The organism is Burkholderia singularis, assembly GCF_900176645.1.
Classification (GTDB): domain Bacteria; phylum Pseudomonadota; class Gammaproteobacteria; order Burkholderiales; family Burkholderiaceae; genus Burkholderia; species Burkholderia singularis.
On record NZ_FXAN01000110.1, the window covers coordinates 1 to 57,139 of the forward strand.

Sequence of the window (57,139 nt, forward strand, 5' to 3'; positions counted from 1 at the left end):
CGGGCACGAGCGCCGATGACCGGAAGGTTCGACTGCAGAAGGTCCTGAAACCTGGCTCGCGCTTCCTCTACCGGTACGACTTCGGAGACAGCTGGGATCACGCCATCGTCGTTGAGAAAGTGGAAACCATTGAGAGCGAACCGTGGGGCGGGGCCCAGGTCATTGATGGTGCTCGCGCGTGCCCGCCAGAGGATGTGGGCGGCCCGCATGGCTACGAAGCGTTCCTGAACGCGCTATGCAACGATCCGAATAGCGAAGAAGCTGACCATTACCGAAACTGGGTCGGCCCCGGCTTCGATGCCGAACTGTTCGATCTGCGTGCTGCCAATGCCACGCTGCTACGCATGGCTTCCAATCGTTGGGGAAACCGGTAACTCACGCCGTCAACACGGTATCGGCTCCACGCTTACCCATCGCCAGACGCGCCACCGATACGTCCGGCTCGCAGGCCAGCTTGGCCAGATGCCGTCGAAATTCGATCGGGTGATTCGGGATGCCTTTGCGTGAAGTTCTCTTCGGCGTATCTGTTGCCACTTTGGTCCCCACTACTTTGGTGGGGACTACTCTGGCAACTTCCTTTCACATCGTCGAGACGGTGCTGGGGACACGCTTACGCTCGATGCACGCTTCGGTTGAAAAACCGGGCAAACCGGAAACTGAAGAGCGGCCGTGCTTTCAAGACCGGCGACGTACCGTCAACCTCGCGTATCGATCCAGTCTCGCGCCCATTGATCGGAATAACCGCGCGCGTCGTCCTCATTGACGAAATACCCAAGCGAATAAAACTCGTAGCACATGAGCCCGGACCGAACATCGGAGCGGGCAAGTGTCACATTTGACGAGAAACAACCATCCGGCAGGCAGTGAGCTGACGGGGATACCGTGTATCCGCGATATTGGATAGGAGTAGAAATTTTCATTGTTGTTATTGGTGAAATAAGGTCCAGTGTAGAACGGTGTCTCCCACAGAGAATTTGATCTGTCTGGATCAATGGACAAGGCCCGAAGGGCCGAGACTATGCCAATGCAGTGGGAAGCGTCCACTATCCAACACAGTGGACGCCCAAAAAATTACAACGGCTTGATATTCGATGCCTGAAGCCCCTTAGGGCCGCGCTTCGTCTCGAAGCTGACTTTTTGATTTTCAGCCAAGGTTTTGAACCCGTCACCCGAGATTTCCGAAAAATGCGCAAACAGATCTGCGCCACCTGCGTCCGGGGTGATGAAGCCAAAGCCTTTGCTTTCGTTGAACCACTTTACGATACCGGTATCCATGTTGAATCCCTCAAAAAAATAAGTTGACTGTTCCCGTTGCGCAAGCGACGGGGAAGCATCAAGAGGGAACAAGAGGACAACGGACTCCGCGCAAATGGCGGACAAGAGATGAGCACCAATCGAACTTCCTGAATACTTCAGCTATACACGGTACGCGAATCACCAGCCGGGGTCAATCGATTTCGCGATACCAAACGTAACGGGTAACGGCTCAAAATGTGAAATATTGTCCGTGGATCGCGTCCCAAATGCCATACCGTACCCAAACGATACGCGGATAGCCGCTTCTATAATCGGTTCGCATCGAATTCTTGGTGGCATCATGACCTCAGCCACTTGCTCAGATTTGCCGCGGCCTCCGTGTCGTGCGATCGGCCGGCGCACGCGTCCGTCCCTAGTCGTCGACAATCTCTCCCATCTTCCGAATGACCGCATCGATCTTGCAATCCACTTTGGCGTGCCGCCGGACAGTTCAACGGTTACAAAGCAGATGGCGGACAATTACCGCGTGACGTGCGCCTCGCCGTCATACATCGCCGCACACGATAAGCCGACGCAGACAGACGCGCTTGCCGACCTAGACTTCATCTTCCTGTTGATGTCGGCTAAGCCATCAAGCGGACGGCACTTCTGGCGGGACGGTAAAACGGTGAATGTTCGCGTGCCAGCACATCGCGCACACGCGACCGACGGCGGCGCAGTTGCGCGCGAATGGGCGCTCGAAGGGCGTGGCATCGTGATGAAATCGATCTGGGACGTAGCAGGGGCCTGAAGACCGATAGGTTGTGCCAACTGTTGTCCGAGCAGCAGCGCTGCCCTGACGCGCCGGCCCATGTGCTGCTCCAGGCGTCCGCCGCAATGCATTACGATCAACAACAGGCATACCGTCCCACCACGCCACTCGTTTCCTCAACGGAGGCCAGCATGAACACCCACACCCTGTCCGGCATGCTTCACGCACAGGAATTGCTGCTCGTGTCGCTGATTCGCACCCTTGCGCCGGAAACCAAACGCGAGCTCGGCGACGAGTTTATTCGTCAAATCGAGCTTGCCGAAACGTCGCATCTCGACGTGCCCGCCGAACATGACGCGCATCATGCGTATCTCGCCCACGTTCGCAGGCTGCTCATCCGGCTCGAATCGTTGTCATAGCGCAGATAGCACGAATGGTGTGAATAATGCGCCTTTCTGCCGCTGTCCGAATGAACGCTCGCAGTAAATGACCGCGCGGCTTCGCCGCGCCTGGCAGTGAGCGGCAGGGGTAGACCGTTAGTTGCGTTAAAGAGGCCAAACGAACGCCGCCATGCACCGCCTGCCGCCCATTCAAACTCCAGGCGCGCGTCCCGCGTTGCCCCCGGGCGATAACCGCATCGCCGGGTCCAGCTTCTTCCACGACAGGCGAGCCGGATCGGTCACGATCCCGGCCTGCGTGCGCGCGATCAGAATTTCCTCCGCAATTGGCTCGAATGCCGCACGAAAATGCACTGAACTCTTGTTGACGAGAACCGCCATCCGCTCAGGCTCGATTCCGACCATCCGATACAAGTTGCGATCCAGCAACTGCGTCTTCATGCTAGTCACGACCACGCGCACGTCTTCGACGCGAAGGCACGCGCATAGCCCAAGGCGCAACTCCGTGCCGCGCATCATCGGACCTTCGAGCTTGCAGCGGCCGTCCGCCAGCGCTTCGACGAAACACCGCACGGGCAGCGGCCGGGCCGTGTGCGCGGCGAGCGTCAGATCGACGCTCGCGCCCACGCCCGCCGCATGCGCCGCGGCCGCAGCCGCGGGATCGTAAAGCAGGCCAAATGCGGCGCGCGGCACGCGATGGCGCAGCAGCGCCTCGAGTATTTCCGTGGTATCCGAGCCCGCGCCCGCGCCGGGGTTGTCGTGCGTATCGGCGATGACGACCGGGCCGGCCGCCGAGCGTGCAATCTCCTTGGCGCGCAGCACCGCTTCGTCAGCCGACAGATAAGCCGCTTGCCAATTCTCCTCATCGGCGCAAAACACCTGCTCGAGCCGCGCAATCGCGTCATCCAGCTCCGCGCGGTTCACCCCGTCGCCCCAGATCGCCGGGCCGCACTCGCAAATATCGGCGGACGGAAAGCCGAGCGTAACCGACAGATCGACTTCGTATTCGCGCTCCAAGCGCGCAACGAGCGCATACAGATGCGACGCGGGCGCCTGCGACGTCGCCATCGCCTCGATCGGAATCAGGAACGGCATCCGGCGGAACACGCGATGCTCGCGCCGCCCGCCGGAGCCGATCCGCAGCAGCACGCGCGCCGCGCGCGCGCCGGTTTCGGCCATGTCGACATGCGGATAGGTCCGGAACGGCACGAGCGCGTCAGCATGATGGAACATCTGCTCGGTTACGTTCGCATGCAGATCGAGCGATGCGACGATGATCACGCGGGGGCCCACGACCGCGCGCAAACGTTTGAGCAATTCGCCTTCGCCGTCGTCGAACCGTTCGGTGACCATCGCGCCGTGCAAGTCGAGATAGATCGCATCGGCTCGAGCGTGCCGCGCACGCTCGACGAGCTCGTTCGCGATGCGTTCATATGCGTCGTCGGTCACGAATCCGGACGGCGTCGCGTGCGCCCAGATGCCCGGCACCACTTGATTCGATGTCCTGCCGATCACGTCGATGAACCCCGCGATCGGCAGGTTTTGCGTGCGCAGCGAAAAAATCGCGTCGCCGACGAAAATCGGCCCATACGCGCCACCGTCGAAATCGTCATATCGCGCGCGCGATGAGACGAATGTGTTGGTTTCATGGCCAAACCCGGCAACGAAGATTTTCATGGACTCACCGCATCGATACGAGGCAAAGGACGCGCGATCAACAGAATCGCACTGAGTAGCAACAACGCGGCAATCGCGAGAAAACCCGCTTCGCCGCTGCCGCTCGCCGACTTGATCCAGCCGATCAGCGTCGGGCTGACGAAGCCGCCGAACAAGCCCAGCGTGTTGATGAATGCGATACCGACGGCCGCGTGCGACGCATCGAGATAATCGGTCGGGATGGCCCAGAAAACCGTATACGACGCATACATCGCCGCGGTCGCGATCGTGATCGCCGTCAACGCGATCGCGAAGCGGTCGAAGCAGTGCGCGGCCACGGCCAGTGCGAGCGCGCCAACGGCCGCCATCAGCGCCGCGTGCGTGCGTCGCTCGCCGAGGCGGTCCGAGTGCCGACCGACGACAAACATCACCGCGACGGTGACGAGATACGGAATCGCACAATAAAGGCCAATCTCGACGTAGCCGCGCAGGCCCGCTGCTTTGAGAAGGGTCGGCAGCCAGAAACTCACCGCATACAAACCGCTGATCAAGCCAAAGTAGACCGCGGCCAACCGATAGATCTGGCGATCGCCAAGCACGCGCGGCAGCACGTGACGCCACCCGGCGCTATCGCGCCGCGGCCGATGCCGTTCGATGTCTTCCGACACGGCGGTCTGCTCCGCGTGCGTCAACCACCGCGCCTGCGCCGGCGATTCGCAAAGAACCACGAACGTGACGACGCCGAGCAACAGTGCGGGCATGCCTTCGAGAATAAACATCCATTGCCAGCCCGCAAGCCCGGCCACACCGGAAAGATTCGCGATGATCCAGCCGGACATGGGCCCGCCGACGATCGAGCCGATCGGCCCGGCGCACAGCAGCAGCGCCATCGCACGCCCCATTCTTTGCGGCGGATACCAGCGGGTCAGAAAGTAGATCATGCCCGGCGCGAAGCCCGCTTCGAATACGCCGAGCAGGAAGCGCAGCAGGTAGAACGTCGTGATGTCGGCGACGAAGCCGGTCGCGATCGACGCCGCTGCCCACAGCACCATGATCCGGCTCAATGTCCGGCGCGCGCCGACCCTGACGAGCAACATATTGCTCGGCACTTCGAACAACATGTAGCCGAGAAAGAAGATGCCCGCGCCAAGGCCATACGCCGCTTCGCTGAAGCCGATGTCGTGCTGCATCTGCAGCTTCGCGAAACCGATGTTGACGCGATCGATATACGCAATGCAATAGCACGTCGCCAGAAACGCGAGCACGCGCAGATTGATCTTCCGGTAAGCGGTCGATAGTGGATCGTCGATCGTTCCGGCTTTGGGAACCATGATTTCCTCGTATATCGAATTATTGAAATTGTTGCGCCGCCAAATTGAAACACAATATAGCGGCAACTCTCGTCATTTTGGTCGGCAACACGTGCAACACGGTATTGCAGACGATTCAACATCCGTCAACCGATTCGACGGGCCGCATACCGGGCTCGATATCGTGGCAGTGACGTCGTGCCGGCAGCGCACCGGCACGATGAAAGCGCTGGTTTACGCTGGCTCGGCCTCATGTATCTGGAATGCGTTGCGTCAAAACAGCGCCGCACAGTATGGGGTATTCAAAAGTCAAATCAACGCGCCGAAAACGCTTCAACCGGGCACGGCCACCCCCAAATTCATTGGACGAATACTGATTGCACGTCATTTCGAAAAAAATAATGTGCGATGCGGACCGACAATTTCCTAATAATCATGCATTGCTGAATTAGCGCTCAATCGCCGAGATATGCGCTGGCATTTCGTTAGTGCTTGCAATCGCGTCGCATCCGCCGGCATAGCCTAGAAATCTCCTTCGTTTTCCATCCGTCGGTGCGTGTTGGCGCGGGCGACGAAAAAGGCAACATGACTATCGTCCGTTGTCCTATGCATCGTGAGGGGCGCGGCCGTCCGGCCAGCCACCGCGATGCGCGTCCGTGGCCCGGTCAGCATTGGGGATGCGCGCCGACCGAAGGCCCAGAGCGATCTGCCGCCTGTCCAGCAGACAGCCTTGCGGGCTCCATGATTTCGCCTTTTTGGTTGAAATGATAATAATTCTCAATTACACTTTGCATTCTAACTGACGGATTTTTCCTTTCACCCCGCCTGCGGCCTGATCGCGCAGGCGGCCAGCCAGGTGCATGCGTCACCCAGCCAGCCTTCGGGCTCATTCGACACTGGGAGACCAAACCGTGCATCAACCTTTGTTGGCGTGCCGGCCGCTTCGCGCCGCACTGACCGGCGCTTTCGGCCTCTGCGCGGTAGCCGCGTCCGCCGCCGACGCCGCATCCACCTTCGTGCCGCGCACCGCTTCCGCGCCGCTTGCCGCGAACGCCACGCCGCAACCTGCCGCACGCGATGCCGCCGCACCCCGCGCGGCCGCGACAACGCATCCGGCGCGCGCCAAACCCATTTCCGGCGCATCCGAACCCGGCGCACTCGCCGCGCACGGCGATGGGCGCACGCTCGATCCGATTACCGTCACCGCCACGCGCACCGCATCCGCCGCGAGCCGCATCGCGGCGAGCGTATCGACGCTGACCGACACCGATCTCGAAGAGCAACAAGCGGCGTCCATCAAGGACGCGCTGCGCTACGAACCCGGCGTCACCGTGCGCCGCCCGCCGTATCGCCCGGCGGGCGCGGCATCGGCGGGCGGCCGCGGCGGTGATTCGAGCATCAACATCCGCGGCCTCGAAGGCAATCGCGTACTGCTGATGGAGGACGGCATTCGCCTGCCGAGCGCGTTTTCGTTCGGCCCGCTCGAAGCGGGCCGCGGCGACTACGCGGATCTCGACACGCTCAAGCGCATCGAGATTCTACGCGGCCCCGCGTCGGCGCTGTACGGCAGCGACGGCCTGACAGGAGCCGTCAACTTCATCACGAAAGACCCGTCCGACCTGCTATCGGTCTACCGAAAGAAAACTTACTTCTCGCTGCGCCCCGGCTATGACTCGGTCGATCGCAGTTTCGGCGCGACGGTTTCGGCCGCCGCGGGCAACGACCGCATACAGGCGATGTTGATCGCATCCGGCCGTCGCGGACACGAACTCGACACGCACGGCCACGACAATTCGGCAAGCGCCGCGCGCACGAGTGCGAATCCTCAGGATGTCTACACAGAATCACTGCTCGGCAAGCTGACGTTGACGCCCACCTCTCGCGATACGTTCAAGCTCACCGCCGAAACAGTGCGGCGCCGCATCGACACGAACGTGCTATCGGCGATCAATCCGCCTGCAACGCTCGGCCTCACCGCGAACGACAAGCTCGAACGCAACCGCTTCAGCATCGATTACGACTTCCACGACGATGCCGCCCGCTGGTTCCAGACCGCGCACGTGCAGCTCTATTATCAGGAAGCCACGCAGGATCAGTACTCGTTCGAAACGCGCGGCGCGAACTTCCGCTCGCGCTCGCGCGCGAACCGCTATAGCGAGCGCGCGCTCGGCGGCTCGGCATTCGCCGAGAGCGCATTCACGACCGGGCCGCTCGCGCATAAGCTGCTGTACGGCGTGGACGGCAGCGTCGATCGGATCAAGAGCCTGCGCGACGGCACCGTCGCGAGCCCCGGCGAGTCGTTCCCGAACAAAGCGTTTCCCGACACCGGCTACACGCTCGTCGGCGCGTTCGTTCAGGACCAAATCAGCCACGCCCGGCTGCTCGTCACGCCGGGGCTGCGCTTGGATGCCTATCGCCTGAGCCCGGCCGCGCGCGATTCGCTCTATCCCGGGCAGGCGGTCAACACGAGCGATCACGCGCTGTCGCCACGCTTGGCGGTGCTGTATCAGGTATCGCCCGCGTTGACTCCATACGCGCAATACGCGCACGGCTTCCGCACCCCGACGCCCGATCAGGTCAACAACAGCTTCTCGAATCCGATCTACGGCTACACGTCGATCGGCAATCCTAATCTGAAGCCGGAAACCAGCGACACGATCGAGGCGGGTCTGCGCGGCACACTCGGCACGGGTCATGGACCGCTGCACTATAGCGTCGCGGCATTCGCGGGCCGTTATCGCAACTTCATCGCGCAGCGCACGATCGGCGGCACCGGCCGCCCAAGCGATCCGCTCGTGTTCCAGTATGTGAATTTCGCGAATGCGCGGATTCACGGCTTCGAAGGACGCGCGCAATGGGTGATGCCGAACGGCTTCACGCTGAAAACGGCGATGGCCTTCACGAAAGGCTCGACGCAGGACAATGGCGCGGCAGGCCAGCCGCTCGACACGATCAATCCGTTCTCCGCGGTGTTCGGCGTGCGCTACGAGCCCAGCGAGCGTTGGTTCGCGCAGGCCGATCTGCTACTGCAGGCAGGCAAACGCCATCGCGACGTGCCGCCGGATACCTGCGCGCAAAAAACCTGCTTCACGCCGCCGTCGTCGTTCGTTGTCGATCTGCGCGGCGGCTATCGCTTCAACAAGCATGTCAGCGCCTATCTGGGCATCCATAACCTGTTCGACCGCAAATACTGGAACTGGTCGGACGTGCGCGGCATCGCCGCCGATTCGAAAGTGCTCGACGCCTATACCGCGCCGGGCCGCAGCGTAGCGGTCAGCATGAAAGTGGATTTTTGATGCGCTTCGCCCACCCTTCCGCCATCCGGCCTTCGAGGAATACCGACATGATGAACATTGCCGCATCCGCTGCCGCGCCCGCGGCCGGCCGCACGCTCGCGCCCGACGAACTGCGCGACGCGTTCCTGCGCCTGAAGGAAACCCGCAAGCTGCGCAACCGCGACGCCGCGCAATTGCTCGGCGTCAGCGAGGGCGAAGCGCTCGCGGCGTTCGCGGGCGAACGCGTCGTGCGGCTCGAGCCGAGTTTCATCGAGCTGTTCGAGGAAATGCCGCGGCTGCGCGGCATCATGGCGCTGACGCGCAATGCGGCCGCCATCCACGAGAAAGACGGCGCATTCGAGCAGATGAGCCACGACGGCCCGGTGGGCTTCGCACTCGGCGCGATCGATCTGCGGATTTTCTATCGACACTGGGCATCGGGCTTTGCCGTTCACGAGCCGGCCGCGCACGGGACGATGAAAAGCCTGCAATTCTTCGATACGCACGGCCATGCGGTACATAAGGTTTATCTGCGCAAGCACAGTGATCACGCCGCATTCGATGCGTTCGTGTCGCGCTGGCGCACACCGGCGCAAAACACGCTGCTCGCCGTCGAACCTGAACCGGCCGCGCTCGCCGAGAGGCCCGACGAAGCAATCGACGTTGCCGGCCTGCGCGCCGCGTGGGATGCGATGACCGATACGCATGCATTCCATGGCATGCTCGGCCGTTTCGGCGTCACGCGCACGCAAGCGTTGCGGCTTGCCGGCGCACAACGCGCGCGGCGCGTCGCGCCCGATGCCACGCGCCGCGTGCTCGAGCGCGCGGCGCTGAGCCGGCTGCCGATCATGATTTTCGTCGGCAATCGCGGGATGATCCAGATCCATACCGGGCCCGTCGGGAACATCCGTCGCACCGGGCCGTGGATCAACGTGCTCGACGAGGGTTTCAACTTGCATTTGCGCGGCGATCTTATCGCGTCGGCATGGGTCGTGACCAAGCCGACGAGCGACGGCCCCGTCACGTCGCTCGAACTGTTCGACACCGCCGGCGAATCGATCGCGATGCTGTTCGGCGCACGCAAACCGGGGCAACCGGAATTGACGGGCTGGCGGGAACTCGTCGGCGCGCTGCAAACGGCGTTCGACGCGAACGCCGATGCACGCGTCGATGCGCATGTCGGCGAAGCCGGAGCGAAGCGATGAGCGGCGCGCGCATCGATATGCGCCGCCGCAAGTGCCTCACTGGCGCAGGCGTGCTGGCGCTGGCCGCCGTCAATCCGCGCACGCTTGCGCACACGCCGCCCCAAACGAGCCTGCGTCCTCAGCGCGTCATCGCGATCGGCGGCTCGATCGCCGAGACGATCTATGCATTGGACGGCGCGCGCAACGCGCATCACGAACTCGTCGGCGCCGATACGACATGCACGTATCCGGATGCCGCACGCCGCTTGCCGAAAGTCGGCTACCAGCGCGCGTTATCGGCGGAAGGATTGCTGTCGCTGCGGCCCGATCTCGTACTCGCCTCGTCGCAGGCCGGACCGCCCGACGCGCTCGCGCAACTCGGGCGTGCCGGCGTGACGGTCAAGACGTTCGACGACACCCACGATGTCGAATCGGTGCGCCGCAAGATTCGCGGCATCGCGCAGGCACTTTCGCTCACGCAAGCGGGCGATGCGCTGCTCGCACGCTTCGAGCGCGATTGGCGGGCGAGCGTCGCACGCGTCGAGGCCGCGCCGCCCCGCACAACGCAACGCACCCCCGCGCGCGTGCTGTTCGTGCTCAACCACACCGGCAATCAAGCGCTCGTCGCCGGCCGGCAAACCGCCGCCGATGCAATGATCCGCTACGCAGGCGCACGCAACGCGATGGCCGGCTTCGATCACTACAAACCGCTGAACGCCGAGGCGCTGGTCAGCGCTGCACCGGACGTGGTGCTGATCACGGACGAAGGGTTGCAGGCGCTCGGCGGCAGCGACGCGCTATGGGCCGCGCCCGGCTTCGCGGCGACGCCGGCCGCGCGCGCACGGCGCATCGTTGCGCTCGACGCATTGTTTCTGCTCGGCTTCGGGCCGCGCCTGCCGCAAGCGGTTGCCGAGTTGCAGCGCCGGCTGAACACCGCCCTCGTATGAACGCGCGCGCTCACATCGCCGTGGCTATGCCGGATTCGATGGATCTTTCGGATTCCATTGTATTTTTGTCGACGACGCGCCGGTCGCCGGGTTCGGCACGCTTAATGCATTCGATAGATTCGACGCAATCGCGAAAGATGCGTTTGGTGAATCCGGCGTGTCTAATGCACGCCGCTCGGCGCGTCTTGCGTGCCGCACACAGGCACGGCCGCCGCGCGCCACTGCGCCCGCCCCGTTCAGCCCATTACGTATTCAATTCGCGCATCTTCGCCGCATCGAGCGAACCCGCGCGGCCTGCCCGTTTTGCATCACGCATGACAAAACAACCGCCCCCTGCCGCGCGGCACATCGCGCTGGCTGATCATCTTCCACCGCAGCGCCATCGCCGCACCCCGTTGAGATGAGACCCGCCATCCGCTCCCCGTCGGCCGATTCGGCACGTCCCGTGCCGCTCATCGAATCCGCACCCGCCAACGCCGCCCCCAACGCGCATCGCCGGCGACGCGCCCTCCGCACGCTCACCGCGCTCGCGCTGGCACTCGCGCTTGCCGCGATCGCCGCGCTCTGCATCGGCGCTTATCCGCTCACGCCCGCACAATTGTTCGACGCGCTTACGGCCTCCGATACGCTGCTGTCGAGCGACCCCATGTTGCGACAAGCGCGAGCGGTGCTGCTGGAAATCCGCGCACCGCGTGTCGCGCTCGCGTCGCTGGTCGGCGCCGGTTTCGGCATGGCCGGGGCAGCCACGCAAGCGCTGTTTCGCAATCCGCTTGCCGATCCGGCCTTGATCGGCGTATCGAGCGGCGCGGCGCTCGGGGCATCGGCGTTGATCGTGCTCGGGCCGGGCATCGTCGCGGGGCCGGTCGCGCCCGGCTATCTGCCGATTGCTGCGTTCGCGGGCGCGCTCGGCGTCGCGGCACTCATCCACCGGTTCGCGGCAACGCGCGGCCAGCTCGCGCTGCCGCTACTGCTGCTTGCCGGCATCGCGATCAATGCGCTCTGCGGCTCGACGATCGGACTGCTGACTTATTTCGCCAATGACACGCAGTTGCGCTCGTTGACGTTTTGGAGCCTCGGCAGCGTGGGAGGCGCGCAATGGCGCACGATCGTCGCGATCACACCGTTCGCGCTCGTCGGCTGCGCGCTGCTCGCACGTGAGCGGCACGCGCTGAACGCACTGCAGCTCGGCGAAACGCAGGCGCAGCATCTCGGCGTGCCGGTGTTGCGCGTGAAGCGCCGCGTAATCGTCGGCACCGCGTTATGCATAGGCTCGCTCGTCTCGTGTACCGGCATGATCGGTTTCATCGGGATGATCGCGCCGCATTGGGTGCGGCTCGCGGTCGGCCCCGACCAGCGGATCGCGATGCCGGGCGCGGCGCTGCTCGGCGCGCTCGTCGCGCTCTGCGCCGATCTGGCAGCACGAACGCTCGCCGCGCCGGCCGAGATTCCACTGGGCATCCTCACCGCGCTGCTCGGCGCACCGTTTTTCCTCGCGCTGCTGTGGAAACAGCGCGCCGCGCTTGGCGCTTGACACTGCGAATAGAATCATGCTGACCGCCGATCATCTTCACGTTATCCGTGGTGACAACACCATCCTCCGCGATCTGTCGATTCGCATCGTCCCCGGCCGCGTCACCGCCCTGCTCGGACGCAACGGCGCAGGCAAAAGCACGCTGCTCGAAGTACTGGCGGGCGATTTGAAAGCCTCAGGCGTGGCGTGCAACGCGACGCTCCGCGGCGCGGTGACGCTCAACGGCGAACCGCTCGGCAAGATCCCCGCGCCGCGTCTCGCGCGGTTGCGCGCGGTGCTGCCGCAAGCGTCGTTGCCTGCGTTCCCGTTCAGCGTGTTGGAAATCGTGCGGCTCGGCCGCTACCCTCACGCGCGGCGCACCGGCGCGCTCACGCGGGAAGACAACGATATCGCGTCGCAAGCGCTCGCACTCGCCGGCGCGGCGGCGCTCGGCCCCCGCGACGTCACGACGCTTTCGGGCGGAGAGTTGGCGCGGGTGCAGTTCGCGCGCGCCATCGCGCAACTCTGGCCGAGCGGCGCATCCGCGAGCGCGGCGCGCTATCTGCTGCTGGATGAGCCCACCGCCGCACTCGATCTCGCACATCAGCACCAAGTGCTCGCTCTGTCGCGATATCTGGCCCGCGAATGGAACATCGGCGTCCTGACGATCATGCATGATCCGAATCTCGCCGCTCGCCATGCAGACCGGCTCGCGCTGCTCGCAAACGGCGCGATCATCGCCGATGACGCGCCCGCCGAGGTGATGCGCGCCGATCTGTTCGAGCGTTGTTACGGGTTTCGTGTGAAGCTCGTCGATGCGGGAGACGGTGCGACGCCGATCGTCGTGCCTGCATGAACGCGTCGACGGTATGTCCGGGCGGCGCTTGCCGCTCATGATTCCTCCGTCGGCGCAACGCGCGCCGAGCGGTTCGGGCGTCACGATGCATCCATGCCGGGCCGATCGCTGCGGGGACGGCGCAACGTCCGTCATCAAGCTCGCGTATGCGTGCGGCAGATTGCGCTGATAACCATGCTCACGCACCATGCCCGACGCGCGCCGTGCTTGCATCGACGCGATACGCGCCGAGCCGTGCGCACACCTCCAGCATTCCACCGCAAACGTCGGCGATGAAAACGATGAGCGCACTTGTGCCGTCGCCGGATCAACACCTCCGTCACGGCAGCCATATGCAGGCCCGATCGGCACGTGCCGAGCAGGCCTCCCCATCAGCCTGCGTCGAGCGGACCAAACGCCTTCATCCGCCAGCCTCGCCACACGGCCAGCATGCGCAACGCGAATCCGCTCAGCAGCGCCGCAATGGTTGCGATGCCGTGCGGCGCGTCAAGCGCCTGCAATCCGATATACAGCGCGCCCGTCAGCAGCGCGATGCTCGCATATAGCTCCTTGCGCAGCACGAGCGGCACTTCGTTACACAGCAAATCGCGCAGCATCCCGCCGCAAACGCCCGTGATCGCGCCTGCCAGCACGATCACGACCGGACTGGGGATGACGCTCGCCGCGACATCGCAGCCGATGATCGAAAACGCGGCGAGCCCAAGCGCGTCGACGGCGGTGAACCACGACTTCAAGCGCGCCACGTGCGTCGCAGTCATCGACGCGAATGTCGCCGCCGCCAGCGTCAGCAGCAAGTATTCCGGATGCGCGATCCAGGTCAGCGGATAGCGGCCGAGCAGCACGTCGCGCACCGTACCGCCGCCCAACGCGGTCACCGCACCGACGAAGGCCAGACCGAAGCGGTCCATGCCGCGCTGCATCGCCATCAGCGCACCCGACATCGCCTCCGCGACGATCGCAATCAGATAGAGCGTATGCATTCGATCCGCCGCTCAGCCGACGGTACGAAACCATTCGATCACGCAGGCGCGTTCGGCCGCGTCGATCCCGGGCGCTGTCTTCGCGATGGCGGCGGCGGCACCCGCGCGTGCGCGTGCGCCGGCGTCGGCCGCGCGATGCGCCGGCATGCACCGCAAGCGCGGCTGGCGCACGGGCTCGCGCGGCAGCGCTGCATTGCGCGCTGCATTCGGCATCGCATTCGGCCTGCGGTCGATCATGTCGTGATCCTTCTCTTTTTCGTATCCATGCGGCAGTGAAAAATGGGTTGAACAGCTCGCCGTACAACCCGCCGATGCAGCCTCGGCACTGAAAACCGGCAAGATTATCCAGCCGCGGGCGTGCGCACGGATTGTCGAGCAGCGATGCCGTATTCGCTACAATATTTAGCCGAAGTTAAATATGCTAAATTTTTCTTAGAATTTCGCATGGCCTAAACCACTCCATCCGCAACCCATGACGATCGATCCCAAACAGGCGGCAGCGCTGCTCGCCGTCGCGGACACCGGCAGTTTCGAGCAGGCGGCGGCGCGGCTGCACGTCACGGCGTCGGCGGTCACCCAGCGCGTGCGGGCACTGGAGACGAGCATCGGCGCGCCGCTTTTGCTCCGCACGCGCCCATGCCGGCCGACGGCCACCGGTCAACGCGTGCTGCAGCATCTGCGCCGCCTCGCGCTGCTGCATGCGGATCTGCAAGCCGATCTCGCCGCAGAGCACGGCTCGACCATCGCAGTGACCATCGCGCTCAATTCGGACAGCCTCGGATCGTGGTTTCTGCCCGCGTTGACGTCAGTGCTCGCCGGAGAGCGGATGCTGTTCGAACTGATCGTCGAGGATCAGGACCACACCTATGCGCTGCTCGAAAGCGGCATGGCGATCGGCTGCGTGACCACCGAAAGCAAGCCGATGCGCGGCTGCACGGCGACGCCGCTCGGCTCGATGCGCTACCGGCTGCTCGCCGCGACCGGGTTCGCCGCACGCTGGTTTCCCGACGGCCTGACGCGCACGGGCGCGCGCCAAGCGCCAATCGTCGCGCACAGCCGGCGCGACGCGCTGCAATTCTCGTTTTTAAAGGAACGGCTCGGCTTGCCCGAAGGCGCGTTTGCGTGCCACTACGTGCCCGGCACGCACGCTCACTTCGCCGCCGTGCGGCACGGCCTAGGCTACGCGATGGTGCCCGAGCTGCTGCTCGATTCGCGGCCGCTCGCGAAACAGGGTCTCGTCGATCTCGCGCCGGGACGTGTGACGGACGTATCGTTATATTGGCACGCATGGGCCGTGCAGTCGCCCACGATGGAATCGCTGTCTGCGCGCGTCGTCGACGCGGCACGGCGCCTGCTCGCGCCGCCGCTTGCCGCCGGCACGGCTCGCGCGCCCGGCAACACCGGCGCGCTGGCCGCGCGAGGCGCCGGCATCACGCGCGCGAACGCGCGAAGTAAGCGCTGATTGCGTCGACGACCGTATCGATATCGTCGCGCGACACGTCGAGATGCGTGACGAAGCGTGTCGAATAGAGCATTTGCGTGAGTATCCCCCGCGCCTTCAGCCACGTTTCGAGCGGCGCGCAATCGGCTTCGGGAAGCTGCGCGAACACCATGTTCGTCGCCTGCGACAGCACCTTGATCTCGCCGATCCGCGCAAGCCCCTGCGCGAGATGCCCGGCGTTCGCATGATCGTCGGCAAGGCGCTCGACATTGTGTTCGAGCGCATACAGGCAGGCCGCGGCGAGCAGGCCCGCCTGCCGCATGCCGCCGCCCAGCATCTTGCGCCAGCGGCGCGCCTGCGCGATCAACTCGCGGCTGCCGACGAGCACCGAGCCGACCGGCGCGCCGAGCCCCTTTGAGAAGCAGATCGAGACCGTATCGAACGGCGCGCAGTGCTCGGCAAGCGAGCGCCCCGACGCCACTGCCGCGTTGCATACGCGCGCGCCGTCCAGATGCGTCGCGAGTCCGTGGCGGCGCGCGAGCGCGGCCGCTTCTTCGACATAGCCGGCAGGCAACACCTTGCCGCCGATCGTGTTCTCGAGCGCGAGCACGCGCGTGCGCGCGAAATGATCGTCGAGCGGCTTGATCGCGGCGGCGATCTTGTCGAGCGGCAAGGTGCCGTCGGCCGCGTTCTCGATCGGCTGCGGCTGAATGCTGCCGAGCACCGCCGCGCCGCCGCCTTCGTATCGATACGTATGCGCCGCCTGCCCGACGATGTATTCGTCGCCGCGGCCGCAATGCGTCATCAGCGCCACGAGATTGCTCTGCGTGCCGCTCGGGCAGAAGAGCCCCGCCTCCTTGCCCGCGCGCTCGGCAACGGCGGCCTGCAAACGCTGCACAGTGGGATCGTCGCCCCATACATCGTCGCCCACTTCGGCGGCCGTCATTGCGGCCAGCATCGGCGCGCTCGGGCGCGTTACGGTATCGCTGCGTAAATCGATCATCTGGTTACCTGTCGGAGTTTCGTCGAAAAAAGCGCCCGCGCACGGTGAAGCGAGATGTCGAGTGTACGCAATTCGCGCGGATGCCGCCGAACCTGGCATGACGGCATCCGCGCGCCGCCGGTCGCGCACGCTCACCGACGCCGCCGGCAGCCCAACGGCCTGCCCGAAGTCCCAGTCATTCGCTTCGCTGCGGCGCGGTGTATTGCCGCACGTGCGTCATCCCGCCGCGCCGCGCACCATGCCTGCCAAACACATCGAATTTGATATCAATCAACGATTTAGATCGATAAACCTCGATTATTCGCTGGACATCTGCGACGAGTTGGCGCATTTCGCACCGCAACACAGCGCTCCATACTTCGGACCAACCCTTGCGCCGCCACGCCGCGCGCCCGGCGCAGGGTCCGCCGGCAGCCCCGCCGACGGGTATCGTCCCCTACGGTCTACTCGCATGGAAACCGCTCTTTCGGCCCTCGATCTGGCCCGCGTGCAGTTCGCATTCACCGTCTCTTTCCATATCGTTTTTCCGGCGTTGAGCATCGGGCTCGCGAGTTTCATCGCCGTGCTCGAATACCGCTGGCTCAAAACCGGCAAAGCGTATTACAAGCATCTCTGCCTGTTCTGGTCGAAGATTTTCGCCGTCGCGTTCGGCATGGGCGTCGTGTCGGGCGTCGTGATGAGCTATCAGTTCGGCACGAACTGGTCCGGCTTCTCCAGCTTCGCCGGCTCCGTCACCGGCCCGCTGCTGATGTACGAAGTGATGACCGCGTTCTTTCTCGAAGCGGGCTTCCTCGGCATCATGCTGTTCGGCTGGAATCGCGTGAGCCCGCGCGCGCACTTCGGCGCGACGCTGATGGTCGCGCTCGGCACGCTGATCTCGACATTCTGGATTCTCGCGTCCAATAGCTGGATGCAGACGCCGCAAGGCTTCGAGATCGTCGACGGCCGCATCGTGCCGACCGACTGGTTCCAGATCGTATTCAACCCGTCGTTCCCGTACCGGCTCGCGCATATGGCGCTGGCGGCGTTCATCGTCGCCGCGCTCGTGGTGGTGGCGGTCGGCGCATGGCATCTGCTGAAGGGCCGCCGCGACAAGGCCGTCAAGAAGATGTTCTCGATGGCGCTGTGGCTGCTGCTCGTGCTCGCGCCGCTGCAAGCGGTCGTCGGCGACCAGCACGGCATCAACACGCTGCGCCACCAGCCCGCGAAGATCGCGGCGATCGAGGGCCTGTGGGATACCGAACAGGGCGGCACGCCGCTCAACCTGTTCGGCATCCCCGACATGAACGCGGAAACCACCCGCTACGCGCTGCAAATCCCGCATCTCGGCAGCCTGATTCTCACGCATAGCTGGGACGGCGAAATTCGCGGGCTGAAGTCGTTTCCGCCCGAGGACCGGCCGAATTCGACCGTCGTGTTCTGGAGCTTTCGCATCATGGTGGGGCTAGGCTTCGCGATGATCGGCGTCGCCGTGCTTGCATGGCTGCTGCGCCGCCGAGGCCGGCTCTACGACGCGAAATGGTTTCACAAGCTCGCGCTCGCGATGGGTCCGAGCGGCTTCGTCTCGCTGCTCGCCGGCTGGGTGACGACCGAGGCTGGCCGCCAGCCGTGGGTCGTCTACGGCGTGATGCGCACGTCGCAGGCGGTGTCGCCGCTGTCGGCGCAGCAAGTCAGCGTATCGCTGATGACGTTCGTGGTGGTCTACTTCCTCGTGTTCGGCACCGGCGTCTACTACATGCTGAAGCTGATGAAGAAGGGGCCTGCGCTGCCCGACGAGGCACCCGACACGCAGCCGCGCCCAGACCAAACCGCGCGCCGCCCGCTGTCGGCCGCGCGTCAATTGATCGACGCCGCGTAAAGCCGGCGCGCCCCATCAACGAGGTCAAATCATGGATGTCACCGTAATCTGGGCTGCGATCATCGCGCTTGGGCTGTTCATGTATGTCGTGCTCGACGGTTTCGATCTGGGCATCGGCATCGTATTTCCGTTCTTCCCCGCCGAAAGCGAGCGCGACCTGATGATGAACACCGTCGCTCCCGTGTGGGACGGCAATGAAACCTGGCTCGTGCTCGGCGGAGCGGGCCTGTTCGCCGTGTTTCCGATCGTTTATTCGACCGTGCTGTCGGCGCTGTATCTGCCGCTTGTCTTCATGCTCGTGTGCCTGATTTTTCGCGGCGTATCGTTCGAGATCCGCGCGAAGGCGCGGCGCACCAAGCATCTGTGGGATCTCGCGTTCATCGGCGGCTCGACGGGCGCGACGTTTTTTCAGGGCGTCGCGCTCGGCGCGTTCCTGCAAGGCATTCCCGTCAACGGCGACGGCCACTTCGCCGGCGACGCATTCGGCTGGCTCACGCCGTTCAGCCTGCTGACGGGCCTCGGCCTCGTCGCAACCTACGCGCTGCTCGGCTGCTGCTGGCTCGTCGCGAAAACCGAAGGCGATTTGCAGCGGCGTCTGCATCGTGTCGTGTGGCCGCTTACCGTCGTGCTGCTCGGCTTCATCGCGATCGTGAGTTTTTGGACGCCGCTGCAGGATGCCAACATCGCCCAGCGCTGGTTCGCCTCGGGCCTGCTCTGGCGGCTGCTGCCGGTGCCGTTCCTGGTGATCGGATGCGCGCTGTGGATGCGCCGCGCGGTTCGCGAACGGCACGACACGATGCCGTTCGTGATCGCGCTCGCGCTCGTGCTGCTCGGCTACGCCGGATTGCTCGTCAGCATCTGGCCGTATGCGATTCCGCAAAGCCTGACTTTATGGGACGCCGCGGCGCCGCGCTCGAGCCAGATGTTCACGCTCACCGGTGCGGCCGTAATCCTGCCGATCATCATCGCGTACACGACGATGGGTTACTGGGTATTTCGCGGCAAGGTGCGTCATGAAGACCAGCATTACTACCACCACTGATACGCGCGCTGCCGACGTGCGCGGCGCGCGGCTGCCGGGCTGGCTATGGTTCGCCATGCTGTGGCTCGGCGGCGTGGCCGGCGCGGTGACGCTCGGCTATGCATTCAAGCTGTTCATGAACGTGACGCTGTTCGCCGTCAAATGATTCGGCAAGCGGCGCGGCGCGCACGCGCGCGCCGCGCGAGCGTCATGCGCGCCGGCTGAATGCCTGTTCGATCTTTTTATCCGTGTTGTACTGACTGAGCGCGTACACGGACCAGATCGCGGCCGGCAGCCAGCCGATCAGCGTGATTTGCAGAATCAGGCAGATGATGCCCGCGAACGGGCGGCCAATCGTGAAAAACTGCAGCCAGGGCAGCAGCAACGCGAGTAGAAGGCGCATCGATTTTTCCTCTTCCGAAGTGCTGGCAGGCCGGAAACGGCCTGCGTGTAGATGGCGGCGAAAGCGCGGTTTTCAAGCGCGACAGGCAACGGACCTCTCTGTCCGCGAAGCGGCGCATGCGCATGGCCGCGCGCTATGCCGCCGTCACGCGAGCGTCATGGAAGCCTTCAATCCCGGCCCCGACATCCGTCACCGCGCCGCCAGCCGCGCGTCGACATCGGCGATCAACCCGTCGAGCCACGCACGCAGCATCCGGTTCGACATCGCAAGCGGAATCGAACGGGCGACGATCCGGTACACATCGCCGCGCCGAACCTTCGACGCGTGCGCGGGATCGAGCCACGCGTCGTTCGATGCCAGCAACGCAAGCGTCTTCAATCCGATGACGATCGGCCACAGACAAGCCAGCCGCAAGCGTGGCGCACGGCGCGCAATCGCGAACGTGTAGTCGATGCCCGCGCGGAAATGCTCCAGCGTCGTGCGCACGAGCGCGTCGAGCAGCGGCCGCGCGCGCAGCGACGCATCCGGGCGCAACAGATCCTCGACGCGCAGCCCGAGTTCATCGAGCATCGTTTGCGGCAAATAGCAGCGGCCGATACGCAAATCCTTGCCGCAATCGCGCAGCACGTTGGTCAATTGCAGCGCCTTGCCGAAGCGGATGCCCCGCTCGGCCATCGTGCCGGGCGGCTCGGCGAGCAAGCCGGGCAAATGCGCGCACGTCATCTTCGTCCAGAATTCGCCGACGCAACCCGCCACCAGGTAGGTATAGCGATCGAGCGCCGGCCATGCCGGCAACGCGGCAACGCGGCCCGAATGCTCGTCGGGGAACGTGCGCAGATCGAATTCCATTCCTTCGGTCAACGTCGTCACGACGTCCCGCACCGCGTCGCGATCGGATGCGCTCAATTGCGACAACACCGCAAGCGCAGGGCCAAGCGATTCGAGCAACGTCTTTTCATCCGACACGGCCTGCTGCCCGGCCACCTCGCCAGCCATTCGCGCCAGCGCATGCGCATCGGGCGTGCCGCGCACCTGCGCGCGCAGCGACAGCAGCAATTCAAGCCGCTGCGCGGGTGCGATCAGCGACGTATCGGCGATCGTATCGGCCGCGCGCGCGAGCAGGTAAGCCAGGCCGATCGGGTCGCGCATCCCGGCGGGCAACACGCGCAGCGTCAGATAGAACGAACGGGAAACGCCCTTCAGCAAAGGGCCCAGCAGAAACGCTCGGGGAGGATGGCTCATGAATCGGGAAGTCGGTCGGACGTGCTGCCGCATTGTATCGGCAAACGCACGCGTACAATCCGGTCCTTTCAGCAAAACGGCGGGAGATGAATGCGATGGCAATGAAGAAAACCGATCTCGAAAAGAATAAGGCGTTGAAACTGACGCATGCGATGAAACAGTCGGCATCCGCGCGCTTCGGCAAGGGCTCCGAAGCGTCGACGCTCGATCGCCGCGAACGGCGCAGGCTCGACCAGGCGCAAGGAATCGTGCCGTTCGCGTGCAAGCTCAACATCGAGCTGGTCGCGCGTCTGACCGAACGCGCCGCATCGCATCCGGGCGGGATGACCGGGCTGCTGACCGAGCTGCTGCAGCGCGGTCTCGACGAAACGGCCGAGTAAGTCCAACGAGACGACGGCGTTCGAGCCGGCCGCGCGACACGCGGTTTGCGCATCGCACGCGCGCCGGCACGCGCGCTTGGCGCAGAATGCGGCCGGCGCGCCAGCGCGGCGGCAATGCAGTGCTCATCGGCGCATGCACGCGCCACAGACCGTTGCGGCGAGCCGCCGCGGTAAGCACAACGACGTCCATCGGGCGCGCCGCGCACGCGGTCGTCTCGGCACGCCCAGTCCGGGCGTCGGCGCCCAGCCGGCGCTGCAACAAATTCTCACAATTCGCGCTGCGCCCTTCATCACGCGGCCCGCCACTCACCCGACAGACAAACGAAAGCGATGCGTCACGACGGCTTCGCAATCAGCGCGCAGATTGCTGCCCCGGGTGTGGGTCAGTTCGTTCAAACGACGAGGTCGATAGATGAAAAGTCACAGCAAGCAACTTGAAATTGCCGCAATGTTCAGCGCCGCCGTGCTCGCGTTCGCGAGCGCTTCGCCCGCCTATGCGTGGGATCGGGATGGCGATCGGCATCACGATCCCCGCACCGCCGACGCGAAGCATGTGTTGCTCATCAGCGTCGACGGCCTGCACGAACAGGATGTCGCGCGCTGCATCGGCGCAAACACCTGCCCGAATCTCGCGCTGCTCGCGAAATCCGGCGTCACGTATACGAACGCGCACACGCCGGGCCTGTCGGATTCGTTCCCTGGCCTCGCCGCGCTCGTGACGGGCGGCTCGCCGAAAACCGCCGGCCTCTTCTACGACGTATCGTATGACCGCACGCTGTACGCACCTTCCGACACGACGTGCTCCGGCAAGCAAGGCTGGAACGTCGTATTCGACGAGACGACCGGCATCGACGGCGAAAACGGCGGCGCACTTACGCACCTCGACGGCGGCGGCGCCTTCAATCCGCAGGCGATCCCGCACGCGCGCGTGAACGGCCAGTGCGTGCCCGTCTATCCGCACAACTATGTGAAGACGAATACGATCTTCGAAGTCGTCAAGGAACACATCCGCGGCGCGCGCACCGCGTGGGCAGACAAGCACGCGTGGGGCTACGACTGGCTGAACGGCCCGTCCGGCAAGGGTGTCGACGACCTCGCGCGCACCGAGATCAACTCGATCGACCCGGCGACGAACACCAGCTACACCGACGTCTATACGCACACCGAAAAGTTCGACAACTATCACGTGCAGGCGGTCCTCAACCAGATCGACGGCAAGGATTCGACCGGCCAGCAAAGCGCGCCGGTGCCCACGCTGTTCGGCACGAACTTCCAGACGCTGTCGGTCGCGCAGAAGGCGACCGTCGCGAAAGGCGGCGGCTATCTCGACGCGAGCTTCACGCCGGGGCCGCAAGTTGCCAATGCGATCGCCTACGTTGACGGTGCGCTGGGCCGCATCGTCGGCGAACTCAAGCAGCGCGGCCTGTCCGATTCGACCGTCGTGATCGTGACGGCAAAACACGGCCAATCACCGTCCGATCACACGAAGCTCGTGAAGAACGGCGATACGCTGACGGCGCTTCTCGAAGCAAACAATTTCGTCGATCCGAACGGCAACTTCGGCCAGAACAACACCGCGACGGGCAATCTGAACGACGGCTCGGGCCTCGTCGGCACGGGCTTCGTGCAGACCGACGACGTCGGCCTCATTTGGCTGCGCGACCCGAGCCAACGCGATGCGGTCGTCGCGAAGCTGAAGGCGAACCTCGGCTGCAATGCGCCGGGCATCTGCGCGGACGGCCCGCAGGCCTACATCCTGTCCGGCGCGGAGCTTGCGCGGCACTTCGGTGATCCGGCGCTCGGCCGCACGCCCGATATCATCGTGCAGCCGAATCCGGGCGTGATCTATACATCGAGCAAGAAAAAGGACGAGGAGCATGGCGGCAACGCGCCGGACGACAGCCATCTCGGCCTCGTCGTGTCGTATGCCGGTTTCCATCAGGGCCGCACCATCGCCGAGCCGGTGCTGACGACGCAAGTCGCGCCGACGATCCTGCGCGCGCTCGGCCTTGAGCCGCGCTCGCTGCAATCGGTTGCGCAGGAAGGAACGCGCGTGCTGCCGGGCCTCGGCCTCGAGCGCTGATGCAAGCCGCCCGGCCGCCCGTTGCCGCGCGGCCGGGGAACGCGCGATCTCCATGATCGCGCGGCGATGCGGTCGTCGCGCCGTTGGTGACTCAATCGATTTCATACGCGCCGTGCATGCCGGCGTACCGGCCGCAGCGATACGGCGCGCGGCGCCCGGCCGAAGCCGCGATGCTACCGCGCGGCTGCCGGGCGTTTTTTCGCGTTTCGCGTTTCGCGCGTCCCGTCTGTCCCGCCCGCCTCACGCCCGGCAACGAACCGGCCGTGCAGCAATCGAAATCGCGGCCGCCACCGTCGAGCCCGTCGAGAAGACCGAAACTATCGCCCCATATAAGCCGGATGATCGATATCGGCGATGAGCCCGGGTTGCTGCGGCTGCCAGCCCAGCGCCGCCCGCGTCCGCTCGCTCGTGGCCGGGCAGTCCGTGCCCACGAACGCGGCGAGCCAGCCGAAATGCGCGTGCGCCTCTTGCGGCGACAGCGACACGACCGGCACATCCAAGCGCCGCCCGATCACCTCGGCAATCGCCTTGAAAGGCACGCCCTCATCGGCAACCGCATGAAACGGCCCCTGTTCCGCGCGATGCTCGAAAGCCAGCCGGAACACACGGGCGGCATCGACGCGGTGCACCGCCGGCCAACGGTTGAGACCGTCACCGATGTAAGGCGAAACGCCCTTGTCGCGCGCCAAGCCGACGATGCGCGGAATGAAGCCACGGTCGCCATGACCGTGAACCGACGGCGGAAGCCGCACCACCGTCGCGCGCACGCCCCGCGCGCTCAGCCTCGCAATCGCGCCCTCCGGGTTGCGCGGAAACGACGCGGACGGCTCGCGGGCCGGCGTCTGCTCCGTCGCGATGCCGCCGGGCGCGAGCAGCGCGATGCCCGACGTCGCCACGAACGCACGCCCGGAGCCTTCGAGCACGGCGCCGATCGTGTCGATCACGCGCAGCTCGTGCGCCGCATTCTCGGCGAATTTCGAGAAATCGTGATTGAAGGCGGTGTGGATCACGCCGTCCGATTGCTCCGCGCCTCGCCTGATGCTGTCCAAATCTTCGAGCGAGCCGCGCTGGACCTCGGCCCCCGCCGCCGCCAAAGCGTCGGCCCCTTGATCCGAACGGGCCAGGCCAAGCACCTGATGGCCGGCTTCGATCAGTTCCTTGACGACGGCCGAGCCGATCCAGCCAGTCGCGCCTGTGACGAATACACGCATCGCATTTCTCCGCAGGTATGCAATGCAGGCGATGATCGATCCACGCCTTATCCTGGTAAAGTAGTGACGTCATCATATTATGATCATTAACAGGACAGCAGGATGACTAAGCGCGACCCATTGGGCAATCCGCTGGGAACCTATTTGAAAACCCGCCGGATGAAGCTCGATCCGGCCGCGTTCGGCTTTCCGTCCGAGCGTCGCCGCACGCCCGGCCTGCGCCGCGAGGAAGTGGCGCAGCGCGCGCATATCAGCCCGACCTGGTACACCTGGCTGGAGCAGGGGCGGGGCGGCGCGCCGTCGGCGGACGTGCTCGACCGGATCGCCGGCGCCCTCATGCTGACCGACTTCGAGCGCGAACATCTGTTCGTGCTCGGCCTCGGCCATCCGCCCGAAGTGCGCTATCAGAAGAACGAAGGCGTCACGCCGCGGTTGCAGCGCGTGCTCGACGCGCTGGACCCGAGCCCGGCGATCATCCGGACGGCAACGTGGGACGTTGTCGCATGGAACCGTGCGGCGACCGTGATGCTGACCGACTACGGCGCGCTGCCGCCGGAACAACGCAATATCCTGCGCACCGTGTTCCTCGATCCGCGTGCTCGCGCCGCGCATCAGGATTGGGCCAGCGCGGCGCGGTTCGTGGTGGGCGCATTCAGGGTCGACGCGGCGCGCGCGGGCGCGGCGGCAAACGTCGAGCCGCTCGTCGACGAGCTTTGCCGGCTCAGCCCGGAATTCGATGCGATGTGGCGCGACCATCACATCAGCGAAGCGCATGGAGAAACCGTCAAGCGCGTGCGGCACCCGGTGCTCGGCCCGCTTGGGTTCGAGTACTCCGTCTTCGCGGTGGACGGCCGGCCGGATCTCAGCATGGCGGTCTACAACCCGGTGGAGCCGGCGGACGCGGCGGCGAGGCTCGGCGCACTGATCGGCGCGCCGCCCGAGCGCGCCAAGCGCTGGCGGACCAGGCCGTCGAGCACCGCGAATTCCGGCTGATCGAGTCGATCCGCGGCCCGCACGATCCCCCGTCGCTACTGCAAGCAGACGAAGCACATGCGCCGCGATTTCGATCCGTCCGCACCGTGTTCCCGCCGTTTGGCTTGCCGATCGCGCGATGTGCGCATTTGCCGCGCACGCAAGCGCTTTTTTTCCAAGTTGGCGAAACACTATTGACGTGCGATAACGGGCCGATCACGATCCGGAGCACTAGGATGGCCACGCTGGAAGCATTGCGCTGCGTGCTCGACGACGAGCGCACCCCCGACATCATTCGTCACCACATCATCGATTCGCTGCAATACACGTTGCGCAATTACGGGCAGGTGTTCAGCGCGAAGGAAATCGCATGGTTGAGCGAATGGGACGATCCGCGCATTCCGATCGCCGCGCGTAAGGAACTCGACAAGCGCGAACCGGCTGGCGAAGCGCGCTGACGCAGCGGCGCGTGCGATGCATCTGGCCGCCGGGCCGCGTCAGCGCCGCCGTTCGAGGCCGCGTGCGTCACTTCAGCCCGAAGTCGACACGCGTTGTCGCGCCTTTGTCGTCGATGCCTTTCGCGTCGAGCTTCGGCGCGACGATGAAGATTCGGTTCGCATCGACCTTGCCGTCCAAATATCGGCGCACCGCCTGCGCGCGGTTCTGCGCGAGCGCGAGCAGCGCCGATTCATCGAGCGGCGCGTGCTCCGCTAGCGCCTTCTTCATGTCGGCGTCGGGCAGCGTCTTGGTCAAGCCGATCATATTGCGCGGCTTCTTGAAATCGGCGGCCTTGTACGCCTTCGTCAGGTACTTCGAGTATTCGGCCGGCTCGACTTTCACGGTCATCGGATCGACGCTTTCGCCTTGACCGATTACGTCCTTGAGCTTCTGCTGTTTGACGAGCCGCTCGACATACGCATCGCGCAGACCCGGCAGATCCTTATCGGGATCGACGCGGCCGATCAGGTCGAGCCGGATCGACGGCTTGTCCGCAAGCATCTTCGAGATCGTATCGAGCTTCTTCTGGTCCGCGTCGGACAGTTTCGCGTAACCCGGCTCGAACTCGACGTAGCCGAGCTCCTCGCTGCCGCTGCCGAACGCGTGCGCAAGCAGCGTGAACGGCGACGTGACGGCCTTCGCGATCAGGTTCAGCACCGCGCGCCAGATCAGCCCGCCGATGCTGAACTCCGGGTTCGACAATGATCCGGACACCGGAATATTCACGTCGATCTGGCCTTGCGAGTTTTTCAGCAGCGAAATCGCGAGCCGCACCGGCAACTTCGTCGCGGTGTCGTTGTCGACATGGTCACCGAACGTCAGCTGATCGATGAAGATGTGATTGTTCGCGGTGAGTTGGTCATTGTCGAGCTTGTAGCTCAGATCCACGTTCAGCTTGCCTTTCGTGATCGGATAACCCGCATACTTCGCCGAGTACGGCGTGAGGTTCGTCAGCTCGATGTCGTGCGCGGTCGCCGTCAAGTCGAGCGCGGGCTTCTCGATCAGCGGATTGACCGTGCCCTTGATCGCGATCGGCCCGTTGGCGGCCAATTTCGCATCGATGTTGACGGGCGCGGCCGTGGTGGAATCGGTGCCGAACGCGCCGACCGTGCCGTTGATCGCAACGAGATTCGCCGAGTAGTTCGGCTTGATGAAGTTGTCGGTGTACGTGACGCGGCCTTTTTGCAGCAGCAGTTGGCCGAAATGCAGCCGCACCGGATGCGCCGGCGGCGCGGCCGCCTTCACGATCACCGCAGCGGACGCGCCCGCCGGTGCGGCGGCGGATTCGGACGCGGTCGCGGACGATTCGGCAGCGGCCGGGGCCGCCTGCGCCAGCGCAGCCGCATTCGACGCGTGCGCCGCCACATCGGAGGCGGCCGCCCCGGCATGCGCGCTGGCCGCCCCGCCTGCCGCCCGCTCGCCGGCGGCGGCCATCCCCGATGCGGCCGGCGGCGAAAGCGGCACCGGCTCCTTGCCGCTCGCATCGCGCGTGAGCGACTTCGCCGGGCCGGTTTCGTGCGCCACGACCTGCCGTAAATTCAGCTTGCCTTGCGCGTCGAGCAGCACGCGCCCGTAGAAATTCGAGAACGTCACGCGCGCCGCGTCGACGTCCGTGCCGCGCACGCCGTCGTAATTCGCCTTCAGATTCGTGAGCGCGAGCGAACGCCAGCCGGCAAACGGATCGGACGTCGCCTTGTCGAGCAAACGCACGTCGACGAGCGCCGCATCGCCGCGATACGACGCTCGCGCGGCCTGCTTCGTCTGCTCGAATGCGAGATCGCCCTTCGCGTTCAGCAGCGCGCTCGCGATTGTCGCATTCAGCATGCTGCCGAAATACGGCTCGAACGCGGCCGCGTCGAGCCGGTTGCCGTTCAGCTTCAGGTCGACTTTCAGCGGCGTCGCTGTCACATCGCCCGATGCGTCGAGCGAGCCCTTGCGATTGAGTGTCGCCGTGAGCTTGACGGGCAACGGCCGGGTCAGATCGTCGCTGATCTGCCGCACGCTGAGCTGCATCGGCGCGAACGCGAGCTTCACGGCACGCGGCGTCGAGCGGTCGGTGAAATTCGCGCGGGCGTCCTTCACGTTCAACTCGTCGATCTTGTAATGCCAGGCAGGCTCGGCCGCCACGCCGCGCTCGGCCGGACGAGACGACGGCGCGTGCGCTTGACCTGCCGGTTTGCCGCGCGATTCGCCGAGCGCCGCCAGATCGATCCGCCCGTCCGGCAGCCGCGCGACGTCCAGCGCCAGGCCCGCCGCATCGACACTCGCGATCTCGGCACGGCGCGCAGCCAGGTCGACTTTCGTCACCTTCACGCGTGCATCGGGCACCACGATCGCGGGCGTCTTCGAATCCGGCAACGCGATCTTCAGCGATTTCAGCCCAAGTTCACTGTCGGTCACTTGCGCGTCGAACGGCGTCTTCGACCAGTCCGCCTTCGCGTTGAGCGTCGTGCTGAGCGCGCCGTCGAGCACGTGCGCGGAGGTCGCACCGGCCAAATACGGGCGCACGGCAGACAACGCGAACGCATCGATGGCGAGCTTCGTGTCCGCCTGCCGCGCGGCAAGATTGAACGCGCCTTGCGCGTTGATCGCGCCGCCGCTCGCGAGGTCCGTCGCGAGCGTGTAGCGCGCGGGCGCGTGGCCCGTGAGCGAGAAATCGGCGAGCGTCGCCGCGACGTGCGTAAACGACATGGCCGCTGGCGTCGCGAGCGATGCGTCGGCCACGTTCAGCGTACCGTCGTTGATCGCGAAGCGCTTGATCGTCAGATCGAGCGGCTGTGCGTCGCGCCGCACGGGCGCGGCAACCGGGCTCGACGCAGCGTGGGCCGCGACGGCTGAGGACGCGGACGCGTCCACGGCCGCCGGCGTCGCGGCGGCACGCACGGCGCCCGGTGCCGAAACCGCGTTCGCGGAGCCCGCCGCGCCGTCCGCCGGCGGCGACGACGCGCCCGCCAGCTTCTGCACGTTCAGCAGCCCCGCCTTGTCGCGCGTCAGCGCAACGACCGGCTGATCGATCCGGATCTCGTCGAAATGCAGCGCGTTGCGCAGCGGCTCAAGCTGCGCGGCCGCCACATGCACGCCGCGCGCGGCGAAAAGCGGCTCGTTTGCATGGCTCGTCACCTGCGCGTCGCGCAAATCGGCCGTGCCCGATATCCGCAGCGCGGGCACGTCGCCCGACATCGCGAAATTCACGTTGACGTCGCTTGTGAGCTTGCCCGCGCGCACGTCGACGGGCAGCTTGGTCGGCGCATACGACAGCAGCCGCGGCAAATCGAGCCCGTCGAACTTCAGATTGATCGACGATTCGCGCGACTGCGCAAACGGCTTGGTCTTACCGTCGATCGCGAACGGACTGCCGTCGACGCGCGCGCGCAGCCTCGGCTCGACGAAGACGTCGCTCTTCGAGGCCAACGTAGCGATGAACGGAATGCCGAGCGACCATTGATCGACGACATGCTTTTCATTCAGCAGGCGATCGTCGAAATCGATCCGCCCGCGGTTGACCTGGATGTTCGAGACGGAGAAGCGCACCGGCTTGCTGTCGGGCTGCGGCGACGGCTTCGAAAATTTGTCGATCAGATCGGTGAAATTGAAACGTTGCGCGTCATAGCGAACGACGCGCAAATGCGGATCGTCGAGCCGCACTTCGTCGACGATCGGCGCAAGGCGCGCGACCGACGCCCACGACGCGCGCATGACGAGCGTGCCGATGTCGATGAAACCGCCCTGCCCGCCGCGCTCGCCGATTCGCACGCCGTCGGCTTCGAGCCGCAGCGTATAAGGATTGAAGGCGATGCGCTCGATCGTCGCGGGACGCTCGAGTTGCTGGCTCAACTGCTGCTCGGCGATATGACGGATCAACGGCGGCGCGGCAAAAAAGCCCAGCAGTCCGAACAGTATGACGAAAATCAGCGCGCCGATGCCGGTGCGCTTCACGCGGCGCGACCGGGCGGCATCGCCGAGCTTGTGCAAGGTCGATTGGACGGGTTCTTTGTCGAAGCTTGCCATGAATGAAATGCATGATGCCGCCATCGCGGCGGGGAAAATTCGGAACGGGCGCGGCTTTTGCCAGTATAGGCATGTGCGTTTTGCCGTGCAGTCACGTCGCACGCGGCCTTATGACCGGGCGACGTGTGCAAACGTTCACTTGCGAACGACCGCCGGCGGGCGCCAATTATCGTCGCAGACTTGACGTTTCGGCGCGTAGAGGTGCAGCGCAAGCGCGAAATCGCTGCGTGGCGCGGGCAGCCAGTTCGATGCGCGGCCGCCGGGCGGCGTCGTGGACACGGCAATCTCGATCGAGCCGTCGTGGCCGCGATGCAGGTCGCGCCCGGTAAGCGAACGGCGGCCGCGGCCCAGCTCGGGCAACGCGCCATCCGGCGTGTACGGTGCAAGCGACCAGAATGCGCGCACGGGCGGCAGCGCATTCGCCGCGAAACGGATCGCGTAGCGATACGCGCCGTTCAGCGGCCGGCCCGCGCTGTCGGTCTTGACGACGGCGAGCGCTTCATCGGAGCACGTCGCGGCGTCGAACTGCGTCGACGCAGCATACGCCCGCAACGCATAATCGACGCCATAGTTGCCGACACCGTCACCAAGCCAGCTCCAGCCGTTCGCGCTCATCGCGTTCGGCGGCGGCGCCGCAAGCCGCACGCGCGCCTCGGCGACACCGCGCTCGGCCGCTGCCAGCCGGTCGCCCTGCCACTGCACGGACGCACCGGCCGTCACGCCGATATCCGTGAGGATTTGCAGCGCATGCGCGTCGGCCGCGGGCGGCGGATTGTCCTGCAACGCGCGCGCGGCGCGCGAGAAGAACGCGTTGGGATCGAGCGCAGCGACCTGCTCCACCGGCCCGAGATCGGACGCGGCGGCCCCCGCCGAGGCGTCGCCTGGCGGACGACCACCGGCAGACGAGCCGCCCCGCGTTGCGTTTGTTGACGGCAATTCCGCCGCCGGTTGCAGCGTGGACGATGGTTGCGCCGTGCCCGATTGGGCCGCCGCCGCGCGATCGGCCAGCGGCCGCGGCTCATCTGCAGACCGTGCGCCGGCCGGCGCCTGAGCGTTCGCCATCGGCTGCCCCGCCGGCGCGTGGCCGGCCGAAGCCGCCGGGCGGCGCGCGGCCGATGCGCCACGCGTGCCGGTCGCGCCGATATAGGCCGATAGCGGCACGACGCGAATCGCGCGCTGCAGTTTCCTAGCAGCTTCCAGATCGTGATTGCCCGCCGCGCTGATGCGCACGTCGAGCCAGACACCCTGCGTGGGCGTATCGACCCGCACGACGCCCGCCGGCAGCTTGCCCGTCCAGCCGGGCGCCGCGAAAACGATCGCTACCGGGCGATCCGGCCGCCCATTCGCGCGCGCCCCCGAACCGGCCATCCCCGTCGACCACAGCACATTGGTCCACATATCGAGTGCGCGCGCGTCGAGATAACGGTCGCGCGAAGCCGGCAGCACCACGACGACGGGTTCGTCGCGAACATCGAGCCACGCGGTCGAAGCCAGCATGTCGCTGCTCGCGAGCGGCGGATTCGGCGCGCCAGGCGAGGGCAGCGCGCGCGCATGGCGCAGCGTGTTGCCCGGCACGCCGCCCGCCGCGTCGGCCTGCCGGGCAACGTCCATCAACACGAGCGGATAAACGTAAATATACGAATCGGCAACTTCGCTGCGCATCCAGCCGGTCTTGCGCTGAATGGCATCTGGCGTCGACGCGCACCCCGCGAGCAGCGTCAACGCGACAAGCGGCGCGCAAACGCGCCGCCACGAACCAGCAGTTTCTTGCGATATTTTTATCATTCGGTGGCACGGCAAACGCGCGGCAAAGCCGCGCGCGTTGATTGGCGGTCGGCGCTCGCGTGATCTCTTGTGGTCCTCGTAGCGTTCATGCCGGCCGGGTGACGCTTTATCAGCGCTATTTTTAGGATCGGCTGTATCGTAACCTTGTCACCCCGGCAAAAACAATGTCTGCCAGCATCGGCGGCATGCGCACTGCCCCGATGCATGCCCGCGTCAAACTACCCGCGCAATTCGACGAGCCGCCCGCTCTCCAGCCCGAAACGCCGCACGATCTTCACCGAAGGCTTCTGCGCAAACGGCGCGCCTTCCGGCCGATCCAGATATTCGACAACGACCACCGCCGCCGCGCCGCCAAGCTCGATCGATACCGCCACGGGCGTCAGCCGATCGCCGAGCAGCACGGCCGGCGCGCCGCCGCGATCCGGCTGCGCCGCCGCGACGTACAGAAATTGACCGCTGCCGCCCGGATCGTCGCTGAGCAGCACGGCCGTCACCGGCCGGCCAGCGACCGTCACTGTGCTGCTGCGCGCGACGAGCTTCGTCACCCGCTGCGTCGCAGATCCCGGCGCGGCCGCCTGCACCGCCGCGCCGTTCGTCAGTTTGATCGGCTCGCCGTCGATCACGTAAACCGCGCCCGCCGGATCGGCCGATAGCGGCGCCGTCGGGCCGGACGCCGCCGCGGCCGGCACGCCCGCGGCTCGCAGCGCGAGCCGCTCGTCCGCGACGTCGCGCAACGCGGCGATCCGTACGGCGTACGCATCCGTCAAACAGGCGATCCGGCCCCCGCACGCATCGCGCACGCGCTGCCGCCAGCTCTGCTGGTCACCGCGCAACGCATCGCGAAACTCGCGGTATGCCATCCCTTCATCGGCCGGACGGGCGCGCTGCAAAATTTCGTAATACGTCGCCATCCGCACGTCCAATTCGCCGAGCGCCGGACTTGCGCAGATCGCACGTTCGGCCGCGTTCGATGCGCGCGCGCAATCGAAGCTCGCGGCAAGCGCAAACGGAATATTCAGCGTCAACGCAGCGCCCAGCGCCACGGCCCGCCATCGTATTGTCGACATCGTCTCTCCTCACTTCGGGCGCCTCGACGCCGCCGCGGCCGTTCCGCGCGACGCAGCCGGCCCCGGTAATCCCGCCCAGCGCAGTACGCGCCGATTGTAATCAAACCGTCGGGCGCGCGGCCAAACGCCGCATGCCGAACGGCGCACGCATGGCGTTCGCGCCCGCGAATCCCGTTCGGCGCAGCGGCCGCCTATTTCTGACATCCGCCGCCACGCCCGCCGCGCGCCGGCAGCAAACGCCGGCGATGCATCATCCGCTTGACCTTCCTATCATGGGAATGTTGATACTGTGCTCATCGGCGGCCTCGCCCGCCTTATCGAATTGGATCGCAGATGACTGATCTGTCCATTCCCGCCGATCCGGCCACGGTGACGCTGCGCATCGAAGGCATGACGTGCGACGGCTGCAAGACCCGCGTCGAGCACGCACTCGCCCGCGTGCCGGGCGTGAGCCGCGTGCGCGTCGATCTTGCCGCCGGCATCGCGAAGCTCGACACCACGCCCGCGCTCGATCCGGCCGGCCTGCTCGACGCGCTCAGCGCCGCCGGATATCGCGCGACATTCGCGCCGTCGCCCGCCGAACGGCGTGAAGCCGGCGCCCGCGCCGAAGAAAACCATCGCGACGACGAAAGCGAACACGGCGGCAGCCGCCATGCCGTTCGGGTTGCGACAACCGTTTCGCTCGACATCGGCGGGATGACCTGCGCATCGTGCGCCGGGCGCGTCGAAAAGGCGCTGTCGCGCGTTCCCGGCGTGGTAAGCGCGTCGGTCAACCTCGCCACCGAAAAGGCGACGGTCGATGCCGCCCGCGGCGTCGGCACCGCCACGCTCGTTGACGCCGTGCGCCGCGCCGGCTACCGCGCTTCGGCAATCGACGATCAGTCGGCAACCACCACGGCTTCCGTCGCCGCGACCGCGCCACCCGCGCCGTCGCCGGTCGTCATCGAACTCGACATCGGCGGGATGACCTGCGCATCGTGCGCCGGGCGCGTCGAAAAGGCGCTGTCGCGCGTTCCCGGCGTGGTAAGCGCGTCGGTCAACCTCGCCACCGAAAAGGCGACGGTCGATGCCGCCCGCGGCGTCGGCACCGCCACGCTCGTCGATGCCGTGCGCCGCGCCGGCTACCGCGCTTCGGCAATCGACGGCATCGCGCGGCCTACCGTCGAGACCGCCGAGACCAGCGCCTCCACTGCGTCGCCTCCGCCGTCGGCACCCGCCACCCATTCGGGCGCCGGCGAGCGCAAGCTCGCCGAAGCCCAGCGCGAGCGCGGGCTGATGATCGCGTCCGCCGTGCTGAGCGCCCCGCTCGTGTGGCCGATGCTGGTCGCGCCGTTCGGCATCGACGCCACGCTGCCCGCATCGCTGCAGCTCGTATTGGCCTCGATCGTCCAGTTCGGCCTCGGCGCGCGCTTCTACCGCGCCGCCTGGCACGCGCTCATCGCGCGCGCCGGCAACATGGATCTGCTCGTCGCGCTCGGCACGTCAGCCGCATACGGCCTGAGCCTCTGGTTGATGTTGCGCGGCGAGCCCGGCCATCCCGCGCATCTGTACTTCGAGGCGAGCGCCGTAATCATCACGCTCGTGCGTCTGGGCAAATGGCTCGAAGCACGCGCGAAGCGGCAAACCACCGACGCGATCCGCGCGCTCGACGCATTGCGCCCCGAGCGCGCACGCGTCGTCGAGCACGGCGTCGAGCGCGACGTCCCGCTCGCGCAAGTGCGCGTGGGCACGAGCGTGCGCGTGCGGCCAGGCGAGCGCATCCCGGTCGACGGCCGGATCGCGTCGGGCCTCACCCATGTCGACGAATCGCTGATCACCGGCGAAAGTTTGCCCGTGCCGAAGCAGCCGGGCGAACGCGTGACCGCCGGCTCGATCAACGGCGAGGGCGCGCTCACTGTCGAGACGACCGCGATCGGCGCCGAGACGGCGCTCGCGCGAATCATCCGGCTCGTGGAATCGGCACAGGCCGGGAAAGCGCCAATCCAACGTCTTGTCGATCGCGTGAGCGCCGTGTTCGTGCCCGCGATCATCGCGCTCGCGCTCGTCACGCTCGCCGGCTGGCTCGCCGCGGGCGCGAGCGCCGAAACGGCGGTACTCAATGCCGTGGCGGTACTCGTGATCGCGTGCCCCTGCGCGCTCGGCCTCGCGACACCCGCCGCGATCATGGCCGGCACCGGCGCCGCCGCGCGGCGCGGCGTGCTGATCAAGGATGCACTCGCGCTCGAACTCGCGCAGCGCACCCGCATCGTCGCGTTCGATAAAACCGGCACGCTGACCGAAGGCCGGCCCACTGTCACGGCGCTCGAGGCGATCGAGATCCCGCACGCCGATGCGCTGGCGCTCGCGGCCGCCGTCCAGCGCGACAGCACGCATCCGCTCGCGCGGGCCGTTGCCGCCGCGTTCGCCGCCGACATCGCCGCGCGCCGCTCGCCATTCGCGGATGCGCCGGCACACGCGCCGCGCGCGGTCGCCGGGCGTGGCGTCGAAGCGAACATCGACGGGCAACTGATCGCATTCGGCAGCACGCGCTGGCGCGACGAACTCGGCATCGGCGTACCGGCCGGCATCGCGCAGCGCGCGGCGGCGCTGGAAGCGGCGGGCCATACCGTATCGTGGCTGATGCGCATCGACGTGCCGCGCGCCGCGCTCGCGCTCGTCGCATTCGGCGACACCGTCAAGCCTCAGGCGCGCACGGCAATCGAGCGGCTGGCGGCGCGCGGCATACGCAGCGCGCTCGTCACCGGCGACAATCGCGGCAGCGCCGAGGCCGTGGCCGCGTCGCTCGGCATCGATGACGTTCACGCGCAGGTGCTGCCTGACGACAAGGCGCGCGTCGTCGCCCAGATGAAGCAAAAGGCGGGCGGCGGCATGGTCGCGATGGTCGGCGACGGCATCAACGACGCGCCCGCACTCGCCGCCGCCGACGTCGGCATCGCGATGGCGACGGGCACCGACGTCGCGATGCACACCGCCGGCATCACGCTGATGCGCGGCGATCCCGCGCTGGTCGCCGACGCGATCGACATCTCGCGCCGCACCTACCGCAAAATCCAGCAAAATCTGTTCTGGGCGTTCGCCTACAACCTGATCGGCATTCCGCTCGCCGCGCTCGGCTGGCTGAACCCGATGATCGCCGGCGCGGCAATGGCGTTTTCGAGCGTGAGCGTCGTCGCCAATGCGCTGCTGCTGCGTCGATGGAAAGGAAAAGCATGATGCGTGCCCCGGTGGCCAATGCAGCGTGCCGCCAGCGCCGCGACACCCGCATACGGCAACGCGCGCTTCGTGCGGTGCTCACGCTCGCGGCGATCGCCGCCGGGCTCGGCCTGCCGCACACGGGCGCGGCCGAAATCCGCTGCGGCTGGCTGGAAAATCCGACGCCAGGAAACTGGTGGCTGACGGACCGCCACGGCTCATGGACACTCAGCGTGATGGGCGGCCCCGAGGCCGAAGGCATGGACCGGCTTCCCGACATCGCGGGCGATCAATACGTGCAGACGAACGGCCACCACGGCTACGGATGCGCATGTCTGACCGTGGTTAGCCACAAGCGGACGCAACGCATCGTGAAGGTGCTCAAAGCGCGGCAATTGCCGCTGTCGGCGTGCAGACGGGACGAGCGGCTCAACGAACCGTCTCGCGAATGAGCGGGGCCGAGCGCGGCGCGATTCGCGCGTTAAACCGGCGTGATCGACTTGACGAACGTCGTCGTCATCGCTGTGAAGCCCAGTGCTCGATACAGCGCGAGCGCCGCGCTGTTGTGATTGAACACCGACAGACCGATCTCGGTCACGCGCAATCGCCGTGCGTCGTCCTCGAGCATCTGTAGCACGCGCGTAGCCCAGCCTTGACGGCGATAAGCCGGATCGATTTCGAGATCGTAGATGAACAACGACCGATGCGGCCCTTCGCTGGCCGTGCCATACCAGAGATAGCCAAGCGCGAGGCGGTCGCTGGGGTCGCTGAGTGTCAGCAGCGTCTGATCGTCGGTCAGCAGGCCATCGGGCAACAGTGTATCGATGCAGGCGAGCGCGCGCTCGCCGGCTTCGTCCGCCGTGCTCTGCCCGGACGCGATCAAATCCTGAGCGTAGCCGCGCGCCGCGCGCAGCCGGTACTCGCGAAATTCCGTCTGGGTCATCGGGCGCATCTCGAGCATGCCCACCTGTTTGGACGAGCGGAAACACTACCCAGTGTAGCGGGCCGAGTGCGATCACGCGAATCGGGAGGCCGGAAGCGGATCAGGCAGACAGATGGGATGCCGAGCCGATCGGACGCCCGATCCGGCATTCACGAACGAGCCGGCCCGCTACGCCGCGCCGTGCTCAGCGGTAAACGAACCGCGTCAGCGTGTGCGGCGGCGCGAAACGGCGTTTCGACGGACGTGCGATTTCATTGCACCGCGCTACGGCACGGATGCTGCCGCTACTCCCGATCGAGCGGCGTGTTGCCGGGCCGGTGTTGGCAAACCGGGCAAAGCGCCGGCTCGCCAATACGCGCCGTGCCGCGCAGCGGCTTTAGCGGCGGATCAAGCCGAATTGCGCGACTTGCGACTTGCGCCGGCGCTCGGCCTCAGCGTGGCGAGCCTTGTACGAATAATCGGCATCGAGCGGCAGGTGCGGGGAGACGAAAAGATCTTCGATCTTTTGAAGCAGCGCGAAAATGAGGCTCATATGCGACTCCTGGCAACGAGTGACTAGGGTTTTCCCTTAGTCATCATTCTAGGGGTTTTCCCTAGATTTGCCTAGTGCGCCGCAGCAATTACGCCACGCGATCTACGTTTCGCGCGTGTTTTCAGATCTGTTCGTTGTAGCGTCGCAACATCGCCATCCGTCCCGCTGTTCAACGTCCGTGGTATGGCCGCTTGACCGGCTTGGCCGCGCCGGCGAGACGATTCGTCAGCCGTCCGACCTGCTCGCCCTGCTCGTCCAGGCGCTGCGACAGCGTCACGAGGCTCGCCTGTTGCGATATCTGCTCGGCGACGAGCCTGTCGATCCGTTGCTGCAATGCAACGGATTCGCTGCGCAGCCGCGAAGCCTGCATCGATTGAACAATCAGCCCGGCGATCGAAAGCAACACCATCACGCCGAGCCCGAGCAGCAGGCGATTGACGCGGCGCCTCTGCGCGTCGGCCGCCCGGCGCATATCGGAGATTTCCGTCTGTAGCACGCGTAACTTGTCCGCGAGCGGGCGGAGGTGCGTATCGATGTCGGGGGCGGCGCAGGGCGGCGTCCCCGGCGGATCGCAACCGGGGGCGGCGGACTCATGGGCGGGCGGCGTCTGATCGCCGGACAGCGATGCCGATGCCGAGGCGGCGGCCACGTGCGAAGCGGATGCGGTGCCGGACGCCGCACTGCCGCTTGCCGCCCGCGATTCCGATTCGGGTGACGGTATCGCGGGCTCCGGCTTGGCCGAAGCATCCGCCGCGCGCCGCTTCGGCGCGAGCGCTGCCGGCGCCCCCCGCCGTCCCGGCGATTTCGGCTCAGACTTCGCGCGCTTCGAATGGGTGCGAGGCGCCGAAGCCGTCTGCCGCCGTGCCGAGGATTCGGAACCGGCCGCCGCAGTTTCGGCGTCGATAGCTGGACGGCCGGCGCGCAACGAAATGTCCGCTTCGGCGCGAGCGCCCGATACGGCCGGATCGACGCTGGCCGATGTTCGCTCGCGTTCGCCCGGCATGGTGGTGAGCTGCGCGGCGGCATCGTGTGCCGTCGCGCGGGCATCACGGCCCGCGTCGCCTGCCGGCACAGCAAAGGCTCCCGCAGCCTGCGCGGCCCGCGGATCATCGGCCCGTTCGCTAGCGGGAGCGGCGGCGTGTTGCGACTGCGGCGTCACCGCGCGGCTGTCAAGCTCAACGTCGCTACCGGTCACCGCTTGCGCGCTGGCGGCCGTCACGTCGCCGCCCGCCCCGTGTGCCGTCGCGCCGCCCTCCGTGCCATCCGCGTCGTGCGCGGGCCACTGAACCGCCGCACCGGCATCCGCGCCGCCCGTTTCACGCGCATCGCCGGCCGGCCAATCGAAACCTTCGAAGCTGCGCTGCCGCTCGTCCACGTCGGCCTTCTCCGGCTGCACCGACCCGCGCGCCGCCGAGGACGGCTTCGCGCCGGGACGAACGCCGCCGAACAGATCGAGCGTGCGATCGTCGCGACCGGCGTCGCCGGGCGCCGCGTCGTGCGCCATCGGAGCCGCCGCTCGCGACGGCGCGCGGCTGTCGGCTGCCACCGCACGCGGCCGCTTCGCAGCGGACGAACGGGGCAAGCGGGAAGAGCGGAGATGGGAAGAAGTTGCGGAATCGGTCATGGATCGAGCAGCAGCACGCCGCATGCGCACCGGACAAATCTGTGAACAATGTCGGGAACCCGCATTGTCTCACGCCAGGGTGCCGGCACTGCGGCGCGCCCGCCACATGCCGAAGCCGGCATCCGCCGGGGCCGGCCCCGCATGCCGCTGCATGCCCCTCCAACCCGCCTTCACGCTGTCGGACAAACGCGCGCGTCATCCGTCCTGCAACACGCCGTGCCGCTCGCGAAAGCCCTTCACGCCCGGCAATTGCCTCAAACGCTTGCAAATGCTCTCGTATTCGATGTCCGATACGCGGCTCAACGCGATCGTCACGTCGTCGCGATCGGCCGAATCGCTGCTTTGCTGGACGATGAATTGCTTGACGCGCGCGCTGTCGATGCCGAGCGCATCGTGCAACGATGCGAGCGTCAATGCGCCGCGCTCGACGCTCAACGACAGATGGCGGCGCTGGCGCACGGTAAGGTAGCGACGCTCGAGCGGCTTGAGGCCCGCGAGAATGATCAGGATGATGACCGTCGCCGCGATCGCCGCCACATACAGGCCGCCGCCGACCGCCAGCCCGACGGCCGCCACCGACCATAGGCTCGCCGCCGTCGTGAGGCCACGGACGATCTCGCCGCGCAGCAGGATCGATCCTGCCCCCAGAAAGCCGATCCCCGACACCACCTGCGCGGCCATCCGCGACGGATCGAGATCGACGTGCGGCCGCCCGAGCACGTCGGCAAAGCCGAACGCGGACACAATCATGATGAGCGCCGAGCCGACGCAAACGAGCATGTGCGTGCGCAGCCCTGCCGCCCACGACAGCCGCCCGCGCTCGATGCCGATGACGCTGCCCAGCCCCGCCGCGAGAATCAGCCGCATGATCAATTCGAGATTGTTCTGCATTTTCCGCCCTCCTTTTTTCGGCGGCGGCCGAGCGCATGCTTTATCCTTGCCGCTCGGCCCGCCTCGGCGGCCGCCGCGTTTTTCCGTCGTCAACCGCGCCGTCATCCGCCATGCCCATATCCGATTCTGCCTCCGAGCAAGCCGCGCAATTGCGCCGTCATTTCGCGCAAATCGTCTTGCCGCTCTGGCGCGGACCCGGCTTCAATCCGGCGCTGCAACTGCCGTTCGAGGCCGTCGCGCCACACACGCATGCGCCGCTGCCCGTCGCCCGGTATCGCGCGATGGCCTGTGCCCGCCAGCTCTTCGTGTTCGCGCGCGCCAACGATGCGGCGCATGCGCACACGCTGTTCGCCGCATTGTGCCGCCACTTCCGCGATCCGCGCCACGATGGCTGGTTTTACAGCATCGACGCGCACGGCGCGCCGCTCGAGCGGACGAAGGATCTGTATACGCACGCGTTCGTCGTGTTCGCATGCGCCGAATACTTTGCGGCGTTCGGCAACCGCGACGCGCGCAACATTGCGCAACACACGGCGGCACTGATCGTCGAGCGCTTCGCGCGCCAGCGCGGCGACGCATTGCTCGACGCCGCACGCAGCGAGGATTTCGCCGAAACGACGAGTGCGCCGCTACAAAATCCGCTGATGCACCTGACCGAAGGCTGGCTTGCGGCAAGCCGCGCATTCGGCGACGTCGCATTCGACGACGCGCTGCTGCACACCGTGCAAGCGGTCGAACGCGCGTTCGTCGCACCGCGCACCGGCTGCGTCGCGGAACTGCCGCTCGGCAGTGCCGACAACCGGTTCGAGCCCGGTCATCAATTCGAATGGTTCTATCTGGTCAGCGCGGCAGGCGCCCGGCTCGCGGCCACGAGCCTGCCCGACGCGCTCGCCCGCGCGTATGCGTTCGCGCAACGGCATGGCGTCGATCCGCAGACGGGCGGCGTCTGCGCGGCGCTTGACGAGCACGGCGCATGCATCGACAGCACGCAACGGATCTGGGCGCAAACGGAGTATCTGCGCGCGCTCGCGACGCACGGCGGCAGCGGGCCGGATGCGCTTGCGCAGCAGGCCGAGCGCTTTCGCACACGCTTCCTGCATCCGCGCGGCTGGCACGAATGCAAGACCGCGCGAGGCGACGTGTCACGCGCGGATATGCCGTCGACCACGCCCTATCACCTCGCGACCGCTTATGCGGCGTTACCCTCGAGCGATTGACCGGCCGGCCAAGGCCCGGCCGCGAAGGCACCGCGCGCCGCCAGCCTCGAACGGCAGTGCGCCGCGCGCCTTCCGTCGCGGCATCCTGCTGCGACCGCTTATGCAGCGCGGCTCGTGGATGAGCGACGGCGCGGGCGGCCAGGCGCGGCCGTCGGCCGCACAACGACGCCCCGCGCGCCATCGCGCCTCAAACGGGAGCACGCCCCGCGTTACGTGTCACGTGCCGAAGCCCCGGCAAGCAGCGGCTTGCCCGCTCGAGCCGCCGCGCCACGCACGCGCGCATCGCGCCGCCGCGCCTGGTCGCCGTTACTCTTTCGTCACGCCCTCGTCACGCTGCCGCGAGCCGCGGCGGCGCCGCTTCGCCGCGTGCCGCCGTGCCGCCTCCGGCAACGGCCTGCGCGGCGCGCGCATCGCCCAACTCGAACACCGCGACCGATCGCTGCAACTGCTCGGTCTGCTCGTTGAGCGCGCCGCCCGCCGCCGCGACCTCCTCGACCAGCGCGGCATTCTGCTGCGTCAATTGATCCATCTGCGTCACTGCCTGATTGACCTGCTCGATCCCCGCGCTCTGCTCGACCGACGCGGCCGTGATTTCCGTCATCGTTTGCGCGACCCGCTCGATCGACGCCGACACCGTGCGCATCGCGCCGCCCGCGCGCTCGACAAGCTCCGAGCCACCATTGATCTGCGCGACCGACTCCTCGATCAGCACCTTGATTTCCTTTGCCGACTGCGCGCTGCGCTGCGCAAGCGCGCGCACCTCGCCCGCGACCACCGCGAAGCCGCGCCCCTCCTCGCCCGCCCGTGCCGCCTCGACCGCCGCGTTCAGCGCGAGGATGTTGGTCTGAAACGCGATCCCGTCGATCACCGCGATGATTTCCGCGATCCGGCCCGAGCTATGCGCGATCCCGCGCATCTTGTCGATCACGTCGTCGACGATCGCCCGGCCTTCGTGGGTCGCCTGCAGCGCCTCGTCGGCGAGCGCGCTCGCCGCGCGCGCGCCGTCGCTGTTCTGCCGCACGGTCGCGGTCAACTGCTCCATGCTCGCGGCCGTCTCCTCGAGCGACGCCGCCTGGCTCGCGGTGCGTGCCGACAAATCCGCATTGCCGCTCGCGATCTCGGCCGCGCCGATGTGAATCGCGTCCGACGCGCCGCGCACCGCGCGCACCGTCGTCGCAACGCTCGCCTGCATTGCGGCAAGCCCGTGCATCAGCCGGTCGATCTCGTACAGGCCGCGCGGCGTGACCCGCTCGTCGAGCCGGCCGCGCGCGATCCGCTCGAAATGCTTGCCCGCGTCGGCCAGCGGCGCGACGATCGTGCGCCGCGCCGCGACGTAGATCGCCGCCGTGCACGCGAGCATCGCGGCGAACAGCGCGACTCCGACCGCGTTGAACCACGCGATGCCCGTATCGATCAGGCCGAACGCATCCTTGCTGACCTTGCCGCTGAAATCGGAGAACGTGCGCAACTCGGTGAGATACCCATCCTGGATCGATTGCGTCGGCTGATCGAGGAACGCCTGCATGTTGTCCGTTTCGAGATACTGAATCAGTTCGTCGAGCGCGGTGCGGTACTTCCGGTAGCGCTCGACAAGCGCCGCGGCACGCGCCGTGTTCTCCACACCGATCGACGGCTCGGCCGTCAACGCCGCGAACGCGCGATCGGCGTTCGCCAGCTGATCGCGCACGTGGCGAAGCATGTCGGCGGGCTTCGGATCGCCGCGCACCATCCGCGTACTCGCGCGGGACAGATTCGTGCGTGCGTCGAGCAGGTAATGGGTCGCCAGATTGGCGGCGTCGATTTGCCGGATCGCGACGCTGGACAGATCGTCGACACCGCGACGCGTCGACGACAGCGCCCAAAAGCCGAGCCCGTCGATCGCCATCATGAATAGGCAAAACACGACGAGTACGCCGAGCAAACCGGATGCGAGCTTGATTTTGTTAATCATGAATTTCCGTTGGAGCCAAAAAAGAAGGGAGCTGCGTCGGCTTTAGCGGCATTTCGGCGGCGGACTTGAGCAATCCGGCCCGATCCCGCGATGATTTTCTTCGCCCGATTTCCTTGCGTAATGCCCGTCCCATACCTAGAGTGGAGCGCAAAGGGCGGGATAGCGGCAGCGGCCTGCCGGATAGGCCGCTCGACTCAATCGAAAGCGAAGGAGCGTCGATGACCGACATCGTGGATCACGCGCGCGGCGCGTTGCGTGCGCAACCCTTCAGCATGCTGCTCGGCACCGAACTCGTGCATATCGGCGGCGACGAGGCGTCGCTGCGCCTGCCGATCCGCGACGAACTCCGGCAGCAATACGGTTTCGTTCATGGCGGCGTCATCAGCTACCTGGCCGATAACGCGTTGACATTCGCCGGCGCGCTCGCGCTCGGGCCGCGTGTCGTGACGGGCGAATACAAGATCAATTACCTGCGCCCGGCCGTCAACGGCACGCTGATTGCGCGCGCGAAGCTGGTTTACCGGGGACGGAATCAGGCGACCTGCCAGTGTCACGTGTTCGTGATAGACGGCGACCACGAGCGGCTCGTCGCGGTCGCGCAGGGGACGATCAATCGGGTCGGGGATGGGCGGGAAATAGAGGTGATGGAGGCAAAGACCTAGGTTGTCGCATTGCCGACTGTGCATTGACATGCGATGACCATAAACGATACGTGCGGCGTTGGAGAAACCACGAGTTCGTGGCGCGGATTCATTTTGCGTACAGGCTACCAAGTGCCGTCTTGATTGGCTCCGCAGTGCCACTCCGTTTCAGGCATCATTTTTTATAGACATAAAAATCTGAAATTTTAATAGAAGCGCCACCTCAGCCAAAAACAACAAACCTCGCCGCGAACCAAGGGCAGTCACTTCAGAGCGTGGTGAGCAAGACGCGCGATACCTTCATTTCCGTGCCGGAAAGATTTTTGTGGCCACCAATGCATTACCACGAGACACTCCGGCAGCTGACTTGTCGGCACCCACTGCATTTGGCTCCCATATTATTAGCGCGATAAAATTCGTCAAATTTGTCAGCCAATAAAATATCAACAACCCAATCAGACCCTTTATTTTTAATCTCTAAAATCGATTTCGCATTGCAGCAAATAAAATCCTCTAAATTTATTGAACAAAACACGAATCTTTATAAGAAAATATTATTTTCAATCCGACACCACCCCTCTAAACTGAACTGACCTTCACCATACCGATCGGCCAACAGGGAATTTGACAACCAAAAACATCGCCAAATCATTCCAATGGAGACATAGATTTAATAACCAAAATATCAGTCAATCTCAAAATTCTCCCTCAGACTTTGTCAACCGCTGGGTTTCTTGACAGAATGAGGCATGGCCGGCTCAAAAAATATATTACTGGCAATTTATTTTTATAACTCACATCAGGAGAACTTCAGATGGGGAAGATATCTTTCCAGACCGATCATTTGGCCACCTCGCCCCATGTTTCGTCCGGACGCGTTAATCAATTACTGACAGCAAGAGAACTTTGTCACGGAACGCCATTGTGGGCCATTGATCCCGTAATGAATTTCGTAAAAAAATTTTCCAACTCCGACCATCATTTTCCTTGCAATTTCGCACACCAGGTCTATGACGGCAATATGCTCCGAGCCGCGTTTTTCGAGGAAAATTCCAATGAAGACGCAATGATAGAAAATCTTGGAAGCGTTTTGACGAAATACATTGAAACGGCTCGCGGCCTTGGCAAGATCACTTCGTTTCTAGCTTTTTTTAAGTTAGACGACTCATTAAAAACCGTCGAAGAATACGAAACATGGTTTTGGTCGATTTTGCAACGTCTGCATGACTCGGATCAAAAGGAATGGCCGTTCGATATCCCGCAGAACCCCTACGATCCGAATTGGGCGTTTAGTTTTGGCGGCCAGGCATTTTTTATCGTCTGCTTCACGCCCGCGCATATCACTAGAAAGAGCCGGTATTGTGAAAAACCGCTCATTATTTTTCAACCTCGCTGGATTTTTGACGGACTTGAAGGCGACACACCTGCGGGCATTGCTGTCAGGCAGGCTATTCGAGATGCAGTTGCTGTTTATGACAATATGCCGGCCTCAAAAAAATTGACATCTTACGGCGAAGGGCTGGATTGGGAGCAGTATTTTTTGCCCGATGTCAATCAATCTGCTTATGATAAATGCCCGATGATTTTCAAAGACATGGCGCAAACAAAATGACAGAAAACTCTATTCCGACTACCAAGCCGTCCGATATTTTCGATCTTAAAACCGGAATATTCAATCTATTGCCAAAATCAGGTGTCGTCAAGGTTGTCAACGAATTGCCCCATGAAAAAAATCCGATTCATTTTCACGAAAACGAAGAAACCCTTCTAATTCTGGAAGGCAGCTTGAAATTATATTGGCAAGATCAAGAGAGTGAATTATTTGTAGAGGCACATCCGGGAGAAAAGATCTTCCTTCCCAAAGGTATTCCTCACTACTCTGAAGCAGGCGACAGCGGTTGCTTTTACCTGATAACAGATAGATTTGTCGAGTGACCATCATGAGCGATCATAATTCGAACACGCCGTTCCCCACCATCACCTTGACCGATTCGCAGCGATGGGATTTGACTTCATTTTTCGATAAATTCATTGTCGAGAACAATGGGAACATCATGGATGTGGGACAGGATTTCTTCAAAAATCCATCCAAGATCATTTCGCTAGCGTCTCGTAGTCTGCTCGATCTGTTTTACTCCTTCCGTGACATGACGAAAGACGCGCCTTATCTCCTGATCGAAAATTTTCCGATGCACGACGACACGTTCTACGGCAACACGCCGCCAAACTGGCGGTCCGCCGCAATGATCGGTCGCACGATCAGGGAAGAATCATTTATTGCGTTGGCCGCATCGTGTCTGGGAGAATCTTTCAGTTGGCCAACCTTGCAAAACGGCAGACTGATTCACAACGTCTTGCCGATCGCCGGCGACGAAGCCGAACAGAACGGGCACAGCAGCGATATTGAGCTTGAATGGCATACCGAAGATGCTTTTCATCCATGCCGCGGCGATTATCTCATTCTGTTCGGCATTCGAAATCACGACAGTATCGCCACGACGCTCATGTCCATCAAGGACATTGAATTGAGTGATGAACAGAAGGAAATCCTGTTTCAGAAAAAATACCGCATCAAACCAGACAACGAACACCTCCGCCAGATCATCGATGAAAATGATCCGGGGCGGCGCTCGATCAAGAAACTGATCGAAGAATCCGAAGCCGTTTCCGTACTGTTCGGCGTTCCTGAAAGCCCATATCTACGCATCGATCCCTACTTCATGGAATGCCCCGATAAAGGGAGTGTTTATGACGAGACACTGCGATATTTGATCGCCGAATTGAATCGCGTTAAGCAAAATGTTGTCGTTAAGAAAGGGGACATGCTAATCATCGACAACTATCTGGCAGTCCACGGCCGTGCCCCCTTCAAAGCGAAATATGACGGCTCAGACCGCTGGTTGAAGAAATCCATCGTCAGCCGCGATATCAGACGCGCTCGAGCGCTAGGTTTTCGCGTTTCGGACAATCTGAACGTTTTTTGAGAAAAATTTCCAAAGGACAAAGCATATGCAACATGCACCCGTCAATCGCGACACTGCCCCGGTGTTACTCGAATTGTCCGATCTGAGCGCACATACGCCATCCTGGGCCACTCAGGGCATCGCGGAATTTGAGTATGAATTAGGCAAGGAAAAATCGGACTTTCCGTGTACCTTTGGCATTCAAAACTACAAGGAAAAATCATTAAGATTCACATTCGTCGAAGACGACAGCCCCAACAATCTTGATCACATGGCGAAAGCGTTGTACGAATATACGAAAAACGCTCGAAACTTCGGTACATCCAGTTCATCGCTCGTGTGCGTATTCCGGCCGCTTGTCGACAAAACTGTCGCGGATTACGAGCGATGGTTTTGGAGTATCCTGCAACAGTTACATGATAGGGATACCGAGCCGTGGCCACGCGAGTATTCCGAGAACCCCGAGCATGAAACGTGGGCATTCTGTTTTGCCGGAGAGGGCCATTTTGTGGTGTGCAACACGCCCGAGCACCATTTACGTCGCAGCCGACATAACCCCAATCCAATGATCACCTTTACGCCGCGTTGGAGCTTCAAGGGCATCGAGGGCAATACCAAGCCTGGCATCGCGGTACGGGAACTGATCCGCAAACGCGTGATGCTCTACGACAAGGTTCCGCCGTCGGACAAATTTAGCGCGTATGGACAGGGTTTAGATTGGGTTCAATACTTTCTGCCTGAAGGCAGCGACACTTCGTCATTGAGCAAATGTCCATTTTCGATCAAGAGTGAAAAGACAAATCATGAGTAACCCATCGAAGCAGTTAAGCAAAACCCTCACGGTCTGGTCCGGCACGGCGATGGCCGTGAGTCTTGTCATCGGTGCGGGCATTCTTGTCGTCCCGGGCATTGCTTATTCGGTGGCAGGAACAAGCGCGGTTTACTCATGGATGCTGAATTCGCTCTTCGTCATCCCTCTGCTCGTCATCTTTTCCCATTTGGGTTCACTCTATCCGAACGCCGGCGGCATTTCCGGCTTCACTCAGGAAGCATTCGGAAGAAATCTGGCCGCCGCCACCGAAATCCTAATGGTCGGCACGTTCTCGCTCGCGCTGCCCGGCGTGGCGTTCACGGCGGCATCCTATCTAGGCGACGCGATCAAGCTGAGCTACTGGCAAATCACCGGTATCGCCTTTGCGATGCTGTTCATCGCGATCATAGTCAACGTGATCGGCGCGAAACTCGCAGCGGGACTTCAACAGATTCTTGCTTATACACTCGTCTTCGTCCTGGTCGCCGTCACGCTGTCCATCTTCGTGCTTTCGCCATTGAAGGGAGAAGGTATTGCGCCGCCATCGCAATGGACAAAATCGATCCCGACGCTCGGGCTCGTATTCTTCGCCTATGCCGGCTGGGAGCTGCTGGCCTTCACTACCGAAGAGTACAAGGATCCCAAACGGGATTTTCCCAAGGTCATCGCGATCAGCTTCGTCTTGGTGGCCGGGCTCTACATCCTGATCTCGATCGCGTTGCAACTGTCGTTCAATTCATCCGATCCGAGACTGCTGAAAACCCCGATCGCGATGTTATTCGAAAGTTCGCTGGGTACTTATTCGACGATCTTCGTCTCACTCTGCGGCTTCGTGATCATCATGGCTCATTTGATCGGGGCGATCTGGGGCGCATCCCGGCTCGTCTACTCATCGGCACGAGAAGGCATCCTGCCCGCCGCGCTATCGCAAATTCGCCACCATGGCATCCCTGTCAACGCGGTCATCGGCATCGGGATCATCATACTGACGGTCGCCGGCGCCTGTGCAAACGGCTATATCACGGTCGCCACGTTATTTACGCTCGCCGGCCAGAATTTCTTCATCTTGAGCGCATTCGCGGTGCTTGCTTACTTGCGGATGGCAAGCAATAACAAACAGAGAATTCTAGGCGGACTGACTACCATCATGGTGTTCGCCGTGATTTCGTCGTTCGGAATCAAGCTCTTGTATCCGCTCTTTCTTCTGGTTCTCGGTTATGCAATCTCTTATTTGAAGACACACGTTCTCGAGCCTCAATAGCCGTAGCCCGAAACAACGCCGTGAATACTTTGGCATAGGACCGCGGGGCGCGTCTGCGGCCGGGCAATTCATTCCTGGAGACTGGCGGCATGATCATTACTTTCAGGCCGAAGGAACTCAAGCTTTTCTACTGTGGAAAAGCATCGCACGGCATTACAGTCGTCCACCCCGACAAGCTGGCCAGCACCCTCGCACTGCTCGACGTCGCCCGCACGACTGCCGATGTCGATTTGCCCGCCTTGCGGATACAGGCGTGTCAAGGTGATCTGGCGGATCATTGGGCAATCGGGGTCGACAACGACTGGCAGCTCGTATTCCGGTTTTATGGTGCCGACATCGAAGTGGTCGATTTCCGCACAATTCTCCCGTCGCCTCCCTCCGAACGCATCGGTCATCGCAACAAACGCGACGTATCCGCGTTGCAGCAACCGCTCCATCCCGGGCACATTTTACGGATAGCTGCATTGGAGCCTCTTCACCTGAGCGTCGACAAAGCGGCGGGGGGCCTCGGCGTATCGCGGCGTCTGCTTGCGCGTGTCGTAAAAGGCGCGGCCAACGTCGGGGCCGATCTGGCTATCAGGCTCGAAGTAGCCGGCATCGGCTCGGCTCGCGCATGGATCATGTTGCAAGCAAGATACGATCTATCACGGGCGACGCGCCGAGAATTAAATGGGGCCGCGCTGCAATGCCTGCATCACCGGAGAAGTGATACACGCCATCCGACAGTCGCTCTCCTTGCGCCCATCAAAAACTGAGCCCCCGGCACTGACATCGCAATGTCTGCGATTGTCTGCAGCAGTAAGCAGATTTTCCACTACAACCCATCCGCACTGCCGAATCGATCAAGCAATGCGCAACCGCGCGATCAATTCCCCGCCCCCGGCACCCGCACCCATCCCTCCATCAACACCCGCGCGCTGCGGCTCATGATCACCTTCGTCACCACCCATTCGCCGTTTTCTTGCTGCGCCTTTGCGCCGACGCGCAGCGTGCCCGACGGATGCCCGAAGCGCACCGCCCGGCGCTCGCCGCCGCCCGCCGCCAGATTGACGAGCGTGCCCGGAATCGCCGCCGCCGTGCCGATCGCGACCGCCGCCGTGCCCATCATCGCGTGATGCAGCTTGCCCATCGACAGCGCGCGCACGAGCAAATCGATCTCCGCCGCCGCGACGCGCTTGCCGCTCGACGCAACATAATCGGCCGGCTTCGCGACGAACGCGACCTTTGGCGTATGCTGGCGCGTCGCGATTTCGTCGAGCGTCTTGATGAGACCCATGCGCAGCGCGCCGTGCGCGCGGATCGTCTCGAATTTCGCGAGCGCGGCGGCGTCGCCGTTGATCGCGTCCTGCAATTCGGTGCCGGTGTAGCCGATCGCGGCCGCGTCGACGAAGATCGTCGGAATGCCCGCATTGATCAGCGTCGCCTTCAGTGTGCCGACGCCCGGCACCTCGAGATCGTCGACGACATGGCCGGTCGGGAACATCGCGCCGCCGCCGTCGCCGTCTTCGTCGGCGGCCGGGTCGACGAATTCGAGCTGTACCTCGGCGGCGGGGAACGTCACGCCGTCGAGTTCGAAATCGCCCGTTTCCTGCACCGCGCCGTTGGACATCGGCACGTGCGCGACGATCGTCTTGCCGATGTTCGCCTGCCAGATCCGCACGGTCGCGATGCCGTCCCGTGGCACGCGCGCCGCATCGACGAGCCCGCCGCTGATCGCGAACGGCCCGACCGCCGCCGACAAATTGCCGCAATTGCCGCTCCAGTCGACGAACGGCTTGTCGATCGACACCTGTCCGAACAGGTAGTCGACATCATGATCGGGCCGCGTGCTCTTCGACACGATCACCGTCTTGCTGGTGGACGACGTCGCGCCGCCCATCCCGTCGATCTGTTTGCCGTATGGATCGGGGCTGCCGATCACGCGCAGCAGCAGCGCGTCGCGCGCGACGCCCGGCACGCGCGCGGCCTGCGGCAGATCGTCGAGGCGGAAGAACACGCCCTTGCTGGTGCCGCCTCGCATGTACGTCGCGGCAATCCGGATTTGAGGAAGGTGAGCCATAGATATCCGTATAGGTCCGATGTAACGGGAATGGTGTCGAGCGGCCGGCGGCGCTGCGTCGCCGGCCGTTCTGCTTCGTCATGCCGCCGCATGCCGGGCCGGCGCGGCGTGCCCCGGCCGTGCCCGGCAAATCCGCTGATACCGCGGCACCGCGGCAGAGGGACGCACGGGTGGGCAGGCCGAGCGCACCCGGCCGCACCCAACGCCCTATACCGCCGCACCGCCACGCCGTCTGCCACATCAAACCACGCGGCCCGGCGCGCGCTGCGCGTTCAAGCTGCCTTCGACGATTCGAGGAAATCCTGCGCGAAACGCTGCAGCACCCCACCCGCTTCGTAGATCGACACTTCCTCGGCGGTATCGAGCCGGCACGTCACGGGCGTCTCGACACGTTCGCCGTTCCGGCGGTGAATCACGAGCGTCAGCGTTGCGCACGGCGTGCGCTCGCCGATCACGTCGAACGTCTCCGTGCCGTCGATACCGAGCGTCAAGCGGTTCGTGCCGGGCTTGAACTCGAGCGGCAGCACGCCCATGCCGATCAGGTTCGTGCGGTGAATCCGCTCGAACCCCTCGGCGACGATCGCCTCGACGCCAGCAAGCCGCACACCCTTGGCCGCCCAATCGCGCGACGAGCCTTGCCCATAGTCCGCGCCCGCGATCACGACGAGCGGCTGCTTGCGCGCCATATACGTCTCGATCGCCTCCCACATCCGTGTGATGCGGCCTTCGGGCTCGATCCGCGCAAGCGAGCCCGGCTTCACGTTGCCCGCCTCGTCGCGCACCATTTCGTTCTTCAGCGTCGGATTCGCGAACGTCGCGCGCTGCGCGGTCAGGTGATCGCCGCGATGCGTCGCATACGAATTGAAGTCTTCCTCCGGCACGCCCATCTTCGCAAGATACTCGCCCGCCGCGCTGGCCGACAGGATCGCGTTCGACGGCGACAGGTGATCGGTCGTGATATTGTCGCCGAGCACGGCGAGCGCACGCATGCCGCTGAGCGTGCGCTCGCCCGCAAGCGCGCCTTCCCAGTATGGCGGGCGGCGAATGTACGTGCTCTGCGGCCGCCAGTCGTACAGCGGCGCGGCCCGCTCGCCTGCGTGGGCGGTGCGCGCGAACATCGGTTCGTAGACCTGGCGGAATTGCTCGGGCTTCACGCTCGACGCGACGATCGCGTCGATTTCGTCGTCGCTCGGCCAGATGTCCTTCAACGTCACCGGCTTGCCGTGCTGATCCACGCCGAGCGCGTCCCTCTCGATATCGAAGCGGATCGTGCCCGCGATCGCATACGCGACGACGAGCGGCGGCGACGCGAGAAACGCCTGCTTCGCATACGGATGGATGCGGCCGTCGAAGTTGCGGTTGCCCGACAGCACGGCGGTCGCATACAAATCGCGCTCGACGATTTCCTGCTGAATCTTCGGATCGAGCGCGCCCGACATCCCGTTGCACGTCGTGCATGCGAACGCGACGATGCCAAAACCGAGCTTCTCCAGCTCCGGCAGCAGATTCGCCTCGGTCAGATACAGCTCCACCGCCTTCGAGCCCGGCGCGAGCGAACTCTTCACCCATGGCTTGCGCGTGAGGCCGCGCGCATTCGCGTTGCGCGCGAGCAGGCCCGCGGCGATCACGTTGCGCGGGTTACTGGTGTTCGTGCAGCTTGTGATGGCAGCGATGATCACCGCGCCGTCCGGCATTTCGTCCGCCTTCCGTTCCCACTTGCCGGCAATGCCCCGCGCGGCGAGATCGGACGTCGGCAACCGCTTGTGCGGATTCGACGGGCCGGCCATGTTGCGCACGACCGACGACAGATCGAACGTCAGCGTGCGCTCGTACTGCGCGTGTTGCAGCGTATCGGCCCACAGGCCCGTCTGCTTCGCATAGGTTTCGACAAGCTTGACCTGCTCGTCGCTGCGCCCCGTCAGGCGCAGATAGTCGATCGTCTGGCTGTCGATGAAGAACATCGCGGCCGTCGCGCCGTATTCGGGCGCCATGTTCGAGATCGTCGCGCGATCGCCGAGCGTGAGGCTCGCCGCGCCTTCGCCGCGAAATTCCAGATACGCGCCGACCACCTTCTCGCGGCGCAGGAACTCGGTCAACGCGAGCACGATGTCGGTCGCGGTGATGCCGGGCTGCCGCCTGCCGGTCAGCTCGACGCCGACGATATCCGGCAGCCGCATCCACGACGCGCGGCCGAGCATCACGTTCTCCGCCTCCAGCCCGCCCACGCCGATCGCGATCACGCCGAGCGCATCGACGTGCGGCGTGTGGCTATCGGTGCCAACGCAGGTGTCCGGATACGCGACGCCGTCGTGCACCTGAATCACGGGCGACATTTTCTCCAGATTGATCTGGTGCATGATGCCGTTGCCGGGCGGAATCACATCGACGTTCTCGAACGCGCGCTTGGTCCAGTCGATGAAATGAAAACGGTCCTCGTTGCGGCGATCCTCGATCGCGCGGTTCTTCGCGAACGCGTCCGGATCGAAGCCGCCGCATTCGACGGCAAGCGAATGATCGACGATCAGTTGCACGGGCACGACCGGATTGACCTTCGCCGGATCGCCGCCGCGTTCGGCGATCGCGTCGCGCAGGCCCGCGAGATCGACGAGCGCGGTCTGGCCGAGAATATCGTGGCAAACGACGCGCGCCGGATACCATGGGAAATCGCGCTCGCGCTTGCGCTCGACGAGCTGACGCAGCGAATCGTCGAGGATCGCCGGGTCGCATCGCCGCACGAGATTTTCGGCGAGCACACGCGACGTGTAGGGCAGCGTGTCGTAACCGCCCGGGCGGATCGCGTCGACGGCGGCGCGCGCGTCGAAGAAATCGAGCGACGCACCGGGCAGAGGTTTGCGGTAAGCAGTATTCATGGCGTGGGGACACACAAGTAACGATCGGCGCCCGGCGGCAGGGCTACCGCGTGGGGCAAACGCGCCGGCGGGCGCGCGGCGCGGGCATCACGCCCAGGCGCCGCGCCGGCCCGCTCAGCGTTTCTCGATCGGCACGAATTTCAGGTTTTCCGGGCCGGTGTAGTTCGCGCTCGGGCGGATGATCTTGTTGTCGATCCGCTGCTCGATGATATGCGCGCTCCAGCCGGACGTGCGCGCGATCACGAACAGCGGCGTGAACATCGCGGTCGGCACGCCCATCATCCGGTACGACACGGCGCTGAACCAGTCGAGGTTCGGGAACATTTTCTTCGCGTCCCACATCACCGATTCGAGCCGCTCGGCGATGTTGAACAGCTTCATGTCGCCCGCCTCCTTCGACAGCTTGCGCGCGATCTCCTTGATCACCTTATTGCGCGGATCGGAAATCGTGTAGACCGGATGGCCGAAGCCGATCACCACTTCCTTGTTCTCGACACGGCGGCGGATATCGGCCTCTGCCTCGTCGGGCGTGCGGTAGCGGCTCTGAATCTCGTAGGCGACTTCGTTCGCGCCGCCATGTTTCGGCCCGCGCAGCGCGCCGATCGCACCGGTGATCGCCGAATAGATGTCCGAGCCCGTGCCGGCGATCACGCGGCCGGTGAACGTCGACGCGTTGAATTCATGCTCCGCGTACAGGATCAGCGACGCGTGCATCGCCGCCACCCATGATTTGGACGGCTCCTTGCCGTGCAGCAGATGCAGAAAGTGGCCGCCGATCGAGTCGTCGTCGGTTTCGGTCTCGATCCGGCGGCCGTTGTGCGAATAGTGATACCAGTACAGCAGTATCGAGCCGAGCGACGCCATCAGCCGGTCCGCGATATCGCGTGCGCCCGGCAGATTGTGATCGTCCTTCTCCGGCAGCACGGTGCCGAGCACCGATACGCCGGTGCGCATCACGTCCATCGGATGCGCGGACGCGGGCACCCATTCGAGCGCGGCCTTCACGTTCGCCGGCAGCCCGCGCAGCGCGCGCAGCTTGGTCTTGTACGCGGCGAGTTCGGTCACGTTCGGCAACGTCTCATGCACGAGCAGGTGTGCAATTTCCTCGAATTCGCTCGAGCCGGCGATATCGAGAATGTCGTATCCGCGGTAATGCAGGTCGTTGCCGGTCTTGCCGACCGTGCATAGCGCGGTGTTGCCCGCCGCAACGCCCGACAGCGCGACCGATTTCTTCGGCTTGAAACCGCCCGCCGCACTCGTTGCCGTTGCTTCTTTCGTCTCGCTCATCCTTCGTTCTCCTGGGGTTCGAATCCTTGAATCCGGGGACCGCTTCAGTTGCGGCCTTCGCTGAAGAGCCGGTCGAGCTTCTCTTCGTATGCGTAATAGCCGAGATAATCGTAGAGTTCCGCGCGCGTTTGCATCGTCGGCACCGCGGCTTTTTGCGTGCCGTCGCGACGCACCGTTTCGTAGAAGTTCAGCGCGGCCTTGTTCATCGCACGGTAAGCGCCGCAGCAATAAAGCGCGATGTCGACGTTCGCGCTCCTCAGTTCGTCCGTCGTGAAGAACGGCGTCGAGCCGAACTCGGTCAGGTTCGCGAGAATCGGCACCTTGACGGCCGCCTTGAAACGCCGGTAGTCGTCGAGCGTCTTCATCGCCTCGGGGAAGATCATGTCCGCGCCCGCCTCGACATAGGCGACCGCGCGCTCGATCGCCGAATCGAGCCCCTCGGCCGCGGCCGCGTCGGTGCGCGCCATGATGACGAAGCCGTCGTCGGTGCGCGCGTCGACGGCCGCCTTGATCCGGTCGACCATCTCGCCGGCCGGCACGCACTCCTTACCGGGCCGGTGGCCGCAACGCTTCTGCCCGACCTGGTCCTCCAGATGCACGGCCGCGACGCCCGCCTTGATGAACGAGCGGATCGTGCGCGCGATATTGAACGCGCCGCCCCAGCCTGTATCGATATCGACGAGCAACGGCAGGCTGGTCGCGTTGGTGATCCGGTTCGCATCGATCAGCACGTCGTCCATCGTGCTGATGCCCAGATCGGGAATGCCCAGCGAGTTCGCGGCAACGCCGCCGCCCGACAGATAAACCGCCTTGAAACCGACGGCCTCGGCCATCTTCGCGGCATACGCGGTGATCGCGCCGACCACCTGCAGCGGCTGCTCGGCCGCGACGGCCGCGCGGAACTTCGCGCCCGCGCTGGTAGGTTGTGGGTTGCTCATCGACTCCTCCTGAAATGATGGCCGCTATTCCAGCAAAGACCGCGCCAGCTTGCTTGCTTCGCGCTAACGTGCTGATTCTGCACTCATTCCCGGTTCGGTGCGAGGCACCGATGATTTCAATTTCGAAATCAAAATTCCATATTTGCAATCATCGCGCGATAATGGCACAGTCCTCACTTCGTCCGGCGCGCCCGAGCGCCGCCCCGCCCCGATGAGCCTCCTTGCGACCGACACGGGCGTGCGCCCGCGCATCTGGGCAGTCGGCATCAGCCGGCTGCGCGCGCTGTTTCGCGACATCGCCGACGAATACGACGAACGCGCCGACCTGCGCATCGTCGCGCGCGGCTACGAGGAAGCGATCACCGCGCTCGCGACCGCGGGCGCCGAGCGGCCCGACGCGATCGTCGCCGCGGGCTCCAACGGCACGTATCTGAAAACGCGCGTGCGCGTGCCCGTCGTGCTCGTCAATCCGACCGGCTTCGACGTGATGCACGCGCTCGCCCGCGCACGGCGCGACGCGGCGCGCATCGCGTTCGTCAGCCACGGCGACGCGCCGGCCGAGGTGCGCAGCCTCGCCGCCGCATATGGGCTCGACGTCGCGTTCGCGTCGTACCAGACCGCGCAGGAGGCGCGCCTGCGCGTGCTCGAGCTGCGCGAACGCGGCATCGAGACGGTGGTGGGACCAGGGCTCGTCACCGATCTCGCCGCGAGTGTCGGAATGGGCGCGGTGTTTCTGTACTCGCACGCATCGGTGCGCGCAGCCGTGGACACCGCGCTCGAAGTCGCGCACGCCACGCACGGCGAAGCGCTGCGCCGCCAGCGGCTCGACAATCTGCTCCAGCATCTGCGCGACGGTGTCGTCG

General features: G+C 64.6%; 50 protein-coding genes and 1 pseudogene. 28 read left to right on the forward strand and 23 right to left on the reverse strand.

All coding sequences use genetic code 11. The features are described 5' to 3' along the window. Window positions 1-374 (forward strand): plasmid pRiA4b ORF-3 family protein (locus BSIN_RS22620; protein WP_143757522.1); only part of this gene is annotated, 374 nt, incomplete at its 5' end. Window positions 375-411: 37 nt separating this feature from the next. Here the strand turns inward: BSIN_RS22620 and BSIN_RS26630 are convergent. From BSIN_RS26630 to BSIN_RS22635, 3 genes and pseudogenes are all read right to left on the reverse strand, one after another. Then, window positions 412-546, reverse strand: a pseudogene (locus BSIN_RS26630) (IS66-like element accessory protein TnpA); the annotation flags it as partial. Between the two features lie 149 nt (window positions 547-695). Continuing rightward, window positions 696-920 (reverse strand): hypothetical protein, encoded by a 225-nt coding sequence (locus tag BSIN_RS26635; protein ID WP_059512744.1) that lies wholly within the window; start codon window positions 918-920, stop codon window positions 696-698. Window positions 921-1,071: 151 nt separating this feature from the next. Continuing rightward, window positions 1,072-1,275, reverse strand: coding sequence for a cold-shock protein (locus tag BSIN_RS22635; protein ID WP_059512873.1), 204 nt, complete (start codon window positions 1,273-1,275; stop codon window positions 1,072-1,074). Between the two features lie 322 nt (window positions 1,276-1,597). On the opposite strand from BSIN_RS22635, the gene BSIN_RS22640 reads away from it, so the two are divergent. Both BSIN_RS22640 and BSIN_RS22645 read left to right on the forward strand, forming a co-directional pair. Continuing rightward, window positions 1,598-2,047 carry a LysR substrate-binding domain-containing protein gene (locus BSIN_RS22640; protein ID WP_089342078.1) on the forward strand — a complete coding sequence of 150 codons (450 nt, stop codon included), beginning with the start codon at window positions 1,598-1,600 and terminating at the stop codon, window positions 2,045-2,047. Window positions 2,048-2,199: 152 nt separating this feature from the next. Continuing rightward, window positions 2,200-2,427 (forward strand): hypothetical protein, encoded by a 228-nt coding sequence (locus BSIN_RS22645; protein ID WP_089342079.1) that lies wholly within the window; start codon window positions 2,200-2,202, stop codon window positions 2,425-2,427. Between the two features lie 171 nt (window positions 2,428-2,598). Here BSIN_RS22645 and BSIN_RS22650 read toward each other — a convergent pair whose 3' ends face one another. Together BSIN_RS22650 and BSIN_RS22655 are read right to left on the reverse strand one after the other, a co-directional pair. Then, window positions 2,599-4,083: a M81 family metallopeptidase gene (locus tag BSIN_RS22650; protein WP_089342080.1), complete on the reverse strand. Its 1,485-nt coding sequence runs from the start codon at window positions 4,081-4,083 to the stop codon at window positions 2,599-2,601. Further along, window positions 4,080-5,393, reverse strand: coding sequence for an MFS transporter (locus BSIN_RS22655; protein ID WP_089342081.1), 1,314 nt, complete (start codon window positions 5,391-5,393; stop codon window positions 4,080-4,082). Before BSIN_RS22655 ends, BSIN_RS22650 begins: the two co-directional genes overlap by 4 nt. Here BSIN_RS22655 and BSIN_RS25640 point away from each other — a divergent pair. From BSIN_RS25640 to BSIN_RS22680, 6 genes are all read left to right on the forward strand, one after another. Then, window positions 5,392-5,802 (forward strand): hypothetical protein, encoded by a 411-nt coding sequence (locus BSIN_RS25640; RefSeq protein ID WP_143757524.1) that lies wholly within the window; start codon window positions 5,392-5,394, stop codon window positions 5,800-5,802. The genes BSIN_RS22655 and BSIN_RS25640 overlap by 2 nt on opposite strands. 496 nt (window positions 5,803-6,298) lie before the next feature. Continuing rightward, on the forward strand, window positions 6,299-8,668 hold the full coding sequence (locus BSIN_RS22660) for a TonB-dependent hemoglobin/transferrin/lactoferrin family receptor (protein WP_089342110.1): 2,370 nt from the start codon (window positions 6,299-6,301) through the stop codon (window positions 8,666-8,668). 47 nt (window positions 8,669-8,715) lie between these two features. After that, window positions 8,716-9,852: a hemin-degrading factor gene (locus tag BSIN_RS22665; protein WP_089342082.1), complete on the forward strand. Its 1,137-nt coding sequence runs from the start codon at window positions 8,716-8,718 to the stop codon at window positions 9,850-9,852. Next, complete coding sequence (locus BSIN_RS22670; RefSeq protein ID WP_089342083.1) at window positions 9,849-10,778, forward strand: heme/hemin ABC transporter substrate-binding protein; 930 nt, start codon at window positions 9,849-9,851, stop codon at window positions 10,776-10,778. Before BSIN_RS22665 ends, BSIN_RS22670 begins: the two co-directional genes overlap by 4 nt. 400 nt (window positions 10,779-11,178) lie before the next feature. Further along, window positions 11,179-12,309: a FecCD family ABC transporter permease gene (locus BSIN_RS22675; protein WP_089342084.1), complete on the forward strand. Its 1,131-nt coding sequence runs from the start codon at window positions 11,179-11,181 to the stop codon at window positions 12,307-12,309. 16 nt (window positions 12,310-12,325) lie between these two features. Then, the gene (locus tag BSIN_RS22680) at window positions 12,326-13,144 is read left to right on the forward strand and encodes a heme ABC transporter ATP-binding protein (RefSeq protein ID WP_089342085.1); all 819 of its coding nucleotides are present in this window, start codon (window positions 12,326-12,328) and stop codon (window positions 13,142-13,144) included. Window positions 13,145-13,515: 371 nt separating this feature from the next. Here the strand turns inward: BSIN_RS22680 and BSIN_RS22685 are convergent, their stop codons facing one another. Continuing rightward, on the reverse strand, window positions 13,516-14,124 hold the full coding sequence (locus BSIN_RS22685; protein ID WP_089342086.1) for a trimeric intracellular cation channel family protein: 609 nt from the start codon (window positions 14,122-14,124) through the stop codon (window positions 13,516-13,518). Window positions 14,125-14,136: 12 nt separating this feature from the next. Then, entirely contained in the window at window positions 14,137-14,361 is a 225-nt protein-coding gene (locus BSIN_RS22690) for a hypothetical protein (RefSeq protein WP_089342087.1), read from the reverse strand. Window positions 14,362-14,596: 235 nt separating this feature from the next. Between BSIN_RS22690 and BSIN_RS22695 the strand changes: the two genes are divergently transcribed. Next, window positions 14,597-15,586, forward strand: a complete 990-nt coding sequence (locus tag BSIN_RS22695) for an HTH-type transcriptional regulator ArgP (RefSeq protein ID WP_089342088.1) — start codon at window positions 14,597-14,599, stop codon at window positions 15,584-15,586. Here BSIN_RS22695 and ltaE read toward each other — a convergent pair. Next, window positions 15,555-16,568, reverse strand: coding sequence for a low-specificity L-threonine aldolase (gene ltaE / locus BSIN_RS22700; protein ID WP_089342089.1), 1,014 nt, complete (start codon window positions 16,566-16,568; stop codon window positions 15,555-15,557). The two genes, BSIN_RS22695 and ltaE, sit on opposite strands and share 32 nt — an antisense overlap. 451 nt (window positions 16,569-17,019) lie before the next feature. Between ltaE and BSIN_RS22705 the strand changes: the two genes are divergently transcribed. Genes BSIN_RS22705 through BSIN_RS22715 form a run of 3 tightly spaced genes read left to right on the forward strand, consistent with a single transcriptional unit; the run spans window position 17,020 to window position 19,613 of the window. Next, entirely contained in the window at window positions 17,020-18,426 is a 1,407-nt protein-coding gene (locus tag BSIN_RS22705; protein ID WP_089342090.1) for a cytochrome ubiquinol oxidase subunit I, read from the forward strand. Between the two features lie 31 nt (window positions 18,427-18,457). Beyond that, entirely contained in the window at window positions 18,458-19,468 is a 1,011-nt protein-coding gene (cydB, locus tag BSIN_RS22710; protein ID WP_089342091.1) for a cytochrome d ubiquinol oxidase subunit II, read from the forward strand. Continuing rightward, complete coding sequence (locus tag BSIN_RS22715; RefSeq protein WP_082711696.1) at window positions 19,440-19,613, forward strand: hypothetical protein; 174 nt, start codon at window positions 19,440-19,442, stop codon at window positions 19,611-19,613. Before cydB ends, BSIN_RS22715 begins: the two co-directional genes overlap by 29 nt. Before the next feature lie 42 nt (window positions 19,614-19,655). On the opposite strand, the gene BSIN_RS22720 is transcribed toward BSIN_RS22715, so the two are convergent. After that, the gene (locus BSIN_RS22720) at window positions 19,656-19,850 is read right to left on the reverse strand and encodes a YqaE/Pmp3 family membrane protein (RefSeq protein WP_089342092.1); all 195 of its coding nucleotides are present in this window, start codon (window positions 19,848-19,850) and stop codon (window positions 19,656-19,658) included. Between the two features lie 189 nt (window positions 19,851-20,039). Then, the gene (locus tag BSIN_RS22725; RefSeq protein WP_089342093.1) at window positions 20,040-21,092 is read right to left on the reverse strand and encodes a phytoene/squalene synthase family protein; all 1,053 of its coding nucleotides are present in this window, start codon (window positions 21,090-21,092) and stop codon (window positions 20,040-20,042) included. Window positions 21,093-21,187: 95 nt separating this feature from the next. On the opposite strand from BSIN_RS22725, the gene BSIN_RS22730 reads away from it, so the two are divergent. Continuing rightward, the gene (locus tag BSIN_RS22730; protein WP_059512869.1) at window positions 21,188-21,472 is read left to right on the forward strand and encodes a hypothetical protein; all 285 of its coding nucleotides are present in this window, start codon (window positions 21,188-21,190) and stop codon (window positions 21,470-21,472) included. A 412-nt stretch (window positions 21,473-21,884) separates the two neighbouring features. Next, complete coding sequence (locus BSIN_RS22735; protein WP_089342094.1) at window positions 21,885-23,555, forward strand: alkaline phosphatase family protein; 1,671 nt, start codon at window positions 21,885-21,887, stop codon at window positions 23,553-23,555. A 317-nt stretch (window positions 23,556-23,872) separates the two neighbouring features. Here the strand turns inward: BSIN_RS22735 and BSIN_RS22740 are convergent, their stop codons facing one another. After that, a complete protein-coding gene (locus BSIN_RS22740; protein ID WP_089342095.1) occupies window positions 23,873-24,766 on the reverse strand; it encodes an SDR family oxidoreductase in 894 nt (297 codons plus the stop codon). 102 nt (window positions 24,767-24,868) lie between these two features. Here BSIN_RS22740 and BSIN_RS22745 point away from each other — a divergent pair, with 102 nt between their 5' ends. Both BSIN_RS22745 and BSIN_RS22750 read left to right on the forward strand, forming a co-directional pair. Then, a complete protein-coding gene (locus BSIN_RS22745) occupies window positions 24,869-25,759 on the forward strand; it encodes a helix-turn-helix transcriptional regulator (RefSeq protein WP_089342096.1) in 891 nt (296 codons plus the stop codon). 215 nt (window positions 25,760-25,974) lie between these two features. After that, window positions 25,975-26,196: a hypothetical protein gene (locus tag BSIN_RS22750; protein WP_059512867.1), complete on the forward strand. Its 222-nt coding sequence runs from the start codon at window positions 25,975-25,977 to the stop codon at window positions 26,194-26,196. 67 nt (window positions 26,197-26,263) lie between these two features. Here BSIN_RS22750 and BSIN_RS22755 read toward each other — a convergent pair whose 3' ends face one another. The 3 genes from BSIN_RS22755 to BSIN_RS22765 all read right to left on the reverse strand — a co-directional run bounded on the left by BSIN_RS22755 (window position 26,264) and on the right by BSIN_RS22765 (window position 33,096). Continuing rightward, window positions 26,264-30,244, reverse strand: coding sequence for a DUF748 domain-containing protein (locus BSIN_RS22755; protein ID WP_089342111.1), 3,981 nt, complete (start codon window positions 30,242-30,244; stop codon window positions 26,264-26,266). Between the two features lie 135 nt (window positions 30,245-30,379). Beyond that, complete coding sequence (locus BSIN_RS22760; RefSeq protein ID WP_089342097.1) at window positions 30,380-32,029, reverse strand: DUF1254 domain-containing protein; 1,650 nt, start codon at window positions 32,027-32,029, stop codon at window positions 30,380-30,382. Between the two features lie 218 nt (window positions 32,030-32,247). Further along, window positions 32,248-33,096, reverse strand: a complete 849-nt coding sequence (locus tag BSIN_RS22765; protein ID WP_089342098.1) for a lysozyme inhibitor LprI family protein — start codon at window positions 33,094-33,096, stop codon at window positions 32,248-32,250. 333 nt (window positions 33,097-33,429) lie between these two features. On the opposite strand from BSIN_RS22765, the gene BSIN_RS22775 reads away from it, so the two are divergent. Then, on the forward strand, window positions 33,430-36,309 hold the full coding sequence (locus BSIN_RS22775; RefSeq protein WP_089342100.1) for a heavy metal translocating P-type ATPase: 2,880 nt from the start codon (window positions 33,430-33,432) through the stop codon (window positions 36,307-36,309). Then, a complete protein-coding gene (locus BSIN_RS22780; RefSeq protein ID WP_369828244.1) occupies window positions 36,306-36,740 on the forward strand; it encodes a DUF4087 domain-containing protein in 435 nt (144 codons plus the stop codon). Before BSIN_RS22775 ends, BSIN_RS22780 begins: the two co-directional genes overlap by 4 nt. Window positions 36,741-36,769: 29 nt before the next feature. Here BSIN_RS22780 and BSIN_RS22785 read toward each other — a convergent pair whose 3' ends face one another. The 4 genes from BSIN_RS22785 to BSIN_RS22795 all read right to left on the reverse strand — a co-directional run bounded on the left by BSIN_RS22785 (window position 36,770) and on the right by BSIN_RS22795 (window position 40,278). Next, window positions 36,770-37,249: a GNAT family N-acetyltransferase gene (locus tag BSIN_RS22785; RefSeq protein WP_059512697.1), complete on the reverse strand. Its 480-nt coding sequence runs from the start codon at window positions 37,247-37,249 to the stop codon at window positions 36,770-36,772. 358 nt (window positions 37,250-37,607) lie between these two features. Further along, window positions 37,608-37,763: a hypothetical protein gene (locus BSIN_RS26070; RefSeq protein ID WP_173678743.1), complete on the reverse strand. Its 156-nt coding sequence runs from the start codon at window positions 37,761-37,763 to the stop codon at window positions 37,608-37,610. Between the two features lie 169 nt (window positions 37,764-37,932). Continuing rightward, a complete protein-coding gene (locus BSIN_RS22790; RefSeq protein ID WP_143757525.1) occupies window positions 37,933-39,267 on the reverse strand; it encodes a hypothetical protein in 1,335 nt (444 codons plus the stop codon). 315 nt (window positions 39,268-39,582) lie between these two features. Next, window positions 39,583-40,278, reverse strand: a complete 696-nt coding sequence (locus tag BSIN_RS22795) for an MgtC/SapB family protein (RefSeq protein ID WP_059512849.1) — start codon at window positions 40,276-40,278, stop codon at window positions 39,583-39,585. Between the two features lie 110 nt (window positions 40,279-40,388). Here BSIN_RS22795 and BSIN_RS22800 point away from each other — a divergent pair, with 110 nt between their 5' ends. Beyond that, complete coding sequence (locus BSIN_RS22800; RefSeq protein WP_089342103.1) at window positions 40,389-41,495, forward strand: AGE family epimerase/isomerase; 1,107 nt, start codon at window positions 40,389-40,391, stop codon at window positions 41,493-41,495. A gap of 328 nt (window positions 41,496-41,823) precedes the next feature. On the opposite strand, the gene BSIN_RS22805 is transcribed toward BSIN_RS22800, so the two are convergent. Further along, window positions 41,824-43,446 (reverse strand): methyl-accepting chemotaxis protein, encoded by a 1,623-nt coding sequence (locus BSIN_RS22805; protein WP_089342104.1) that lies wholly within the window; start codon window positions 43,444-43,446, stop codon window positions 41,824-41,826. Window positions 43,447-43,664: 218 nt separating this feature from the next. Between BSIN_RS22805 and BSIN_RS22810 the strand changes: the two genes are divergently transcribed. The 7 genes from BSIN_RS22810 (at window position 43,665) to BSIN_RS22840 (ending at window position 49,877) form a co-directional block, all read left to right on the forward strand. Further along, entirely contained in the window at window positions 43,665-44,108 is a 444-nt protein-coding gene (locus tag BSIN_RS22810; protein WP_059512847.1) for a PaaI family thioesterase, read from the forward strand. Between the two features lie 793 nt (window positions 44,109-44,901). Further along, on the forward strand, window positions 44,902-45,699 hold the full coding sequence (locus tag BSIN_RS22815) for a YqcI/YcgG family protein (protein WP_082711693.1): 798 nt from the start codon (window positions 44,902-44,904) through the stop codon (window positions 45,697-45,699). After that, the gene (locus BSIN_RS22820; protein ID WP_159936045.1) at window positions 45,696-46,022 is read left to right on the forward strand and encodes a cupin domain-containing protein; all 327 of its coding nucleotides are present in this window, start codon (window positions 45,696-45,698) and stop codon (window positions 46,020-46,022) included. The genes BSIN_RS22815 and BSIN_RS22820 overlap by 4 nt, the downstream gene beginning before the upstream one ends. Before the next feature lie 5 nt (window positions 46,023-46,027). Further along, window positions 46,028-47,071 (forward strand): TauD/TfdA family dioxygenase, encoded by a 1,044-nt coding sequence (locus BSIN_RS22825; protein WP_089342105.1) that lies wholly within the window; start codon window positions 46,028-46,030, stop codon window positions 47,069-47,071. 25 nt (window positions 47,072-47,096) lie between these two features. Beyond that, entirely contained in the window at window positions 47,097-47,861 is a 765-nt protein-coding gene (locus BSIN_RS22830; RefSeq protein WP_089342106.1) for a YqcI/YcgG family protein, read from the forward strand. Beyond that, window positions 47,854-49,122: an APC family permease gene (locus BSIN_RS22835; protein WP_082711691.1), complete on the forward strand. Its 1,269-nt coding sequence runs from the start codon at window positions 47,854-47,856 to the stop codon at window positions 49,120-49,122. Before BSIN_RS22830 ends, BSIN_RS22835 begins: the two co-directional genes overlap by 8 nt. An 89-nt stretch (window positions 49,123-49,211) precedes the next feature. Further along, window positions 49,212-49,877 (forward strand): HigA family addiction module antitoxin, encoded by a 666-nt coding sequence (locus BSIN_RS22840; RefSeq protein ID WP_089342107.1) that lies wholly within the window; start codon window positions 49,212-49,214, stop codon window positions 49,875-49,877. A gap of 110 nt (window positions 49,878-49,987) precedes the next feature. Here BSIN_RS22840 and prpF read toward each other — a convergent pair whose 3' ends face one another. From prpF to prpB, 4 genes are all read right to left on the reverse strand, one after another. Next, complete coding sequence (prpF, locus tag BSIN_RS22845) at window positions 49,988-51,181, reverse strand: 2-methylaconitate cis-trans isomerase PrpF (RefSeq protein ID WP_089342108.1); 1,194 nt, start codon at window positions 51,179-51,181, stop codon at window positions 49,988-49,990. Window positions 51,182-51,453: 272 nt separating this feature from the next. Then, window positions 51,454-54,051 (reverse strand): Fe/S-dependent 2-methylisocitrate dehydratase AcnD, encoded by a 2,598-nt coding sequence (acnD, locus tag BSIN_RS22850; RefSeq protein ID WP_089342109.1) that lies wholly within the window; start codon window positions 54,049-54,051, stop codon window positions 51,454-51,456. 114 nt (window positions 54,052-54,165) lie between these two features. Then, window positions 54,166-55,338, reverse strand: a complete 1,173-nt coding sequence (gene prpC, locus BSIN_RS22855) for a bifunctional 2-methylcitrate synthase/citrate synthase (protein ID WP_059512666.1) — start codon at window positions 55,336-55,338, stop codon at window positions 54,166-54,168. A gap of 44 nt (window positions 55,339-55,382) precedes the next feature. Continuing rightward, on the reverse strand, window positions 55,383-56,276 hold the full coding sequence (gene prpB / locus BSIN_RS22860; protein WP_059512665.1) for a methylisocitrate lyase: 894 nt from the start codon (window positions 56,274-56,276) through the stop codon (window positions 55,383-55,385). Between the two features lie 211 nt (window positions 56,277-56,487). Here prpB and BSIN_RS22865 point away from each other — a divergent pair. Next, the coding region (locus BSIN_RS22865) for a PrpR N-terminal domain-containing protein (RefSeq protein WP_173678744.1) at window positions 56,488-57,139 on the forward strand (652 nt) is incomplete at its 3' end.

Coding starts and splice junctions, on each gene's coding strand:
- BSIN_RS26635 (WP_059512744.1), bottom strand. CDS start 920: ATGAAAATTTCTACTCCTATCCAATATCGCGGATACACGGTATCCCCG.
- BSIN_RS22635 (WP_059512873.1), bottom strand. CDS start 1,275: ATGGATACCGGTATCGTAAAGTGGTTCAACGAAAGCAAAGGCTTTGGC.
- BSIN_RS22640 (WP_089342078.1), top strand. CDS start 1,598: ATGACCTCAGCCACTTGCTCAGATTTGCCGCGGCCTCCGTGTCGTGCG.
- BSIN_RS22645 (WP_089342079.1), top strand. CDS start 2,200: ATGAACACCCACACCCTGTCCGGCATGCTTCACGCACAGGAATTGCTG.
- BSIN_RS22650 (WP_089342080.1), bottom strand. CDS start 4,083: ATGAAAATCTTCGTTGCCGGGTTTGGCCATGAAACCAACACATTCGTC.
- BSIN_RS25640 (WP_143757524.1), top strand. CDS start 5,392: ATGATTTCCTCGTATATCGAATTATTGAAATTGTTGCGCCGCCAAATT.
- BSIN_RS22655 (WP_089342081.1), bottom strand. CDS start 5,393: ATGGTTCCCAAAGCCGGAACGATCGACGATCCACTATCGACCGCTTAC.
- BSIN_RS22665 (WP_089342082.1), top strand. CDS start 8,716: ATGATGAACATTGCCGCATCCGCTGCCGCGCCCGCGGCCGGCCGCACG.
- BSIN_RS22670 (WP_089342083.1), top strand. CDS start 9,849: ATGAGCGGCGCGCGCATCGATATGCGCCGCCGCAAGTGCCTCACTGGC.
- BSIN_RS22675 (WP_089342084.1), top strand. CDS start 11,179: ATGAGACCCGCCATCCGCTCCCCGTCGGCCGATTCGGCACGTCCCGTG.
- BSIN_RS22680 (WP_089342085.1), top strand. CDS start 12,326: ATGCTGACCGCCGATCATCTTCACGTTATCCGTGGTGACAACACCATC.
- BSIN_RS22685 (WP_089342086.1), bottom strand. CDS start 14,124: ATGCATACGCTCTATCTGATTGCGATCGTCGCGGAGGCGATGTCGGGT.
- BSIN_RS22690 (WP_089342087.1), bottom strand. CDS start 14,361: ATGATCGACCGCAGGCCGAATGCGATGCCGAATGCAGCGCGCAATGCA.
- BSIN_RS22695 (WP_089342088.1), top strand. CDS start 14,597: ATGACGATCGATCCCAAACAGGCGGCAGCGCTGCTCGCCGTCGCGGAC.
- ltaE (WP_089342089.1), bottom strand. CDS start 16,568: ATGATCGATTTACGCAGCGATACCGTAACGCGCCCGAGCGCGCCGATG.
- BSIN_RS22705 (WP_089342090.1), top strand. CDS start 17,020: ATGGAAACCGCTCTTTCGGCCCTCGATCTGGCCCGCGTGCAGTTCGCA.
- cydB (WP_089342091.1), top strand. CDS start 18,458: ATGGATGTCACCGTAATCTGGGCTGCGATCATCGCGCTTGGGCTGTTC.
- BSIN_RS22715 (WP_082711696.1), top strand. CDS start 19,440: ATGAAGACCAGCATTACTACCACCACTGATACGCGCGCTGCCGACGTG.
- BSIN_RS22720 (WP_089342092.1), bottom strand. CDS start 19,850: ATGCGCCTTCTACTCGCGTTGCTGCTGCCCTGGCTGCAGTTTTTCACG.
- BSIN_RS22725 (WP_089342093.1), bottom strand. CDS start 21,092: ATGAGCCATCCTCCCCGAGCGTTTCTGCTGGGCCCTTTGCTGAAGGGC.
- BSIN_RS22730 (WP_059512869.1), top strand. CDS start 21,188: ATGGCAATGAAGAAAACCGATCTCGAAAAGAATAAGGCGTTGAAACTG.
- BSIN_RS22735 (WP_089342094.1), top strand. CDS start 21,885: ATGAAAAGTCACAGCAAGCAACTTGAAATTGCCGCAATGTTCAGCGCC.
- BSIN_RS22740 (WP_089342095.1), bottom strand. CDS start 24,766: ATGCGTGTATTCGTCACAGGCGCGACTGGCTGGATCGGCTCGGCCGTC.
- BSIN_RS22745 (WP_089342096.1), top strand. CDS start 24,869: ATGACTAAGCGCGACCCATTGGGCAATCCGCTGGGAACCTATTTGAAA.
- BSIN_RS22750 (WP_059512867.1), top strand. CDS start 25,975: ATGGCCACGCTGGAAGCATTGCGCTGCGTGCTCGACGACGAGCGCACC.
- BSIN_RS22755 (WP_089342111.1), bottom strand. CDS start 30,244: ATGGCAAGCTTCGACAAAGAACCCGTCCAATCGACCTTGCACAAGCTC.
- BSIN_RS22760 (WP_089342097.1), bottom strand. CDS start 32,029: ATGATAAAAATATCGCAAGAAACTGCTGGTTCGTGGCGGCGCGTTTGC.
- BSIN_RS22765 (WP_089342098.1), bottom strand. CDS start 33,096: ATGTCGACAATACGATGGCGGGCCGTGGCGCTGGGCGCTGCGTTGACG.
- BSIN_RS22775 (WP_089342100.1), top strand. CDS start 33,430: ATGACTGATCTGTCCATTCCCGCCGATCCGGCCACGGTGACGCTGCGC.
- BSIN_RS22780 (WP_369828244.1), top strand. CDS start 36,306: ATGATGCGTGCCCCGGTGGCCAATGCAGCGTGCCGCCAGCGCCGCGAC.
- BSIN_RS22785 (WP_059512697.1), bottom strand. CDS start 37,249: ATGCTCGAGATGCGCCCGATGACCCAGACGGAATTTCGCGAGTACCGG.
- BSIN_RS26070 (WP_173678743.1), bottom strand. CDS start 37,763: ATGAGCCTCATTTTCGCGCTGCTTCAAAAGATCGAAGATCTTTTCGTC.
- BSIN_RS22790 (WP_143757525.1), bottom strand. CDS start 39,267: ATGGCGCACGACGCGGCGCCCGGCGACGCCGGTCGCGACGATCGCACG.
- BSIN_RS22795 (WP_059512849.1), bottom strand. CDS start 40,278: ATGCAGAACAATCTCGAATTGATCATGCGGCTGATTCTCGCGGCGGGG.
- BSIN_RS22800 (WP_089342103.1), top strand. CDS start 40,389: ATGCCCATATCCGATTCTGCCTCCGAGCAAGCCGCGCAATTGCGCCGT.
- BSIN_RS22805 (WP_089342104.1), bottom strand. CDS start 43,446: ATGATTAACAAAATCAAGCTCGCATCCGGTTTGCTCGGCGTACTCGTC.
- BSIN_RS22810 (WP_059512847.1), top strand. CDS start 43,665: ATGACCGACATCGTGGATCACGCGCGCGGCGCGTTGCGTGCGCAACCC.
- BSIN_RS22815 (WP_082711693.1), top strand. CDS start 44,902: ATGGGGAAGATATCTTTCCAGACCGATCATTTGGCCACCTCGCCCCAT.
- BSIN_RS22820 (WP_159936045.1), top strand. CDS start 45,696: ATGACAGAAAACTCTATTCCGACTACCAAGCCGTCCGATATTTTCGAT.
- BSIN_RS22825 (WP_089342105.1), top strand. CDS start 46,028: ATGAGCGATCATAATTCGAACACGCCGTTCCCCACCATCACCTTGACC.
- BSIN_RS22830 (WP_089342106.1), top strand. CDS start 47,097: ATGCAACATGCACCCGTCAATCGCGACACTGCCCCGGTGTTACTCGAA.
- BSIN_RS22835 (WP_082711691.1), top strand. CDS start 47,854: ATGAGTAACCCATCGAAGCAGTTAAGCAAAACCCTCACGGTCTGGTCC.
- BSIN_RS22840 (WP_089342107.1), top strand. CDS start 49,212: ATGATCATTACTTTCAGGCCGAAGGAACTCAAGCTTTTCTACTGTGGA.
- prpF (WP_089342108.1), bottom strand. CDS start 51,181: ATGGCTCACCTTCCTCAAATCCGGATTGCCGCGACGTACATGCGAGGC.
- acnD (WP_089342109.1), bottom strand. CDS start 54,051: ATGAATACTGCTTACCGCAAACCTCTGCCCGGTGCGTCGCTCGATTTC.
- prpC (WP_059512666.1), bottom strand. CDS start 55,338: ATGAGCGAGACGAAAGAAGCAACGGCAACGAGTGCGGCGGGCGGTTTC.
- prpB (WP_059512665.1), bottom strand. CDS start 56,276: ATGAGCAACCCACAACCTACCAGCGCGGGCGCGAAGTTCCGCGCGGCC.